Genomic DNA, 57544 nt, shown 5'->3' on the forward strand with positions numbered 1-57544 from the left:
GACGCGTCGTACGCCCAGAGCGTCATGCCGTTCGCGTGGTACGGCAGCGTCTTGCGGCGGTGCAGGATCAGGTCGTCGTCGAAGGAGAAAGGGATCTCCTGAGCATCGCCGATCTCGACGCCCAACAGCCGCAGCCTTCCGGTCGACTTGATCCGCTCGACCTCGTGCTCGGCCTGGAGGACGTCGACGGTGTGCGGCTCGTTGCCCTCCAGGCCGAGCAGGACAGCCTTCGGGGTGCCGTGGCCGTGGCCGGTCGCTCCCAGGGAGCCGTACAACTCGGCGTGGACCGTGGTGGTCTCGGCGAGTACACCGTCCTCCTTCAGCCGGGCGGCGAACATGCGTGCCGCGCGCATCGGGCCGACCGTGTGGGAGCTGGACGGGCCGATGCCGATCGAGAACAGGTCGAAGACCGAGATGGCCACGGTGACTCCTCTATACGGGGGGGAGGTACACCCGAACCGGCAGCGGGTCCGGGTGCTCCACCAGGCGACTTACTTGTTCAGACCGGGGTACAGCGGGTGCTTGTCGGCCAGCGCGGACACCCTGGCCTTCAGCGCCTCCGCGTCGGCCTCCCCGAAGGGAGAAGCCGCCTTGAGCGCCTGCGCGATGACGTCCGCGACCTCGGCGAAGTCCTCGGCCCGGAAGCCGCGGGTGGCCAGGGCAGGCGTGCCGATGCGCAGGCCCGAGGTGACCATCGGCGGGCGCGGGTCGTTCGGGACGGCGTTGCGGTTGACCGTAATGCCGACCTCGTGGAGGCGGTCCTCGGCCTGCTGCCCGTCCAGCTCGCTCTCGCGCAGGTCGACCAGGATCAGGTGCACGTCCGTGCCGCCCGACAGCACGTTGACGCCGGCCTCGCGGGCGTCCGGTGCGGTGAGCCGCTCCGCGAGGATCCTCGCGCCCTCGACCGTACGGCGCTGACGCTCCTTGAAGTCCTCGGAGGCGGCGACCTTGAAGGAGACCGCCTTGGCCGCGATCACGTGCTCCAGTGGGCCGCCCTGGAAGCCGGGGAAGACCGAGGAGTTCAGCTTCTTGGCGAAGTTCTTCCTGGCCAGGATGAAGCCGCCGCGCGGGCCGCCCAGCGTCTTGTGGGTGGTGGAGGTGACCACGTCCGCGTACTGGACCGGGTTCGGGTGCAGGCCCGCGGCGACCAGGCCCGCGAAGTGCGCCATGTCGACCCACAGGTACGCCTCGACCTCGTCGGCGATCCGGCGGAACTCGGCGAAGTCCAGCTGCCGTGGGTACGCCGACCAGCCCGCGATGATCACCTTCGGGCGGTGTTCCTTGGCCAGCCGCTCCAGCTCGGCCATGTCGACCAGGCCGGTGGCGGCGTCCACGTGGTAGGCGACCACGTTGAACTGCTTGCCGGAGAAGTTCAGCCGCATACCGTGGGTGAGGTGGCCGCCGTGGGCCAGGTCCAGGCCGAGGACGGTGTCGCCGGGCTGGGCCAGCGCGAAGAGCGCGGCCTGGTTGGCGGAGGCGCCGGAGTGCGGCTGGACGTTGGCGTACTCGGCGTTGAACAGCTCCTTGAGCCGGTCGATCGCGATCTGCTCGGTGATGTCGACGTGCTCGCAGCCGCCGTAGTAGCGGCGGCCCGGGTAGCCCTCGGCGTACTTGTTGGTGAGGACCGAGCCCTGGGCCTCCATGACAGCGACCGGAGCGAAGTTCTCCGAGGCGATCATCTCCAGGGTGGACTGCTGACGGTTCAGCTCGGCGTCGACCGCGGCGGCGACCTCGGGGTCGAGCTCGTGCAGGGGCTGGTTCAGAACGGTCATCTGCGGCTTCCTAGTGTTGGGGCGCAGGGTGCGCCGTACGCCTCGGCGGGGGAGTTGTCGGCGGCGGCTTCGACAGCGGGGGATCGTGCGGCGGAGCCGGCTGAAGAGGTGCGGATTGTGCCGGGCGATGCACCCCGGCTCCTCAGCGGAAGACCACGGTGTGGTGGCCGTTGAGCAGGATGCGGCTCTCGCTGTGCCACTGCACGGCCCGCGCAAGTACCCGGGCCTCGACGTCCCGGCCCATGGTGACCAGCTCGTCGGGGTCGTGCGAGTGGTCCACGCGGACGACGTCCTGCTCGATGATGGGCCCTTCGTCCAGGTCGGGGGTGACGTAGTGGGCGGTGGCCCCGACCAGCTTGACTCCTCGTTGGTGGGCCTGGAGGTAGGGGCGGGCTCCCTTGAAGCTGGGGAGGAAGGAGTGGTGGATGTTGATGGCCCGGCCCTCGAGGCGTTTGCACAGGTCGTCCGAGAGGATCTGCATATAGCGGGCGAGGACGACGAGGTCGATCTCGAACCGCTGTACCAGATCCAGCAGTTCCGCCTCCGCCTCAGCCTTGGTCTGCGGTGTGACGGGGATGTGGTGGAAGGGGATGCCGTGGCTGTGGGCGAGCGGCTCGAAGTCCCGGTGGTTGGAGACGATCGCCGCCACCTCGATGTTGAGGGCGCCGGTGCTCTTACGGAACAGCAGGTCGTTCAGGCAGTGGCCGTACTTGGAGACCATGATCACGGTGCGCGTGGGCGCGGCCGCGTCCCACAGCCGCCATTCGATCCGGTACGCCTCGGCCACCGGGGCGAAATCGGTGCGCAGGCGCTCCAGTGAGGTCTCGGGGTCGGAGACGTCGAAGTGGACGCGCATGAAGAAGCGGCCCTGCAGTCGGTCGTCGAACTGCTGGCTTTCCAGGATGTTCCCGGAGTGGTCGACAAGGAAGCCGCTGACGGCGTGGACCAGGCCGGCCTGGTCGGGGCAGGAGAGGGTGAGGACGAACTCGCGGCCGGGGTCGGGGCGAGGTGACATGACATCACTCCAGTGGTGCGTAATGAGCAACAAGGCGAGCAATACGCAACATGGTCCAAGGGTGAGGGTGTCCGGTCAAGGGTGTGTCTTGACAGAAGTCCGCCGGGCGGGCTTCCTAGGTCATGTTGTGCATTGAGAAATGATCAGCGTAATAAGCAACAAAGCCGCCGCGTGGCCGCGCCACCGCCGCCCGGGCAGCGACGCCAGATGCGGCGTGGTCCGTGAATCCCAGCGGCGGGACGGCTTTCACCGATTCCCACACACCGCGGAGCGCCATACATGACCCGCAAGGCCCCTGCTGAGGACCCTGGCGACGCCCGACTGCGGGTGGGTCCACCGAAGGACTACGCCGCCGGGATTCCGGCGGTCACCTCCTCGCTGCGCCACGCCGGCACCCAGATGGGCGCCCGCCGTGGCCTGCTCACCCTCCTCCAGGTCAACCAGAAGGACGGCTTCGACTGTCCGGGCTGCGCCTGGCCCGAACCGGAACACCGGCACCGTGCGGAGTTCTGCGAGAACGGGGCCAAAGCCGTGGCGGAGGAGGCCACTCTGCGCCGGGTGACCCCGGAGTTCTTCGCCGAGCACAGCCTGGAGGAACTCGCCGGCCGCAGCGACTACTGGCTCGGACAGCAGGGACGCCTCACCCACCCCATGTACCGTCCGGCGGGCAGTGACCACTACCGCCCGATCTCCTGGGAGGACGCGTTCGCCGTGGTCGCCCGGGAGCTCGCCGCCCTCGACCACGCCGACCAGGCCGCCTTCTATACCTCCGGCCGGGCGAGTAACGAGGCAGCCTTCCTCTATCAGCTGTTCGTCCGGATGCTGGGCACCAACAACCTGCCGGACTGCTCCAACATGTGCCACGAGTCCAGCGGTTCGGCCCTGGTCGAGACGATCGGCATCGGCAAGGGCAGCGTCAGCCTGGAGGACCTCCACGCGGCGGACCTGATCCTCGTGGTCGGCCAGAACCCCGGCACCAACCACCCGCGGATGCTCTCCGCCCTGGAGCGGGCCAAGCAGCGCGGCGCCCGCGTCATCGCGGTCAACCCGCTGCCCGAGGCCGGCCTGCTCCGGTTCAAGAACCCCCAGCGGCCGTCCGGCATCGTCGGCGGCGGCACCCAGCTGGCCGACCTCTTCCTGCAGGTCAGGCTGGGCGGCGATCAGGCCCTGTTCCAGGCCTTCAACCGGCTGCTGCTGGAAGCGGAGGACGACACACCCGGCACCGTCCTCGACACCTCCTTCATCACCTCGCACACCCACGGCTTCGAGGCTTTCGCCGAGCACGCCCGCAAGACCTCCTGGGAGGACGTCCTGGAGGCCACCGGGCTGTCCGAGGACGAGATCGGGGTCGCGTTCCGGGAGGTGCTCGCCGCCGAGAAGGTCGTCGTCTGCTGGGCGATGGGCCTCACGCAGCACCGCCACTCCGTCCCGACCATCCGCGATGTCGTCAACTTCCTCCTCCTGCGCGGCAACATCGGCCGTCCCGGCGCCGGGCTGTGCCCGGTGCGCGGCCACTCCAATGTGCAGGGCGACCGGACCATGGGCATCTACGAGAAGCCCGGCGAGGACTTCCTCGACGCCCTCGGCACCGAATTCGGTTTCGAACCGCCAAGCCGCCACGGGCACGACGCGGTCGAGACGATCCGCGCCATGCGTGACGGCAGGGTGAAGGTCTTCGTGGGGCTGGGCGGCAACTTCGTCGCCGCCGCCCCCGACACCGAGGTGACCGAGCAGGCGCTGCGCGGCTGCCGGATCACCGTGCAGATCTCCACCAAGCTCAACCGGTCCCACGCGGTCACCGGGGAACAGGCGCTCATCCTGCCCTGCCTGGGCCGCACCGAGGCCGATCTGCGGCCCGCGGGGCCCCAACTGGTGACGGTGGAGGACTCCATGGGCATGGTGCACCTCTCGCGGGGACGGCTCACCCCGGCCTCCGATCACCTCCGCAGCGAGGTGGCGATCATCTGCGGGATGGCCCGGGCCGCCCTCGGGGCCCGCGAACCGCAGGTGTCCTGGCGGGAGTTCGAGGCCGACTACGACCGCATCCGCGACCGCATCGCACGGGTGATCCCCGGCTTTGAGGACTTCAACGAACGAGTGCGCCGACCCGGCGGCTTCACCCTGCCCCACCCGCCCCGCGACGAGCGCCGCTTCACCACCGCCACCGGCCGGGCCAACTTCACCGTGAACCCGCTGGACATCCTGCGCGTACCGGATGGCCGGCTGCTGCTGCAGACGCTGCGTTCGCACGACCAGTACAACACCACCATCTACGGACTGGACGACCGCTATCGCGGCATCCACCAGGGACGTCGCGTGCTGTTCGTGCACGAGGACGACCTCGCCGCCCGGGGGCTGGCCGACGGCGACCTCGTGGACATCGTCAGTGAGTACGAGGACGGGGTGGAGCGCCGGGCACCGGCCTTCCGCACCGTCGCCTTCCCGACGCCCCGCGGCTGCTGTGCGGCGTACTTCCCGGAGACCAACGTCCTGGTGCCCCTGGACTCCACGGCGGCCATCAGCAACACCCCGACGTCCAAGTCTGTCGTGGTCCGGCTGGAACGTGCTGCTGGGGTGTGACCCACCCCTTGACACCGCTCCTCCGGAGGAAGGAGTGTTTCTCATAGCGCACAGGAGTGCGTCATGTGCAACGTCTGCTGGTGTGAGGCGGCCCGGCACCGCACCTGTCGGTCGTACGGGAACCCGCGAGGAGCTCGACAGTGACACACGAAGTACGCGCCGTCGTCGCCCGGAAACAGGGCGTCCCCGTCTCGGTGGAGACCATCCTGGTGCCGGACCCCGGCCCCGGTGAGGCGCTGGTGCAGGTACAGGCCTGCGGTGTCTGCCATACCGACCTGCACTACCGGGACGGCGGCATCAACGACGAGTTCCCCTTCCTGCTCGGTCACGAGGCCGCCGGCGTCGTCGCGGTGGGCGACGCCGGCGAGGCCGTCCGCGCCCTCACCGGTGGCTTCGGTGCCGACGTCGTCGTGGACGCGGTGGGTCGCCCGGAGACGTACAAGCAGGCCTTCCATGTCCGCGACCTGGCCGGCACCGTCGTCCTGGTCGGTGTCCTTCCCCACCCCGGACATGACCGTCGACCTGCTCCTGCTGGACGTCTTCGGCCGGGGCGGGTCGCTGAAGTCCTCCCGGTACGGCGACTGCCTGCCTTCCCGGGACTTCCCCGCCCTCATCGACCTCTGCCTGCAAGGCCGCTTCGACCTGGCGGGCTTCGTCAGCGAGAGGATCGCCTTGGGCGACGGGGAGGCGGCGTTCGACAAGATGCACCGCAGTGAGGTCCTGCGCTCGGTGGTGGTCCTGTGACCGCGTGGATCGAACCTCCCGGGAGTCCGTGCACGCCGATGGCCCGCCGGTCGGCGTAGCGCATCCGGCGCTGATCCGGCCGCGGAAGCCCGGGAAACCGGCGAGACCGCGAACTTGCGCATTCTCAACATGACCTCAGGAGACGGACATATGCCCTCTTCATACGATGTGATCGTCGTGGGCCTGGGCGGGATGGGCAGCGCAGCCGCCTACCACCTCGCCACCCGAGGCCACCGCGTACTGGGCCTGGAACGCTTCGGCCCGGCCCACAACCTCGGCTCCAGCCACGGCGGTTCACGCATCTACCGGCAGGCCTATTTCGAGGACCCCGCCTATGTGCCGCTGCTGCTCCGCGCGCACGAACTGTGGCAGAAGCTGGCCACCGACTCCGGCCGCGAAGTCTTCACCGAGACCGGCGGCCTGATGATCGGGCGCGAGGAGAGCCTGGCCGTCGCCGGAACCCTGAACAGCGCCCGGCAGTGGGGCCTGGACCACGAGATCCTGGATGCCGCCGACATCCGGCGCCGTTTCCCCACCTTCACCCCGGCCGCCGAGGACATCGCCGTCTACGAGCACAGGGCCGGCGTGGCCCGGCCGGAGGCCACCGTCAGAGCTCACCTGGACCTGGCCCGTGCCCACGGCGCCGAGCTGCACTTCGAGGAACGCGTGCTCGGATGGGAGGACGACGGCCCCGGCAGCAAGGCCTGGGTGGTCACCGACCGAGGCGTCCACACCGCCGACCGGCTCATCTTCGCCCCGGGTGCCTGGGCGCCGAGCCTGCTGTCCGACCTCGGCGTCAGCGTGACGGTGGAACGCCAGGTCATGTACTGGTTCCAGCCCGAGGGCGGCACCGGTCCGTTCACCGCCGACCGGTACCCCGTCTACATCTGGGAGGACCCGGACGGCACCCAGATCTACGGCTTCCCCTCCCTCGACGGCCCGGAGGGCGGAGCCAAGGTCGCCTTCTTCCGCAAGGGCCTCCCCAGCGACCCCGACACCCTCGACCGCCGGATCCACCCGGAGGAGATCGAGGCCATGGCCGAGTACCTGCGTCCGCGCATCCCGGCCCTTCCCGGCCGTTTCCTCAAGGGCGCGGCCTGCATGTACGCCAGTACTCCGGACGAACACTTCGTCCTGTCCCGGCATCCCGAGCATCCGCGCACCACCGTCGCCTGCGGATTCTCCGGACACGGGTTCAAGTTCGTGCCGGTGATCGGCGAGATCCTCGCCGACCTGGCCACCGAAGGCAGCACCGACCACCCCATCGCCCTCTTCGACCCCCGCCGCGTACGCGTCTGACATTCCCGAAGGTGACACGATGACCATCACCAACCTGCCGTCGACCAACCTGCCGTCGACCAACCTGCCGTCCAGCCTGGTCGCCACGCTGCCCGGCGACCACTACACGGACCCCGAGGTCTTCGCCCTGGAGCAGGAGCGCATTGTCGAGTCCATGTGGTTCTGCGCGGCCCGCGCCTCGGAGCTGGCCAAGCCAGGCCAGTTCCGCACCTGCCAGGTCGGACGGGAGAGCGTGCTGATCTCTCGTTCGAGAGACGGTTCGATCAGGGCGTTCCTGAACATCTGCCGGCACCGCGGGGCCAAGCTGTGCACCGCGGAGTCCGGCGAGGTCAAGCGCGCATTCCAGTGCCCGTACCACGCCTGGACCTACGGCCTCGACGGAAAGCTGGTGGCCGCGCCCAACCTGACGTCGATGCCGGACATCGACCGGATTGAATACGGCTTGATCAACGTCCATGTCCGGGAGTGGCTCGGGTACGTGTGGGTGTGCCTGGCGGACACTCCGCCGTCCTTCGAGGAAGACGTGATGGGCGCGGTGACCGAGCGCCTGGGCACCGCCGAGGCGATCGAGCGCTACGACATCGGCAACCTCGAGGTGGGCCGACGGATGACCTACGACGTGAATGCGAACTGGAAGCTCATTATCGAGAACTTCATGGAGTGCTACCACTGCGCCACGATCCACCCGGAGCTGACCGAGGTGCTGCCCGAGTTCGCCGACGGCTTCGCGGCGCAGTACTACGTCGGTCACGGGGCCGAGTTCGGTGGGGAGATCCAGGGTTTCACTGTCGACGGCAGCGAGGGTCTGGACCGCATTCCGGGCGTCTCCGAGGACCAGGACCGCCGCTATTACGCGATCACGGTCACGCCGCAGGTCTTCATCAACCTGGTTCCCGATCACGTCATCTTCCATCGCATGTACCCGATGGCCGTGGACCGCACGGTCGTCGAGTGCGACTGGCTCTATCTCCCGCACGTCGTCGAGAGCGGCAAGGACGTCAGCCGGTCAGTGGAGCTCTTCCACCGCGTCAACCAGCAGGACTTCGACGCCTGTGAGCGCACACAGCCCGGGATGAGCTCCCGCGCCTACGCCAAAGGCGGCGTCCTCGTCCCCAGCGAGCACCATATCGGCGCCTTCCACACCTGGGTGCAGGACAAGCTCGGGGCGATCCCCGCCCGCTGACGGGGCTTGCCCCATACCTGAGGAACCGGGCTGGGTAGCCGTCGCGAATGCGCAGTCCATCCAGCCCCAGAGACCGGCCGTACGGTGTGCCGGTCGGCGTTACGATCAAGCGAGGCTCTGTGCCGGCAGCCGTCCCGCCGCTCTCGCCTGCGCGGTCACCACCCCGGCCGACGCCGACAACCTCGCTGCGCATACCGTCATCGGGGCCGCGTACGGGTGCACACTTTCGGTGGCCGCTGCGGCGTTCTGGAGTCCGAGGCTGCCGGCAAGCCGACCCGGGCGCGTCCGAAGCCGGCTCAATGCCGGTCTACCCCGGGAGGACCGGCTCACCGCTGACGTCGGTTGCGCACGCCACCGCGAGCAGCCGGGACGCCTTCAGCTCGGTCTCGTCCCACTCGCGCTCGGGAGCCGAGCCCCAGGTGATGCCCGCGCCGGTGCCGAAGCGCAGCACAGGGCCGGTCGCGGTCCGCTCGATCCAGAAGGTGCGGATGCCGACGGCCAGTTCGCCGGTGCCGCGGTCGGCGTCGACCCAGCCGACGCCGCCGCAGTACGGGCCGCGGAGTGTGGTTTCCAGCGCCTCGATGATCCGCAGCGCGCTGGACTTGGGGGCGCCGGTCACGGAGCCGGGCGGGAAGGTGGCCGCCAGCAGTTCCGGCCAGCCCGCGCCCTCGGCGAGCTCGCCGCGCACGGTGGAGACCAGGTGCACCAGGCCGGGGTGCTGTTCGACCGCGCACAGCGCGGGCACGGTCACCGAGCCCGTGGCACAGACACGGCCCAGGTCGTTGCGGACCAGGTCCACGATCATCACGTTCTCGGCCCGGTCCTTCGCCAACAGGTCCGCCGCCGTCCGACCGGTGCCCTTGATCGGCCCGGACTCCACGATCCGCCCGGCGCGGCGCAGGAACAGCTCGGGCGAGGCGGTGGCCACCTCAACGCCGTGGGCGGGCAGCCGTACCGTGCCCGCGTACGGAGCCGGGTTACCCCGGGCCAGCAGAGCGGTCAGCGCGTCCACGTCGGCAGGCAGTCCCTCGGGCTCGGGCAGCGGAGCGGACAGTACGCGGCAGAGGTTCGCCTGGTAGACCTCGCCCACCGCGATGCGCTCGCGGATCCGCCGTACTCCCGCGGTGTAGGCGGCGCGGTCGAGCGAGGAGGTCCAGTCACCGACGGCGGGGCCGTGCCAGGCGCCGGGCCGGGGAGCGGGGACGGGTTCGTGCCGTACGTCCCCGAAGCGGGCACAGACCAACCGGCCCTCGAAGTCCGCGACCACCGCCCAGAACCCGGTCGAGTCCAGGGCAGCGGGGTCGCTGGTGACATCCCGTAGGTCAGTGGCGACGAGTTCACCGAACCGGGACAGCGGAGGCAGGCGGGGCAGGACGTCTGCCCGGTGTTGACCCATACCCGAAATGCCTTCTCGTGGGGAGGAGCCACATGGTCATCGTGCCCGCCGCGCGTCCCGGCCCGGTTCGGTGAACTGCCCGGTCGATGCCGGGGCGCGCGGCGCATGGGTGCCCGACTACGTGGTGCGCGCCTCTACCGCGCTGTCCTTGGCCCCGTTCGACGAAGTCCCGTTCTCCAGGCCCTCCTCGATCGCCGTGACGGCCTGGTCGACGAGCCGCTCCTCCTGTTTCTTCCGTTGGGCGGCGAGATAGGCGTGGTGTTCTCGGCGGAAGGACTTGGCCGTGGCGAGGCACATCCCGATCATCACCAGGCTGAAGGGCAGTGCCGTGACGATCGCCGCCGTCTGCAGCGTGGACAGCGACGAAGTTCCCGTGCCGCTGGCGATGAGCAGCGCGATGGCCACGGCCCCCTCGGCGGCGCACCAGAACACGCGGCTCCAGGTCGGCGGCTCGGGGTCGCCGCCGGAGGCCAGCACGTCGACCACATAGCTGCCGGAGTCGGAGGAGGTGACGAAGAACAGCACGATCAGCAGGAGCGCCATCCCGGCGACGAACGCGCCGCCAGGCAGGGTGTCGAGCAACTGGAAGAGCGCGCTGTCCGTACCCACCGTGCCGTCCTCGCCCACCAGTCCACCGTCACCGACCGTCTCGCGGTGGATTGCCGAGCCGCCGAAGATGGCGAACCAGACGAAGGTCAGCAGAGTCGGTACCAGCAGCACACCCGTCACGAACTCACGGACGGTCCGTCCGCGGGAGATGCGGGCGATGAAGACGCCGACGAACGGAGCCCAGGAAATCCACCAGCCCCAGTAGAAGACCGTCCAGCCGCTGACCCATGCGGTGCCCTCGGCGCCCTGGCTGGCGCCGGTGTCGAAGCTCAGCGCGAGGAGGTTCTGCAGATACGCGCCGATGTCCTCGACGAAGCCGTTGAGGATGAACAGGGTCGGGCCCGCGACGAGCACGAACACCATCAACGCGCCGGCCAGGCCCATATTGATGTTCGACAGCCACTTGATGCCCTTGCCGACGCCCGTGACCACGGAGATGGTGGCGAGCAGGGTGATGCCGATGATGAGGACGACCCGCAGGGGCGTGCCGGGGTCGGTCACCCAACCCTGGAGGCCGAGCCCCGCCGAGATCTGCAGGACGCCGAAGCCGAGCGAGGTGGCCACGCCGAAGACGGTCCCGACGACGGCGACGGTGTCGATGGCGTCGCCCCATGCGCCCTTGATCCTTTCGCCGAAGAGCGGCTCCAGAGCCCAGCGGATCGAGATGGGGCGGCCCTTGCGGTGCACGGCGTAGGCGACGGCGAGACCGACCACGACGTAGATGGCCCAGGGGTGGATACCCCAGTGCAGGAACGTCTGGACCATGGCGAACTCGCTCCGCTGGGCCGCGCCCTCACCGACGCCCGGCCTCGGGGAGACGAAGTGGTTCAGCGGCTCGGCGACACCCCAGAAGACCAGCCCGATACCCATACCCGCGGCGAACAGCATCGACAGCCATGAGCCCATGCCGAACTCGGGTCGCTCGTCGTCCTTCCCGAGCTTGATGTCTCCGAAGCGGCCGATACCGACCCACAGGGCAAAGATCACAAAGAGTGAGACGAGGGCGGTGTAGTACCAACCGAGACCACTGATGATCTCCTCCTGCACCGTACTGATGACGTCCTGTGCGGAGTCCTTGAAGATCGTGGCGTAGAGCACGAAGGCAACGATGATGATCGTGGACGGCCAGAAGACACCGGGTGCGATCGTCGCCAAGAAGGGGGAGCGGCCCCCCGGTTTTTCTTGATCCGAGGTGTCACTTGGTGATTTCGCCATCTGGGGTGCAGCCATGCTCTCTTTCCTTCTGTCGTTGGGCTCGGGCATGGTCGGGTCGGACTGCCTGGTGCTGCGGCGACGCAGTGCTCAGGACATGGATGACGGGGGACGGGGCGGCGGCACCGCAGGCACTCGGTGGCACGGTGTTGCGCAATGAGAGATGTTTCTCTGTTGGCGCAACAGAGAACACGCCCTGAGTCTCGCCGTCAAGACCGTCGCGCCGACCGCCGGACCCTCGACCAGGATTGAAATCGACCCGTGACTCATGGGGCGGCCAGCGGCGTTGTACTCGACAAGCCCCTGCCGTAGCGCAAGAGGCATCACCGTGCCTCACCGGCAATGACTGCGCCCGCCCGCGCGCAACGGCCGTCCAAGGCTTCAAACCGAGATCGACCGCATTGCTGGAGGCGCCACGCGGAGCTCGCCGCCGAACGCTACGGGGTCGACGCCCGCGCGCTCCTGCTGGAGGTCGGCCGCCGGGGCGGCCTGGTCGGCGGGCAGGAGGACATGATCGTGGACATCGCCCTCGGCTCTCGGGAGTTGGCCGCCGATTGAGGGCCGGCGTTACGACGGCGGTTTCGGCTGCGTCTGGGCGGCCTGAAGGTCGGCGAGCAGTTCGGCCTGGCCGGCGAGCACGCCGGACAGGATGGTGCGGGCGACCCGGAGCAACTCGGCGATGTGCGGGCTGGTCAGCGAGTAGTACACGGTCGAGCCCTCCTTGCGGGTCACCACCAGGTTCGCCCGCCGCAGCACCGCGAGCTGCTGCGACAGGTGGGCCGGCTCGATGCCCACCTCGGGCAGCATCTCCGCCACGGCGTGCTCGCGCTCGCTCAGCAGCTCCAACACCCGGATGCGTGCGGGATGGCCCAGCGTCTTGAAGAACTCGGCCTTCAGTTGGTACAGCGGGGTCGTCATCGTGCCGCCCTCTCCCCGGCGGAGCAGTACGGCCGTATGGGCCGGTCCTCGGCGCATCGCATCCACCCTCCCCCACTCTTCGGGCGGGGGGACCCCCATCTCGCTTCGCTCGTCACACACATGCGGCCCATCCTCGCGCGCGGCAGCGGCTGCGCCGAATCTGGGGACCGGACGACAGTCTGCCGCCCGCGCTGGAGGATCTGTTGGGGGCCGGTGGTCTCATCTGTGAGCTGCGTGCCCGGGGCGGGGACCGCTGTCCGCCGAGGCGGCCGCTCGTGCCCTGTGTGCCGCGAGCGCGTCGGACAGGTCGGCGTGCACGGGGATGGGCGGGCAGTCACCGACGGGGGCCAGGGATCCGTCGGCGGGGATCGCGGCCAGCTCCAGGCTGCGGCCCGCTTCGGCGAGACGGCGCGCGGCCTCGGTGATCGCCAACCGGCCCTCGGCCGACCAGCTGCGCAGTCCGGTCAGGTCGACGACGACCGGGCCGGTCCCGCGTCCCACCACCCAGCCGACGGCACCCGCGAAGCGGCGAACGGCGTCCAGACCCAGGTATCCGGAGACGGACAGGATGCCGAGGTTCTGCTCGACGGTGTAGCGCCATTCGATGGTCATGGGCGTCAACTTCCTTGCGCGATCAGCCTGTTCGGTCAGAAGGGAGGGCGATCCAGATGCTCTTGGCGGAGTACTCGGCGGAGCACTCATCCGACGGGTTCCTCCGTTTCCTCGTTGAGGGGCCGGGACGTCTGGGCGGGGAGGGCCGGCATGACGCCGGCGCACTCCAGGTGAGTACGGGCGCTCTGGATCGCCTCGGGGGTGGTGGCGTACTCACGCCCCTCCAGGCGCAGCAGTTCCAGCGCGCCGACCGAGTCCAGGACCTGGCGCTGACCGGCGCGGATCCCAGAGGTCATGACGACGATGCCGCGCCGGTGGAGCTTCTCCACCGCGTCCTTGAGGACGAGGGCGCCGGTGGCGTCGATGGTGGACACCCGGGACATCCGCAGGATGACGACGCGTACGTCGGCGACCTCGGCCAGTTCGAGAAGGAAGCGATGGGCGGCGGCGAAGAACAAGGGCCCGTCGATGCGGTAGGCCACGATGTGCTCGGCCAGCAGCGCATGCTCCTCGGCGCTGTGGTCGCCCCGGTCGAGGGGGACCTGGTCCAGGCGGGCCTGCATGGCTACCGCACGCAGGGCCAGTGCACCCGCGACCACCAGGCCGATGATCACCGCGTACACGAGGTCGAGCGCGAGGGTCGCGACGGCGGTCAGCACCAGGATCAGCGCGTCGGAACGGGTGGCCTTCGCCATCGCCCGGAGCGAGCCGACCTCGACCATGCGGATCGCCGTGGCCAGCAGGACGCCCGCCAGCGCGGCGAGCGGGATCCTGGAGACCAGGGGCGCGGCGGCGAAGACGATCACGGCGAGGACCGCCGCGTGGGTGAGAGACGACAGCCGGGAGCCGGCGCCCGTACGGACGTTGACCGCCGTCCGCGCGATCGCGCCGGTCGCGGGCACGCCGCCGAACAGCGGGGCCGCGATGTTGGCCAGACCCTGCCCGAACAACTCGCGCTCCGGGTCGTGCTTCTGGCCGACCGTCATGCCGTCGGCGACCGAGGCCGACAACAGTGACTCCAGGGCTGCCAGCGCCGCCACCGCGACCGCCGGGGCGAACAGGGAGCCGAGTGCGCCCGGGTCCAGGAAGGAGAGAGACGGCGAGGGCAGTCCTGACGGCAGCTCGCCGATCGGCTGCGCGGCGTCCAGGCCGGCCACCTGCGCAACGACGGTGGCCGCGATCACCGCGAGGATGGAGAAGGGGATCGTGGGCCGCAGGCGGACGCCCATCAGCATCACGGCGGCGACCGCCAGGGCGAAAGAGACGGCGGTCCAGTTCGGGTGCTTCGCGAACTCCTCGAGGGCGCGCCAGGTCACCACGAGGACGCGGTCGCCTTCCGGCTTGGGCACCCCCAGGACATTCGGGATCTGCTGCAGACCGATCACGCAGGCGATGCCGAGCGTGAAGCCCTCGACGACCGGGGCAGGCACGTACTGCATGTACTTCCCGGCTCTGAGCAGGGCGAGCGCGACGAGTATCACGCCTGCCATCAGCCCCACGGCCAGAACCCCGGACGGCCCGTGTTCCGCGACGATCGGCACCAGCACCACCGTCATCGCGCCGGTCGGCCCCGACACCTGCAGATTCGAACCGCCGAACACCGCGGCCAGCGCACCGGCGATGACCGCGGTCGCCAGCCCGGCCTCGGCGCCGAGCCCGGAGGAGACACCGAACCCCAGCGCGAGCGGTAGTGCGACGATCGCCACCGTGAGCCCGGCCAGCAGGTCCCGGCGCGGGTCCCGGCGCATCTCCGTCAGATCGGCACGCCCGGGCAGCAGCGCGGTGAGCCGGGCCCCGACCCGGGCGAACGAGTTCCTCATCGCGGAGTCACCTCGGCATCCCGCAGCTCGGCCAGCAGCTCGTTCCGCCCGGCCAGCATCTCGGTCAGGATCCGGCGTGCGGCCTTCATCAGGTCGGCGACGTCCCCGCTGGCGAGCGCGTACACCACTGTCGAGCCCTCGCGCCTGGAGCTGACGATGCCCGACCGACGCAACACCGCCAGCTGCTGCGACAGGCTGGAGGGTTCCACCTCGATCCGGGCCCGCAGCTCCCGTACCGGCATCGGTCCGTCCTGCAGGAGCTCCAGCACCCTTATCCGTACGGGGTGCCCCAGCATCCGGAAGAACTCGGCCTTGGCCTGGTACAGCGGAACGGACACGGCTTCTCGACTTTCCCGACAGAGCCCCACCCGGGGCAATCGAAGGCCGTGTGGGCGGCTACCTGCGAACACAGCCAACACAGCATCTAACCAATTGCGAAATTTTGCAATTCGGCATCAGGTGGCACTACGCGTCGTCCCGGACGGGGCCGCGGGACAGGGCTGGCACAGGGGCCGAATGGCCCAAGCCGTGGACGAACCGCCCCTCCCACCACCCGGGCGTGGATGTCACGGTGGGTGGAACCCGTTGCTGCAGCACGTCTGCGCAGCCCGACGAAAGGCGGTGAGGGACATGGAGCTGCCCCTGATCGTAGGTGTCGACGGATCGGATTCGAGCCTCGTCGCAGTTGACTGGGCGGTCGACGAAGCGGCCCGGCACGGACTGCCGTTGCGACTGGTGTACGCCTCCCTGTGGGAGCGTTACGAAGGGGCCGCCCCGTCCGGGAGCGCTGCTGAACACTCGTCCGAGGAGGTGCTGGCGGACAACATCGTCGGTTCCGCTGCGGAGCGTGCCCGGCGGCGCAATCCCGAGGTGAAGGTCTCCACCGAGGTGGTGCCCGAGGACGCGGCGTCCGCCCTTCTGCTCGAGGGCCACAATGCCTCCGCCCTGGTGACGGGATCGCGTGGCCGCGGTGAGCTGACGGGCCTGCTCCTCGGCTCGGTCTCGCTGGCCGTGGCGTCCCGTGCCCACTGCCCGGTGATCGTGGTGCGCGGCGACAAAGCCGGCCTGGCGGGCAGCCACGAGCGGATCCTGCTCGGCGCGGGCGAGTCCGCGACCGGCGGCGAGGCGGTGCGGTTCGCGTTCCGCGAGGCCGAGGCGCGCAGGTGCACCCTCGATGTCGTACGTGCCTGGCGCTGCCCCGCGCACGAGACCGCCGCTCACCCTCTGCTGGCCGGGGATCCGGCGCACCACCACGAGCAGCAGGCGTCCGCCGTGCTCGATGCCTTGCTCCACGACCCGATGGCGGACAACCCCGGGGTACGGGTTCGCCGTCACACCGTGGAAGGACCGGCCCGCAAGGCGCTGTTGCACCTGTCGGCCGCCGCGGATCTGGTGATTGTCGGGGCGCGGCACCGGTCCGGCCATCTCGGGCTCCAGCTCGGCCGCGTAGGGCACACGCTGCTGCACCACGCGGCGTGCCCGGTGGCGATCGTGCCGCAGCGGGGATGACCGTGCACCGCCCACTCGCCCCTGGGGCGTCCCGCGAAGCGCTCGCACCGGTGCTGCGGGACGTGCGGGCCGTCGTCTTCGACACCGACGGAGTGATCACCGATTCGGCCCGGGTGCACGCCGCGGCCTGGAAAGCGGCCTTCGACGCCTACCTGCGCGCCCACCCGCCCGAAGACCCCGAACAGCGCCGCCCGTTCGACGTTCGGGACGACTATCTGCGCCACGTCGACGGCAAGTCCCGCCTCGACGGCGCCGCCGCGTTCCTGGCCGCACGCGGCATCGAGCCGTCGGATGAGACGGTGCGTGCCGTCGCCGCGGACAAGGAGCGCCTGTTCGTGCAGCGGCTGCGCGAGCACGGCGTCGACGCCTATCCGGGGACCATCCGGCTGGTGCATGCCCTGCGCCGGGCGGGGGTACCCCGAGCGGCGGCCTCCGCGTCCCGCCACGCAGGTGAACTGCTGGCCCGGGCCGGGGCACTCGACCTGTTCGACGTCCTCATGGACGGCGGCGAGGCGGCCCAACTGGGCCTGGCGGGCAAGCCGCAGCCCGACCTGTTCCTGGAAGCGGTCCGCCGGCTCGGCGTCCCCGCCGACCGCGCCGCCGTCGTCGAGGACGCCCTCGCGGGCGTGGAGGCGGGCCGGCGCGGCGGGTTCGCCCTGGTGATCGGCGTGGACCGGACCGCCGGTGAGGACACCGGGGCGCGGCTGCTGCGGCACGGCGCCGACATCGTCGTACGAGACCTGGGAGAACTATGTGGGGGAGGAGCGCCGAAGTGACGGGCTGGAGCTGGGAGTACGAGGGCTACGAACCTGCCGACGAGCGCCTGCGGGAGTCGCTGTGCACCCTGGGCAACGGCTATTTCGCCACCCGTGGCACGCTGCCGGAGTGCGCCGCCGACGAGGTGCATTACCCGGGCACGTATGTGGCCGGCTGCTACAACCGGCTCACCTCCGAGGTCGCGGGACGCCAGGTCGAGAACGAGGACATGGTCAACGTTCCGAACTGGCTCCCCCTGCGCTTCCGCCTCTCCGACGGGCCATGGCTCACCCCCGACACCGCGGCCGTGCTCGACCACCGTCAGATCCTGCACCTGTCGGCAGGGCTGTTGGAGCGCCGGACGCGGTACGACCTGGGCGAAGGACGGGAACTGAGGGTGCGCCAGCAGAGGCTGGTGCACATGGCCGACCCCCATCTGGCCGCACTGCGCACCGAGTTCACGGCCGAGGGCTTCTCGGGCGAACTCCAGGTCGAGGCAGCCCTCGACGGCGGCGTCACCAACTCCGGCGTGCCGCGCTACCGGGACCTGGACGGCCGCCACCTCACCCACGTGCACATCGGTACCGCCGTCCCGGACACGGTGTGGCTGCGCTGCCGCACCCGCACCTCGGACATCCGCATCGGCATGGCGGCCCGCGTCACCGCCGAGGCGCCCGTCTCCATCTCCCATGAAACCCCTTACGCCATCCAGCGGTTGACCCTCGATCTGGCCTCCGGACGCACCGCGACCGTCGACAAGACCGTGGCCCTGCACACGTCCCGCGACCCAGCGATCAGCGACCCGCTCCACGCCGCCGTCGACCGGGTGGGCCAGGCACCCGGCTTCGACGCGCTGGTGGAGTCGCACCTGACTGCCTGGGACCAGCTGTGGCGCCGGGCCGAGCTCGAGGTTCCCGGGGAGGCGGGCCGCATCCTGCGGCTGCACCTCTTCCACGTCCTGCAAACCCTCTCGCCGCACACCGCCGAACTCGACGTCGGTGTGCCGGCGCGGGGACTGCACGGCGAGGCCTATCGCGGGCACGTCTTCTGGGACGAACTGTTCGTCCTGCCCTACCTCAACCTGCACTTGCCGGAGGTCTCCCGCGCCCTGCTCGGCTACCGCCACCGCCGCCTCGAACAGGCCCGGATGAATGCGCGGGCGGCGGGCCGCAGGGGGGCCATGTACCCGTGGCAGAGCGGTAGCGACGGACGCGAGGAGACCCAGCAGCTCCATCTCAACCCGCGCTCCGGACGCTGGCTGTCCGACCATTCCCGGCTCCAGCACCACGTCGGCTCGGCGATCGCGTACAACGTGTGGCAGTACTGCGAGGCCAGCGGCGACATGGAGTTCCTGCACACCAAGGGCGCCGAGATGCTGCTGCAGATCGCCCGCTTCTGGGCGGACGCCGCCGTCTACGACGAGTCCCTCGGACGGCACCGCATCAGGGGTGTGGTCGGCCCCGACGAGTACCACGAGGCGTACCCCGGCGCGCGGGTCCCGGGCCTCGACGACAACGCGTACACGAACCTCACCGCCGCCTGGGTGCTCGCCCGCACACTGGAGCTGTTGGAGGCCCTCCCGGAGCCGCGCCGCCGCGAACTCGTCGAGCGCACAGGTCTGGACGGGGGCGAACTCGAACTGTGGGAGGACGTGTCCCGCACGCTCCACGTGCCCTTCCACGACGACGTCATCAGCCAGTTCGAGGGCTACGGCCGGCTGGAGGAGCTCGACTGGGACGGTTACCGCGAGCGGTACGGCGACATCCGGCGCCTGGACCGGATCCTGGAGGCGGAGGGCGACAGCGTCAACCGCTACCAGGCCTCCAAGCAGGCCGACGTCCTGATGCTCGGCTATCTCTTCTCACCGGCTGAACTGCAGGGCCTTTTCCGCCGGTTGGGCATACCTCTCGATGAGGACACCTGGCAACGCACCGTCGACTACTACCTGCACCGCACCAGCCACGGCTCCACCCTCAGCGGCCTCGTCCACGGCTGGGTGCTGGCCCGGGCCCGTCGGGCGGAGGCCTGGAAGTTCTGCCAGGAGGCCCTGCAGGGCGACATCGCCGACCTGCAGGGCGGTACCACCGGCGAGGGCATCCACCTGGGCGCCATGGCCGGCACCCTGGACTTCGTCCAGCGCGGACTGACCGGCCTGGAGACACGGGGCGGTGCACTGTGGCTCGACCCGGTGCCGCTGCCCGAGCTGTCCTCGTACGGCTTCGCCCTGCGCTACCAGGGGCACTGGGGCGTACGGCTGCGGCTGGAGCGAGAGTTGCTGCGGATCGAGGTGCCGTCGTCCGACGCCTCGCCGATCGACGTACGGCTGCCGGACCGCACGGTGTGCCTGCAGCCGGGGGAGACCGGTCGACTGCTGCTCCCGGAGTGACGGCACTCCCGGGCGCCAGGGGGCAGGGGCTCACGCCGCCAGGTGTGGCCGCGACCCGTTGGGCCAACTTGTGCGCGATGGCTGCCGTACTGCCGTGGGGTCGGGCGTGGGCACCGTCTCGTGCTGTGTCAGTGGTCGTGTGGTCTGGCTGTGGCGGCTGGCGAAGACGTAGAGGCGCAGGATGGTGAAGCGGGCTGTGCCCGCGAGGGCGGAGGCGCTGAGGTAGACGATCTGCTGGGTCAGTGTGCCGGGGGAGGGCTGGGTCAGGTGCAGGACGTAGATGGCGATGCTGGTCGCCAGGTACGCGGCGGTCGCTGAGCCGGCGGACTGCCAGTGCTCTTGCCATCGGGCGCTGCGTCCTTTGACGAAGGTGAAGCGGGCGTGGAGTTCGGTGCACAGCAGGGTGGAGGCGACGGTGATGATCGCGTTCGAGATGGCCCAGGGCATGGTCATGGCCAGCATTGGTACCGAGAGGCTGGAGAGGACCCCGACGCCGCCTCCGGTGATGGCGAACCGTAGGAAGGAGGCGACGGGGCCAGGGGTGGCCGAAGTCGCCATCTCGGGTTTGTGTGCGAGCGACGACTTCATGACGGGTTACTCCCTTGGAGGCGTGGAGGCTGCGGGCTAGAGGCTGCGGGCGGTGATGTCGCCGTAGGCGGTGGTCGCGTGGATGTTCAGGTCGGCGGTGCCGTCGGTGTTCAGAAGCGCGTTGTGGATCCGGCCGTAAGTGGTGCCGGCGTCCAGCGCGGCGGAGACTCCGCGGGCGGCACCGATGGAGATCCCGCCGGACTCGGTGCGCAGCGTGACCGTGCCGCGCATGGCCTCGGTGATGCGGATGTCGCCCTTTTGGGTGCTGATCTGCGCGGGGCCGCCCAGGCGGCCGACCGAGACGTTCCCGGCCAGGACGGTCAGGCGGGCGCCTGCGGTCTCGTCGAGCTTGACTTGACCGTTGGCGCCGTCGATGGCGACGTCGCCGAGCCGTCCGACCCCCCGGAACTCGGCGCCGGCCGACTTCGCCTCGATGCGGGAGCCGACGGGCAGTTGGACGGTCACCTCGACCGAGCCGGACGGGCCCAGGACCCGGTTCTTCGTCGCCGCCGTGGCCGTGATCCGCAGGGCGCCGTCGGCGTATTCGACCGTGGCCTGCTCGGCCAGCTTCACATCCCGGTTCTTGGAGGGGTCCGCGGGCCGGATCTCGACCGTGGTGTCGGTGCGGTCGGCGGCGATCACCTGCACCCGCCCGGCCTGGATGTCGAGGACGGCGGAGACGGGGGCGGGGGTGTCGAACTTCTGCATCGTGCTCTCCTTCGGCTCGTTGTTTCGAACGATGGAAAAGCTACGTTGCGTTCAAGGATCCTTCAACATGTTCGTTGCGTATGGCTGACATATAGGCAGGTCAAAGCCGAAGAATCGTTGCAACGGTTCTGAATCTAATGCAACGATGTATGTCTGTTCGTTGCAATGACTTGGAAGTGAACGCTATGCTGTGAGGCATCGACGAGCACGAAGGAGACCGCGATGCCGGGAGGCAGGCTCACCCAGCCCGAACGCCAGCAGATCGCGCTGGGACTGGCCGACGGCCTCGCCTACGCGGAGATCGCCCGACGCCTCGACCGCCCGACCTCCACGGTCACGCGCGAGGTGATGCGCAACGGCGGCCCCACCGCCTACCGCGCCGACCTGGCCCACCACGCCACCGAACGCCGCACCCACCGGCGCCGGCAGGCCACGCCCCGGGAACCGGAGGCACCCCCGCAGGCCCACGGACGCGACACCGAGGCCGTACGCGAGTACGAGGAGATGTTCACCACCGTCCTCATGGCCTCGGGCGCGCCCAAGATGATGTCGCGGGTGATGGCCTGCCTCACCCTCACCGACACCGGCAGCCTCACCGCCGCCGAACTCGCCCAGCGCCTGCAGGTCAGCCCGGCGTCCATCTCCAAAGCGGTCGCGTTCGCCGAGAGTCAGGGCCTGGTCCGCCGGGAACGCGACGAACGCCGCCGCGAGCGCTACATCGTCGACGACGACGTCTGGTACGAGTCGATGATGGCCAGCGCCCGCTCCACCGCCCAGATCGTCGAGATCGCACGACAGGGCGTCGGCGTCCTGGGCCCCGACACCCCGGCCGCCGCCCGCCTGGAGAACATCGCCCGCTTCCTCGACTTCGTCGCCGAGAGCACCGCCCGCGCCGCGGAACAGGCCCGCGAGATCCTCCACACGAAATCGGCAACGACCTCCGACGACACCGCCACGTCACGCCCAGACCGCGAATAGGTATAGCGTCGTCAACGTGGACGGTTGACCAGGGCAGGGCGATGCCGACAGCGCCGGGGCCACTGGCCGGGCCTGCTGCACCAGGAGCTGCACCGCCCGAGGGCAAACGACGAACGTCAGCGGACCGGCAGCACCGGATACGACGCTGACCAAAGAGACAGAACCGAGAACGCCTCCCTCCGCGCTTTTCACGGAACGTGTTGTCCCACCGCCGTAGGGCTTCGAACAGGAACTCAGGGCCGACCGGCCCACCTTCCGGCCCCGGTCAGCCCATGTGACCCCGCCCCGTTCCGCTGGACGCTTTCGGTGTCAGGAGACCTGGAGGAACCCGCGATGACGGACGACGCGCTCAACAGGCCCACGGTTCACGCCCTGCTCGCGGACGGCACCACCGTGTGCATCCGGCCGGTGGTGCGGGCCGATCACGAGCAGTTGCAGGGGTTCTACGAGGAGATCTCCCCGGAGAAGCTGAGGCTGCGGTTCTTCGCCGCGAGCCGCCGGTCGGCCGGCCTGGCAGCCGACCGGGCCTGCGGTCCGCCGCGTCCCGGGCACCGGGCCCTGCTGGCCGAGACATTGGGCCGGGTCATCGGTCTCGCCGAGTACGACACCGGCGGCATCGGTGACACGGCCGACATGTCCATCGCGGTCGCCGACGGACTGCACCACCGGGGCGTCGGCACGCTCCTTGTCGAGCACCTGGTCTCGGCCCCCCGGGCGGAGGGCATCACCGCCTTCACGGCCGACGCGCTGAGCGAGAACAGCGAGGTACTGCGGCTCTTTGCCGACCTCGGCCTGCGCACGGCCCGCCGCTTCGAGGGCCCGGAGGTGCGCGAACGGCGCCCGGCCCGTCGACCTCGAAGGCCTCGAACAGCTCGTGCTGCGGCTGTCCCGCTTGGCGAGCGACCTGCCGCAGCTGGCCGAGGCCGACTTCAACCCCGTTCTCGCGACACCGGGCGCAGTCACCGTGCTCGATGCGCGCGTACGCCTGCTGCCCCGCAGGCACCACGACCCGTATCTGCGCCGACTCCGCTGAGGAGGAACAATCATGAAGCACAACAAGGTCGGTTCCGTGATGACCACGGAGGTGGTCCGCGCCGTGTACGGCACCCCGTTCAAGGAAGTCGCACGGCTGCTCGGCCGGCACCGCATCAGCGGGCTGCCGGTGGTCGACGACGACGAGAAGGTCATCGGTGTCATCTCCGAGACGGACCTCATCATCCGGCAGGCCGAGACCCCCGACCCGTACGAACCGAAGAAGCGCTTCCGGCTCACCGACCTCACCCGCGACACCCGCAGCCGGGCCGCGAAGGCCAGGGCCCGCACCGCCGGCCAGCTGATGACCGAGCCGCCCGTCACGGTCCACGCCGCCGACACCATCGTCGAAGCGGCCCGGACCATGGCGCGGCACCGTGTGGAGCGGCTGCCCGTCCTGGATGAGAAGGAGCGGCTCGTCGGCATCGTCACCCGCCGCGATCTGCTCCAGGTCTTTCTGCGGCCGGATGCGGAGATCCGCGACCAGATCGTCGAGGAGGTGCTGGTACGGGCACTGTGGCTGGCGCCGCGCAGCGTCGACGTCTCCGTGGTGGAGGGCGTGGTCACGCTCTCCGGGCACATGGAGCGCAAGAGCGAGACGAAGATCGCCATCTCCATGACGCAGCAGGTCGACGGGGTGGTCGCGGTAGTCGACCAGCTCACCTACCACTTTGACGACGCCGGGCTCCAGCCGGACGAGCGGGCAATTCACGGTATGGCCGCCAACTGGCTGCCCAAGGTTTGAGAGGAGGCGGACCCTCATGACCGGCAACGTGCTGGTCGCCTACGGGACGACGAACGGATCCACCGCGCAGATCGCCGAGGCCGTGGCCGCAGTGCTGCGCAAGGAGGGTTTCACGAGCGAGGCGCTGCCGGCCGGCTCCGTCACGCGCGTGACACCGTACGACGCCGTCGTGGTCGGCGGCGGACTGTACGCGGGACGCTGGCACAAGGACGCGCGCCGCTTCGTGCGCCGGCATCGCCGCGAGCTGGTCGAGCGCCCGCTGTGGCTGTTCAGCAGCGGGCCGCTCGACGCCTCGGCCTCGGAGCGGGACATCCCGCCCGTGCCCGGCGTCAAGCGGGCCATGACACGGCTCGACGCCAGGGAACACGTCACCTTCGGAGGGTGCCTCGAGGAAGGCGCGAAGGGGTTCATCGCACGGAAGATCGTGTCCTCCGGAAAAGGCGGCGACTTCCGGAACTTCCCCGAGATCGAGGCATGGGCGGCGCGTGTCGCCGGAGAGCTGGCGAAGACACGAGAGACCAGCTGAACACCTGCAGCGCGGGCCGGGTTTCCCGGCCCGGGAAACCCGGCCCGGCCCGGTGCGGCCGTTGGCCGATGTCATGGCCAACTGGCCCCGGCTCAGGTGGCCTTGCGGGCCCACTGCGGCCCGACCTGGTCCCACTCCCGGCCCCACTGGTCGATGCGCCGCCGGTCCAGCCGCCCTCGTGCCACGCGTCCGGTCGCGTACGTCACGCCGCCGACCCCGAGTGCGGCTGCGGTGGCCGCGTAGCCCGAGAACACGGTGGCCTGGGCGGCAGTGACCGGCTCCGTGGTGAGCTGCCCCTGGTTGTCCGTCCAGACGCGGACCTTCGCACCGGCCTTGTGCCCGGTGTCCACCTTGGCCTTGCCGGTGTGTGTGGCGCCGTCCGCGGTGGTCCAGCGGACCCGCGCCCGAGCACACCGGGCATGTCCAGATGCTCGTGCGCATCGGTTACGGTCCGGAGGGTCCCGCCACTCCGCGGCCTGCCCCGCGCGCTGTCCTCGCGACCGGGACCGTGGGCCACGAGCGCTGAGCGGGCGATGGCATGTTCGCGCTTCGCGCGGGAGCGGTGTGGACCGCGTCCGGGCCCCGTGCCGCAGCCCGCACGCCTTCAGGGCGAGAGCTGGGCGCGACGCGGGGAGCCGGGGTCCGCGGCCGGGCTGCCGGTGTCGTCGACCTTGAAGTCCAGGCGCTCGGAGACGTCGACCACCCCGTCCACACTCCGGCACAGCCGCAGGGCGACCGGTATGACGCTCCGGCGTTCGACGGTGCCGCGCAGGGTGACCCGTCCTTCGACGACATGCACCGTCACCGCGGTGGGCGGGATGCCCAGCGTGCGCATCAGCACGTCCCCGGTGATCTCCTCGCGGACGGCGCGATCGCCGCGCAGGAACACCCGCAGCAGATCGGCGCGGCTGACCACACCGATCAGCCGGCCGGACCCGTCCACGACCAGCAGTCGCTTGACCCGGTTGTCTTCCATCGCCCGGGCGGCCTCGACCACCGTCCGCTCGGGGCGGGTGACGACGGCCGGGCTGGTCATCAGCCCTTCTGCCGTGGTCGCCTCGGCCTTGGTGCGCCCGGCGGACCCAGCGTGCAGGGCGGGCAGGAGTCCCGCCGCATCGAGCCGACTCGCCTCCTTGCGCAACAGGTCCGCCTCGGAGACCACACCGAGGGGCCGGTCGTTGTCGTCCACGACCGGAACGGCCGTGATGCCGTGCTCCGCGAGCAGCTTGGCGATCTCCGTGAAGGTCGCATCTTGCCGCACGCTCACGACGTCCGTCGTCATCAGCTCACTCACGATGCGATGCCGCATGGCTTCTGCCTCCTTCCGGGGTGCCCCTCTCCACTGTCCGGCTGCGGCTCAGTAGACGGAGCCGGGCCAGGCGGACGCCACCGCGATGATGACGCCCACATCCAGCAGTACGCTCACGCTGAGCCACGGGTCGAACCAGACGGCCTTGAGAACGAGTCCGCTTGCGGCCGCGACGAGAGCCGCTGTGGCCCACCAGCCACTGCCCGCGAACACCCCGGCCCCGGCGACGATGTACGCCAGCGCCGTGTACCAGGCGAGCGCCAGCGCCGCGGCCCTGGTCGGCGCGGTGGATACGTGTGCGGCGGCCAACGCCCACGAGTGCCCGCGATCGAACGGGGCCGGTTTGCCGGGCTGCTCCGGCGTCGTCCAGACGCCCAGGTGCAGCAGTCCATGCACGATCAGGAATGCCCCCACCAGTGCGGTGATCACGACAGGTCCTCCGAATCGCTCGGTTCGGTGCCGCCCACGGCCAGCCGGAGCGGCGGATAACGGTCGGTGCCCAGGGCGTCGTTCGAGTAGTTCACCCGGTCCGGACGGGCCGGTACTCCCGCCAGGGTTGTCATAGTGATCAACTCCTTCGCCCCCGGCCGATGTCCGCCGGATCGGGTCTACTGCCAGGGTGGCCACCGGCCGGGAACCGTCACGAGGGCCGTGCGGGTCCTCCTGGGGACCATTGGTCCTACTCGCCGGGTGTGCCGTCCGGCCCGAAGTAGGCCGCCTGCATGAGCTGCTGCAGGTCGTCGAGCATCGGCGTGCGCGGGTTGGCGGGCGCGCACTGGTCCTCGTAGGCGTTGAGGCGCCCCTTCAGGGGCGCGGGGAACCGCGTGACCGGCCACAACACACCCGCAGCCTCGAACCGCCCTCCCAGCGGAGCGCTACCGCTCGGGAAGCCAGCGGTGGGCGACCCGGCGAGAGGGGCGTTTCTCGGGCGGGTGCGTGTCGTCGATGCGGAAGGTGAGGCTGTTCATCACGCCCACCACGCCGTCCACCCGCCAGGTCAGCCGGACCACCAGCGGGATGTCGCTGCGGCGTTCCAAACGTCCCTCCAGCGTGGCCGTGCCGTCGTGGACGGAGACGATGACGGTGTGGGGCGGCAGGCACATGGCGCGGGTCAACACCTCGTCGATGATCTCCTGACGGATCTCCTCGTCGGTGCGCAGGAAGACCCTCAGCAGGTCACTGCGGGTGGCGATGCCGATCAAGCGGTCCTCTTCGTCCACCACGGGCAGTCGTTCGATGTGGTGGCGCTCCATCACCCGTGCGGCGTCCGCGACGCGCTGTTCGGGATGCACGGTGATCGCGGGTGTCGACATCAGCTGTCCGGCGGTCACGGCCCGGGCCTTGGCAGCGGTGACACGTGCCTTCCGGCGCAGTGCCGGCAGCCGGAAGGGGCCTCCCCGGTCCCGTACGGCCTTCGCCGCCTGCCGGTGCATCAGATCGGTCTCGGAGATCACACCGAGGACCTTGCCGTCGGCGTCGACGACCGGCAGCCCGCTGATCCGGTGCCGGGCCAGCAGTTGCGCCACGTCCTTGAACGGTGTCTCCTGACGGGCCTGGATGACCTCGGAGGTCATCACCTCGCCGACCTTGCAGGTCTTCACGGCCATTCCCTTCTCCACGGTGCGTGCGGAGCGCGACCGGTCTCTCCTTCGTACGACCCGTGCACACCGTCGCGCGTCCCCGCGGAGCGATGAGCTTCTGCGGTGGGGCACTGGGGGCCGGAACTCGCGGGTGAGGGCGGCCGATCCGGCCGCTGTCGTCCCTTTGGACTGTCCCGGGCAGCCGGCCCCCCGATGCCTCTTCAGCATCCCGCACACCGGCTTGACGATGCAGGGGCCGACTGGTCCCGATCCCCGGGCCGAACCGCCCTCTCATCAGCACATCGGGGCGGCCCTGTGTGTCACCGGCTGTCGCTGGCCTTCGTCTCGGGAAGCGCGGCCCGTCCGGCCTCCAGGCGGGCGACCGGGACGCGGAACGGCGAACAGGAGACGTAGTCGAGGCCTGCCGCGTGGAAGAAGTGCACCGAGTCCGGATCCCCGCCGTGCTCCCCACAGACGCCGATCTTCAGGCCGGGCCGGGCGGCGCGGCCCTCGGCGACCGCGATCTCGACCAGCCGGCCCACACCGTCGCGGTCGATCGTCTCGAACGGGGACACCTTGAAGATGCCCTTGTCGAGATAGGCGGAGAAGAACGCCGCCTCCACGTCGTCGCGGGAGAAGCCCCAGGTGGTCTGGGTCAGGTCGTTGGTGCCGAAGGAGAAGAACTGCGCCTCCTCGGCGATCCGGCCGGCCGTCAGGGCGGCCCTCGGCAGCTCGATCATCGTGCCGATCGGGCAGTCGACGGGGACACCCGTGCTCTTGGAGACCTCGGCCAGGACCTGCTCCACTTCCTCGCGGACGAGCCGGAGCTCCTCGACCGTGTCGATGAGCGGGACCATGATCTCCGCCCGCGGGTCGCCACCCGCGCGCTTGCGGTCCACGACCGCCTCGGCGATGGCCCGTACCTGCATGGCGACCAGTCCCGGTGCCACCAGCCCCAGGCGCACGCCGCGCAGGCCGAGCATCGGGTTCTCCTCGTGCATGCGGTTCACGGCGTCCAGCAGCTCGGCGTCGTGCGCGCTGGGCGGGGTGCCCTGGGCTTCGGCGGCGGCGAGGCGTACGGCGAGTTCGGTGCGGTCCGGCAGGAACTCGTGGAGCGGTGGATCGAGGAGCCGGATGGTGACCGGCAGGCCGTCCATGGCCTCCAGGATCCCGACGAAGTCCTGCCGCTGCAGGGGCAGCAGCGCGGCGAGGGAGCGTTCGCGTTCGGTGTCGGTGCGGGCCAGGATCATCGCCTCGACCAGCTGCCGGCGGTCGCCGAGGAACATGTGCTCGGTGCGGCACAGTCCGATGCCCTCGGCTCCGAACCGGCGGGCCCGGGCGGCGTCCTCGGGCGTGTCCGCGTTGGCCCGGACGCCCAACTTACGTACGCCGTCGGCTTGTTGCATGGCGCGTGCCACGGCGTCGACCAGTCCGGCTGAGCGCTCGCCCCGCTCGTCGGTCTCGAAGTACCGCATCACGGCGGAGTCGACCAACGGAGCCGCGCCCGCGTAGACCGCGCCCTCGGAGCCGTCCACCGAAATGACCGTGCCCTCCTCCACGACGGTGCCGCCCACGATGAAGCGACGCCCCTGCGGGTCCACGGTGATCTCTTCGGCCCCGCACACGCACACCTTGCCCATGCCGCGGGCGACGACGGCCGCGTGGCTGGTCTTGCCGCCCCGGCTGGTCAGCACGGCCTGGGCGGCGACCATGCCCGGCAGGTCGTCGGGGGTCGTCTCCTGGCGTACGAGGACGACCTTCTCCCCGGCGGCGGCGCGGCGGACCGCTTCGGCGGAGTCGAACACCGCGGCGCCCACGGCGGCGCCCGGCGAGGCCGGGATGCCGTGCGCGAGCGCCTCACCGACTGCCGCGGTGTCGAAGCGGGGGAACATCAGCCGGGCGAGGCCGTCACCGCTGACACGCGCCAGACCCTCGTCCGGGGTGATCAGATCCTCGTCGACCAGCTCGGCGGCGATGGCGAAAGCGGCCTCCGCGGTGCGCTTGCCGACCCGGGTCTGCAGCATCCACAGCTTGCCGCGCTCGACGGTGAACTCGATGTCGCACAGGTCCCGATAGTGCGACTCCAACGTCCGCATGTGGTCGCGGAGTTGGGCGAACGCCTCCGGGTTCAGGCGGCCCAGTTCGTCCAGCGGCACGGTGTTGCGGATGCCGGCGACGACGTCCTCGCCCTGAGCGTTGGACAGGTAGTCGCCGTACACGCCGCGGGCGCCGGTGGCCGGGTCACGGGTGAAGGCGACGCCGCTGCCGGAATCGGGGCCGAGGTTGCCGAAGACCATGGTCTGCACGTTGACCGCGGTGCCCAGGTCGTCGGGGATGTGTTCGCGGCGGCGGTAGAGGCGCGCCCGTTCGCCGTTCCAGGACTCGAAGACGGCCAGCACCGCGCGCCGCAGCTGCTCGGCCGGGAGCTGGGGGAAGTCCTCCCCGGTCTCGTACTTGATCAGGTTCTTGTACGTCTCCACGAGCTGGGCGAGGTCGCCCGCGTCCAGGTGCAGATCGTCCGGGGCGCCGCGCAGCTCCTTGACCTGCGTCATGGCCTGCTCGAACACTGCGCTGTCGACGCCCATGACGGTGCTGCCGAACATCTGCACCAGGCGCCGGTAGGAGTCCCAGGCGAAGCGCTCGTTCCCGGAGGACTTCGCCAGACCGAGCACGGAGTCGTCGCCCAGCCCGATGTCGAGGATCGTCTCCATCATGCCGGGCATGGAGAACCGGGCCCCGGAACGGACGGAGAGCAGCAGCGGGTCGTCCGGCTGCCCCAGCCGTCGTCCGGCGGCCTGCTCCAGGACGGTCAGGTGCTCGGAGATCTCGCGGGCCAGGCCGTCCGGCTCGGTGCCGGTGGTGAGGAAGGCGCGGCAGGCTTCGGTGGTGACGGTGAAGCCGGGCGGGACCGGCAGGCCCATGCGGGTCATCTCGGCCAGGTTGGCGCCCTTGCCGCCGAGCAGGCCGGCCATGTCACGGCCGCCCACGGTGAAGTCGTACACGTAACGGACCATGACGGTGCTCTTCCTTCCGGCTTACCAGGGAATCGTGGGGCCCGGCCGTCTGCCGCGTGCCGTACTGAGGTCGGCACGCGGTGGCCAGGCGGTGAGTGGGTCACATCTCGAAGACGATGCGTGCCTTGATCTGGCCGTTCAGGACCTCGGCGATGGAGTCGTTGACGGTGTCCAGGGGACGGGTTTCGTAGATCACCTTGGTGCGGCCGGCGGCGTGGAGTTGGAAGACCTCGTCCAGGTCCTGTCGGGTGCCGACGATGGAGCCGATGACGGAGGTGCCGTTCAGGACGGTGTCGAAGATCGGGACCTGGATGGTTCCGCCGGCGGGCAGGGCGACCATGACCAGCTTGCCGCCGCGCCGCAGTCCGCCGAAGACGGAGGCGAACGCCTGCTCGTTGACGGCCAGCGCGATCGCGGCGTGGGCGCCGCCGTGCTGCTTCAGCACCTCGGCGGGGTCCTCCTTGCGGGCGTCGATGAGGATGTCCGCGCCCAGTTCCCGGGCGAGTTCCAGCTTGTCGTCGGTGACGTCGATCGCGGCGACGGTGGCTCCGGCGATCTTCGCGTACTGCACGGCGAGGTGGCCGAGACCGCCGATGCCGGAGATCGCGACGAGTTGGGTGGGGCGTACGCCGGCGACCTTGAGTGCCTTGTACGTGGTCACGCCGGCGCAGGTCAGCGGGGCCGCGTCGCGCGGGTCGATGCCGTCTGGGACCACGGCGGCGAAGTCGGCCGGGGCGAGCATCTTCTCGGCGTAGCCGCCGTCCACGCTGTAGCCGGTGTTCTGCTGCTTCTCGCACAGCGTCTCCCAGCCGGACAGGCAGTGCTCGCACCGCCCGCAGGCCCAGCCCAGCCAGGGCACGGCCACCCGCTGGCCGACCGCCAGGTGCGTCACGCCGTCGCCGAGGGCCTCGACGATGCCGACGCCCTCGTGGCCGGGGATGAACGGGGGGTTGGGCCTGACGGGCCAGTCGCCGTGGGCGGCGTGGATGTCGGTGTGGCACAGCCCGGACGCCTCCAGCCGGATCCGGACCTGGCCGGGGCCGGGCTCCGGATCGGGCCGCTCCTCGATCACCAGCGGCTCGCCGAACGACCGGACTACTGCTGCCTTCATGGCATGCTCCCCACGCTCTGTCTCTGCCGAAGCTCTGTCTCTGTCGGTGTGGTGCCAGCATCGATCCGGGGCCGAGTGCGGCGGCAGGTGCTGGAAGTCCTCATGGGTGGGGCCGATCGGCCCCACTCACGAGGGGCGCTGAATCCGCGTGGCGAGCCGCCGGGCCGAACGTCCCTCGCTTGGCCCCCGCACGGCCCATGCCCGATGCGATCCGCTGTCAGCAGGCCGGCAGCGCGCCAGACGCGGAAGGACCGGGAGGACAACGGACATGAGCGTGCGCGTGGGCATCAACGGCTTCGGCCGCATCGGACGCAACTAGCTTCGCTGCGTGCTGGAGCGCGCGGAGACCGCCGCCGGCACCCCGGTCGAGGTCGTCGCCATCAACGACATCCCGGCTCCCGCAGAGCTGACGGCCTCGAGAATCCTGAGGGGCTGACCTTGGCCAGGCCCCGAGGCTCGTCGGCTTACCCCGGTGGCCGAGCCGTGGTCCGGCGCGCCACCAGCGTGGGGGACAGTCTGATCTGGACGGACGGTCTGTGCCGGTCGGCGATCCGGTCCAGCAACAGACGGGCGGCGTTCCTGCCGATCTCGTGGCCCGCCTGGTCGACGCTGGTCAGCGACACCGGGCCGAACGCGGCCAACGTGGTGTTGTCGTAGCCGGCCACCGAAATGTCGTCGGGGACGGAAAGACCGGCTTCGGCGACCGCCTCCAGCACACCCATCGCCACGACGTCCGCTCCGGCGAACACGGCGGTGGGCCGCTGCGGGCGGTCCAGCAGTTCCTTCGCGCCCCGGTAGCCGCCCTCCTGGGTGTAGCTGGTGGAGACGACGTCGATGCATTCGTCGAGGCCGTGGGCCCGCATGGCCTGTCGGTATCCGTCGGCGCGCCGGGCGTTGGGCATCTCCGCGAGGCGTGTCGGGTCGGTCTCGAGATGCTCGATGTGGGCGATGCGCCGATGCCCCAGAGCGGCGAGGTGGCCCACGACCAAGGAGGCGCCTTCGACGTCGTCGTCCGCCACCGTGTCGTACACCGGAGAGGAGCCGTGCCGGCCCACGATCACGGTCGGAACGGCGGATGCCACCTCGTCGAGACGCTCGCGTGACGCCAGGGGCGCGACCAGTATCAGGCCGTCCATGCCGCGGTCGATCAGGGCCTCGGTGACCCGGGCCTCCGCCTTCTCGCCGCAGTCGCCGGGTCCCAGGAGCACCTGGTACTCAGTGTCCTCCAGCGTATGCGTGACGCCGTCGAGGACCTCGGGGAAGAACGGGTTTCGGATGTCGGGCAGCATGACGCCGATGGAGTACGTCTGTCCGCGCAGGCCCCTGGCTCCGGCGTGCGGCCGGTAGCCGAGCTCGTCGATCGCGCGGCGCACCTTCGTCCGCATCTCGGGGCTGGCCCCGTACGCGTTGCGCAGCACCTTGGACACGGCGGTCGTGGAGACCTGTGCGTGCCGTGCGACATCGACGATGGTGACGCGGCGGCGCGATGCCGGGGGCTCCATCCGGTTCCTTTCCCATGGGGAACGTTGCCCCGATTGTACGTACGGACCCAGCAGTTCAGTAAGCGCCCGTGGAGGGCTGGGTCGTGTCCTCCTCGTAACAATCCTGCAGCGTGCGCGGCATCTTGACGTCACGCGAGGCGCTCTCTAAGGTCTGGCCACACCCAGTGGGAAACGTTACCCACGAACCGCCGCAGGACCCCGCCACCCTCCGGACCGATCACCCCCATTCGGAGAAGCCGAGAGGCGCTCCTCTCTGTGTCTCGTTGACCGAAGTCCCGATCCGGCAGGTGCTTTGAAACGTTTCAGGAAAGGAGGTGTGCCGGTGACCCTCGCCCCGCACAAGCATCTTCCGGACCACGGGCGGCCCCCGGACGCGGAAGAGATCCGCGGAGTCCGGCGGGCGCGCACCACCCCGCCCTGGTGGTTCGCGCTGCCCGCGCTGGTGCTGTTCGCCTTCGTCGTCCTGGTGCCGAGCGCTCGTGGTGTCCATTACGCCTTCACCGACTGGGACGGCCTGGATCCCAGCTTCTCCTTCGTGGGCCTGGACAACTTCTCCGCCATGCTCGACGACCCCGACGCGAAGGCGGCCATCTGGCACACCCTGCTGATCGCCGTGGCGATCACCGTCATCCAGAACGCGCTGGGCCTGCTGCTGGCCCTCGGGGTCAACACGGCCATCAAGTCCCGGAACCTGCTCAGGGTCTTTCTGTTCGCCCCGGCCGTGATCACCCCGATCGTCACCGCTTACCTCTGGCGCAACCTGCTCGGCCCCGACGGCGCGGTCAACAGCCTGATGGGCGCGATCGGACTGGACGGCCTGCGGCAGGACTGGCTGGGCAGTCCCCGGCTCGCCCTGTGGTCGGTGATCGGAGTGATCGTCTGGCAGTACGCCGGCTACTCGATGGTCATCTTCCTGGCGGGACTCCAGTCGGTGCCCAAGGAGATCCACGAGGCGGCGGCCATCGACGGGGCAGGGGCCGTACGGCGCTTCTGGTCGGTCACCCGGCCGCTGCTCGCCCCGGCCTTCACCATCAACCTGATGCTGTCGATCATCGGCGGGCTCAAACTCTTCGACCAGGTCTACGCGTTGACGGGAGGCGGCCCCGGCCACGCCACCGACACCATCTCCACGCTGATCTACAAGGACGCCTTCACGCTCGGCGAGTTCGGCTACAGCATCGCGCTCGCGGTGGTCCTCACGATCATCGTGGCGATCGCCTCCACGGGCCAGTACCTCGTGCTGTCCCGCAACGAGAGGGCCGCCTCATGAACCGGTACCGCCGCCGCACCTTCGCGCTCGAACTGACGATGATCGCCATCGCCCTGTTCGTGGGCTTCCCGGTGTACGTCCTGGTCAACCTGGCCGTACGCCCCACATCCGACACCTCGTCGCCGATCAGCCCGACCACCTCGCCCACTCTGGACAACTTCACCGAGGCATGGCAACAGGGCGCACTGGGCGGGGCGTTGGGCAACAGCGTGCTGGTGACGGCTTGCAGCGTCGTCATCGTGCTGGCCGTCTCGTCGCTCGCGGCGTACCCACTGGCCCGCGCGACGGCTCGCTGGTCGCGAGGTACGTATCTGATGTTCCTGCTGGGCCTCGTACTGCCCTTCCAGCTCGCCTCCCTGCCGCTCTACCAGACCATGCGTGACATGGGCCTGCTCGGCACCCCCTGGGCACTGGTCCTCTTCTACGCCGGCCTGCAGGTGCCGTTCACCGTCTTCCTGTACGTCGGCTTCCTGCGCGCCCTGCCCCGCGACTTCGAGGACGCGGCCCTGATCGACGGCTGCACACCGCTGCAGGGCTTCCGGTACGTGGTCCTGCCGATGCTCAAACCGGTCACGGTGACGGCCCTGGTGCTGAACGCCGTCGCCGTCTGGAACGACTTCTTCACCCCGCTGCTGTACCTCAGCGGCAGCGCCCAGCAGACCATGCCGGTCGCGATCGCCGGCTTCGTCGGTCAGTACGTCACCGACTGGAACCTCATCTTCGCCGCTCTGGTGATCAGCATCCTGCCCGTCCTGCTCGTCTACTTCGTGCTCCAGCGCAGCATCATCAACGGCTTCGCGGGAGGGCTACGGGGATGAGACGCGACGCCCACCCGTCACCGGTGCCCGGTGGCCCTTCCCCGAGGGGGACATCATGAAGACACGCAAACTGCCGGTCCTGGTCGCCGCGTTGACGGCCGGATCTCTACTCGCCGCCTGTAGCGGCGGCACCAAGGCAGGCTCGGACGGCGACTCGGGCGGCTCCAAGACCTTGACGCTCGCGTCGGTCGACCAGGGCTCGATCGAGGACGTCGTCAAGGCGTTCGAGAAGGCCAACCCGGGCGTCAAGGTCCGCTACACCACCAGCGGCGCCGACCAGTACCAGCAGCAGATCCGGACCCAGCTGTCGTCGGGCACGGCACCCGACGTGATGTCCGTCTGGCCGGGCAACGGGAACCCCGGCGCCACCTACGTCCTCGCCAAACCCGGTTATCTGCGCGACCTTTCGGACCAGCCGTGGGCAGCCAAGCTGCCCGACGTGATGAAGACCGTCGCCCAGTACGAGGGGAAGACCTACACCGGGATCTTCGGGCAGAACGGCATCGGCGCGGTCTACAACCAGCAGGCGATGGACAAGGCCGGGCTCACCCCGCCGGACACCTGGACGAAGCTGCTGGACTTCTGCCGGGACGCGAAAGCCAAGGGCACCCCCGCTTTCGCCCTGGGCAACCAGGACAACTGGGTCACACAGCTCGTCCTGTACGCACTGGTCGCCACCACCGTCTACGGCGACGACCCCGACTTCGACCAGAAGATGCAGGCCGGCCAGGCCACCTTCGCGCAGTCGCCCTGGACCACGGCCCTGGACAAGTACCTGACCATGGAGAAGACGGGCTGCTTCCAGAAGAACCCGCTGGGCACCAACTACGAAGCCAGTCAGCAACTTGCCGCCACCGGCAAGACCCTCGGGATCATCCAGGGCAACTGGGTGATCGCCCTCCTGAAGGGCAAGAACCCGAAGGGCACGTTCACGCTCCGGGCGCTCCCGGCCACCGACGACCCGGCCGAGACCATCATTCCGGCCGCGGCGGGTGCCGGCTACGGCGTCAACGTCAAGGCGAAGAACGAGGAACTCGCCCTGAAGTTCGTGAACTTCGTGATGTCGCCCGAGGGCATGAACCTGTTCGCCAAGAAGCAGGGCGGTCTGCCCTCCCTGCCCGACACGGGCTATGCGGCCGACCCGTCGCTGGCCGAACTGTCCGAGTTCGTCGAGGCGGAGCGGACAGTGCCGTTCATGGACCAGCTCTGGCCGAACGCCAAGGTCCAGCAGACCATGCTCAGCGGCCTCCAGGAGATCTTCAGCGGGCAGTCCACGCCCAAGGAACTCCTCGACGACATGGACGCCGACTACGAGGCCGGGAGCTGACCGTCGTCGCCGGCCACTGTTCCGGTGCGCACAGCACACCCCTAACCGAAATCGCGTGATCGGAGTTCTGGCATGCCCGACGTCCCGAGCGGAGCGTTCGGCCGTAGAAAGGTGGTCGGCACGATGGTCGTCTCAGCGGCAGGGCTGGCTGTGCCCGCCGCTCCCGGGCTCCCCGTGCAAGCGGCCCACGCCGCCGCGGAGGGCGACCGACAGGGAGCGAGGGTCACGGGTCTGGCAGTCGACGGCCGCGAGGACAACCCGCTCGGCGTCGACGACCCCGCCCCGCGACTGAGCTGGCGGGTGGTGGGGGCCGGGGAGGGATGGACCCAGGGCGCCTACCAGGTTCGCGCGGCGCGCTCCGAAGCGGATCTCGACAGGGGCCCTCTGCTGTGGGACAGCAGCAAGGTCCGCTCCTCGGCCCAGAGCGACATCGCATGGCACGGCCCCACTCCGGCCTCGCGTGACCGGGTGGTCTGGCAGGTGCGGGCCTGGCGCACCGACGGCGACGCGACACCGTGGAGCCGGCCCGCCTCTTGGGAGATGGGGCTCCTCAAGCGCTCCGACTGGGACGAGGCCCAGTGGATCGAGTACCCGGGCCGTACCGTCGATCAGCCACTGCCGGTGTTCGCCCGCGCCTTCCGGGTGGACGGCCGACGGGGAAGGGCCGTCAGGGCGAGGCTGTACCTGTCCGGCATCGGACTGCACGTGGCCCGGCTCAACGGCAGGCCCGTCACCGACGAGGTGCTCGCCCCGGGCAACTCCAACTACCAGCTCTCCACCGAATACCGGGTCTACGACGTCACTCACCTCATCCGCCGCGGTGAGAACACCCTGGGCGTCGAACTGGGTCACGGTACGGCGCTCGTGACACGTTCGGTCGCGAATCCCGCGACCGGCCGCACCGCCCCGTACAGCTGGTGGCAGAGCCAGTTCAAGGGCAGCGGCCACCTCGTCGCGCCCGCCGCCCGGGGCGCCACCACCATCAAGGTGAGCAGCGTGGCGGGCTATCACGTCGGCGGCACCGTCAACATCGACACCGGCGACGGTGGCGAGCGCCTGGAGTCACGCACCATCACCTCGATCGGCACCGCGGGCACCGACGGCACCGGTATCACCTTCGAGCCCGGACTCGCGTCCACTCACGAGAGCGGCGCCGCCGTCACCGGCTCCGGTAACTCTCTTGCGAGCACCGACCCGAGCGCGGGCGCCGCCGTCTCCCCACGGCTGATCGCCCGCCTGGAACTCACGAGAGCCGACGGGACGGTCGAGACCGTCGTCAGCGACCGCTCGTGGAAGACGGCTCTCGGCCCGACCGTCACCGCCAACTGGTACTCCGGCTCCGACTACGACGCCCGGCGCGAGCAGCCCGCCCGGACCGCTCCCGGTGCGGATCTCGGTGAGTCGGCGAGGCGGCGCGACGGCACAGCCATGGGCTGGGTGGACGCCGGAATCGCTCCACCGCCCAACCTGACCACCGAGTTGGTCTGGCGGGTGGCCGAGCCGCTCAGGATCGTCGACAGGCTCCGCCCGGTCAGCGTCACCCGGCCGCAACCCGGCGTGTGGATCTTCGACTTCGGGCAGAACTTCGCAGGATGGCCGCTGCTCGAACTCGACGGCCCGCTCGAGGCCGGAACCACGGTCAAGCTGTACCCCGCCGAGTCGCTGAACGCCGACGGCACCGTCAACCAGGCTTCGATCATGGGTGGTGGCGCCGCCCGCGGCACCAACGTGTTCGCCGCCTACACGACGTACGGCGACGAGCGAGGCGAGAGCTGGCACCCGCAGTTCCATTACTTCGGGATGCAGTGGGTCCAGGTGACCGGCCTGCCCGAGGGCTACGTACCGACCCGGGACACGGTCACCGGCCTGCAGATCCACGCGGACGTGCCGGCCGCCGGCTCCGTGCGGACCTCCGACAACCGGGTCAACCGCATTCATCGCATGGCCCGTTACTCGATCATGAGCAACACCATGTCCACCTTCACGGACTGTCCCGGCCGCGAAAAGCTCGCCTACCCCGCCGACTACGTGCAGCCCTTCGGATCCGTGCACCGCACCTTCGGTTACGCGGCCTACCTGCGCACCATGCAACGGCACCTGGCGGAGGGCCAGTCCAGGTCCGGCGACAACATCGGCAATGTGGCGCTCAAGGCCCCGGTGTACGACTGGGGATACACCGGCCGGTTCGGCGACGAGATCAACTGGGGCAACGGCATCATCCTCGTGCCCTGGCTGGCGTACGAGACGTACGGCGACACCCAGACGATGAGCCGCTACTACCCGCAGATGCAGGCCTTCCTCGCCTACATCAGGACCAAGAAGGCCGGCACCGGCGCGGACGCCCACATCGTGGACGCGGCCCTTGCCGACTGGATCGCCAGTGAGAACACTTCGGGCCGCATCACCGGAACCTGGGGCTACTACCAGATCGCCGACCGAATGGCTCGGATGGCAGGGCTGATCGGGCGCTCCACGGACGCGGCCGAGTACCGCGACCTCGCGGCCGACATCAAGGAAGCGTTCAACGACGCCTTCTACAACGCGGCGCTCGGCCGGTACACCGCCGAGGGAGACCAGGGCGATACCGGGGCGACACAGGCCGCGCAGGCGCTGGCGCTGGACGAGGGCCTGGTCCCGGAGGGCGAACGCGGGAAGGTCCTCGACGCCCTGGTGGAACTGGTCCACGCCCACCGGCCGTTCGGGGGCGGGCCGCACTTCAGCGGCGGCACCATCGGCCTCGCGCCGATCATCAAGGCCCTGTACGAAGGCGGCCGTGACGACGTCCTGTGGGACGTCCTCCAGGAAGACACCCGCCCGAGCTACGGCTACTTCATGGCACCCACCACCGCCAATCCCGAGGGCCTGACGACCGTTCCCGAAGAGTGGGACATGGGCAGCTCCAAGAACCACATGATCCTGCTGCAGATCGAGGAGTGGTTCCACAGCGGCCTGGTGGGGATCCGCCGGCCGCGCGGCAAGGCCGGCTACCGCGAGCTGGTGATCGACCCTCGCCCGGTCGGCGATCTCACCCATGCCGAGGGCAGCTATCGGACGCCGTACGGCGTGGTGTCCGCGCGGTGGACCCGCAAGAACGGCAGGTTCCGGCTCGACGTGGAACTCCCGCCGAACACCACGGGGGAGATCCGGATGCCCACGGGTGATCGCGCCACGTATGTCGTCGGCTCCGGGCAGCACACGTTCACCACCCGCGATCTCCCGATCGATTCCCGGAAAAGTGAAAGGACCAAGGAGTGAGCCAGGTACGTCGTCGAACCGTGCTCGCCGCGACGGCTGGCGCCATGTCGACAGGGGCCGGTGTCATGGGAGGCGGAACGAGCGTTGCGGCGGAAGCTTCGTCCGGCCGTGCGGAGGGCGGCCCGGTGTGGGGCCTGACCGTGGAACACCGCACGGATCCCCTGGGCGTGGACGCCGCCCGGCCGCGCTTCGGCTGGCGTATGCGGTCGGCAGCGCGCGGCCGGAGCCAAGGGGCGTACCAGATCCTCGTGGCGAGCTCACCCGACAGGCTGACCGCTGCCCGCGCGGACCTCTGGAACAGCGGCCGCGTCCGCTCCTCCGATTCCGTCGCCGTACGCTACGCGGGCAGTCCGCTGCGCGCCTCGACCCGCTGTCACTGGACCGTCACCGTCTGGGACAACGCAGGCCGTCCGGCCGGGACCGCATCCCCCTCGGTCTTCGAGACCGGCCTCATGAGCACCGACGGCGTGGCCGGATGGGACGGTGCGCAGTGGATCGGGATGAAGGGGAAGAGTCCCAACTCGGCGGGCGCACCGATGCTGCGGAAGCAAGCAGCCCTGAAGAACCGGTCCCACGTCAGCGAGGCACGGCTGTACATCTCGGCCCTCGGCGTGTACGAGGCCCACGTCAACGGGCGCCGCGTGACCGTGCCGCAGGACGGCGGCACCACGATCGAACTGCTGCCGCCGGGCTGGACGAACTACGACGCCCGCGTCAACTACATGACGTACGACGTCACCGACCTCCTGACGCGGGAGCCGGCCGTCACCCTCGCCGTCGTCCTGGGCAACGGCTGGTACAACGGCCGTGTCTCCGACGGCAGTACGTACTACTCCAAGGACGGCAACGCCCTGGCGGTCAAGGCGCAGCTGCTGATCCGGTATGCCGACGGCACGTCGCAGACGGTCGTCACCACCCCGGACGGCGGTTGGAAGGCCACGGACACCGGCCCCCACCGCGCCGACGACATCTACGACGGCCAGACCTACGACGCCCGCAAGGAACTGCCGGGCTGGACGGCACACGGGTTCGACGACTCCGGCTGGTCGGACGTGGAGCGCGTCGCCTTCGACGACAAGTACCCGGACGTGCAACTCCTCGCCTACCCGGGCGAGACCGCACGCTTCATGCCGCGCTGGGACCGCCGGCCGCAGTCGATCACCGTCACCACCGGAGTGACCCGACAGGACCGCAGCCCCAACGGCAAGGGACGCATCGTCGTTGACCCGGCCCGAACGGTGACCGACTCCGCGAAGGCAGCCTCCGCCCCGGTCACGATCGGCAGCGGCGAGACCGCAATCCTCGACCTCGGCCAGAACATGGTCGGCGTGGCCCGCTACAGCCTGCGCGGACCGGCCGGAGCCCGGGTCGAGTTCAGGTTCGGCGAGGTGCTCAACGACGACAGCGCCGGTGCGGACGGCCCCGAGGGCTCCGTGTACCGGGCCAACCTCCGCAGCGCCAAGGCCACCAGCACGTACGTCCTCAAGGGCGACCGGAACGGCGAGACCCACCAGGACTCCCTGACCTTCTACGGCTTCCGCTACGCCTCCGTCACCGCGACGGAAACCGTCACGATCACCGGCCTGACCGGAAAGGTCGCCACATCCGCGATCCGCGAGACCGGCACCGTCAGGACCAACGATCCCGACATCAACCAGCTGGCGAGCAACATCCGTTGGGGCCAGCGCGGCAACTACCTGTGGGTGCCCACCGACTGCCCGCAACGCGACGAACGCCTCGGCTGGACCGGCGACACCCAGGTCTTCGCCACGACCGGCCTCTACAACGCGGACGCCGGTGTCTTCCTCAGCCACTTCCAGGACACGGTCGTCGACTCCGCTGTCATCTATGGCGCGGACACGGCGCAGTTCACCGGGGTGGCTCCCGGCGGCCGGTACAACTTCCCGGGCGGTGGGAGTGGTTGGGCGGACGCCGGTGTCATCGTGCCGTGGACCGTGTGGCAGATGACCGGTGACGTGACCGTCGTCAGGGACAACTGGCCGGCGATGACCAGGTACTTGGACTGGATCCGGCAGCAGACCGGCGACTCCTGCTTCGGACAGGGCTCCCTCACCGGCGACTGGCTGGCTCCGCAGAAGACCAGCGCCCAGCTCATGAGCGACGTCTACTACGGCTATGTCGCCCGGCTGATGGCACAGATGGCCCGCGCGATCGGCCGGACGGCGGACGGGGAGGCGTACGAGCGGCTCTTCGGACGCATCAAGCAGGCGTTCATCACCAAGTACCTGAGGACCGAGGGCGATCGGGTCACGGTGAAGTCCAGCCTGGGGGAAGCGTCACCGATTGAACCGGGCGCCGACCCCAACGAGAAGACGGAGGACAACAGCCAGTCGGCGCTGCTGTGGGTCCTCAAACTTGGCTTCTACGAAACGGAGGCTCAACGCCGCACGCTCGTAGGGCTGTTGGCCGACAACATCGGCAACGACGAGGCCTACAAGGCCGCCCACCCGAGCAGCACCCGGGTCAGGTACGCCGAGAACACGCTGTCCGTCGGCTTCCTCGGCGTCAACGTCCTCGCCCCCGTCCTCACCGACGAGGGCCGCGCCGACCTGGCGTACAAACTGCTGCACCAGGACGCGCTGCCGTCCTGGCTGTACTCGGTGAGGAACGGCGCCACCACCGTCTGGGAGCGCTGGAACTCCTATTCCGAGGACGCCGGCTTCGGCCCGGTCAGCATGAACTCCTTCAACCACTACGCGTACGGCGCGATCATGGAGTGGATGTACGCGTACATGGCCGGCATCGCCCGCGATCCCGACAGCCCCGGCTTCAAGCGCTTCCTGCTCCAGCCCCACATCGATCCCACGGGCAGGATCACGTGGGTGTCGGGCTCGTACGAGTCGCCGTACGGCGAGATCACGAGCGAGTGGAGGGTGGAGGACGGAGGCGGCGTCCTCATGTACGAGGCGGCGGTGCCCGCGAACAGCGAGGCGACCCTGCGGCTTCCGGCCACCTCCGCCGACGCCGTCCGCGAGGGACGCACGCCGCTGGCACGAGTTGAGGGGGTGCGCTTCCTCGGTCACGCGGACGGGGTGGCCTCGTACCGGATCCCGTCCGGCCGGTACCGCCTGACCGCCCGGACGCGACCAAGTTGATACATCAACTATATGTCGATAGTCTTACGTCCTGGCCGATCCCGTCCAGTCGGGCGGGACCAGGTCCAAGAGGAGGACGCATGGCAGTCGAAGTGAACGATCTTCCCGAGTCGAGGCGCTACGAGGCCCGGGTTGACGGAGAGCTCAAGGTTGCGGGCGTCGCGGAGTACATCCGTACGGCGGAGCTCGTCGCGTTCGTGCACACCGAGGTCGCACCGGAATACGAGGGCAAGGGAGTCGGGTCCGCGCTGGCCCGCACCGCTCTTGACGACGCCCGCGCCTCGGGGCTGCGGGTATTGGCCACCTGCCCCTTCATCGCGGGCTGGATCGCCCGGCATCCCGAGTACCAGGACCTGCTGTACCAGTCCCGCAGCAACGTCAGCGACTAGCACCGCCGCACACGGCGGTGAGGGAGGCGGGTATGAGCGACAAGCCCGCGAAGAAGGCGTACAAGAGCGAGTCGATCACCGTGACCTTCGAGACCCGGCGCTGTCTGCACGCGACCGAATGCGTCCGTGGCCTGCCGGAGGTCTTCGACACGGCCGCGCGGCCGTGGATCAGGCCTGACGGAGCCTCGGCCGATCGCCTGGCCGAGGTGGTGCGGCGCTGCCCCTCGGGTGCGCTGCAGTACCAACTCGCGGACGGCGGGACGGAGATTCTGGAGCGACCCACGCGGATCACGCGCGGCTCCAGTGGCCAGCTGACCGTGCGCGGCGAGCTGCGCGTGGATACACCGGAAGGTCCGCGTGCCGAGACCCGAGCCATTCTGTGCGGCTGCGGGCAGAGTCGGCTTCAGCCGTACTGCGATCATGCGGGGCCCTGTGGTCGGTGATTCCGCCGGGCCCGCCCCGCGCAAGTAATCGGTTCGCGTCCCGCCAGGACGACTCCCCGCAGACGAAGATGATCGCGACCCCGCGTGGCAGGGGAGCCGGGCTTTTGACGCCAAGGGCGAGGGAAACGAACTGTTCACCCGGGCCGGAGTGCCGGCGACCCACCTGAACACACCTTCTTCTTCCAGGGGTTTCTGCAAGGCCTGGGCCCCAGCGAGCCGAGGACGGCGTCCTGACGCTGGCCCTGCCGCTGGAGGACGGCAAGCTCCTTGCCGGCGTGGATGTGGCAGACATCGGCCGAACTGCTTTCGCCATTCTCAAGGGCGGCGAGCAGTTCATCGGCAGCACCATCAGCCTGGCGGGCGATCACCTCACCGGAGCGCAGTACGCGGAGAAGCCGGGGCCGCGATCGGCGAGCCGGTGCGCTTCCAGTCCGTCCCGGCGATCACCGACATCCGGGCGGTGTACCGGCAGGCCGCCGACCGATCGCCACTTCGACCAGTACCGGTCAGCCGTTGCTGAACGTTGGGGGAGCATCGCTCCGCCGGGCGTCCTTGACGAACACGATCCCGTCGGTGCCGGCCAGGTGTGCCGGGTCGAGTGGGGAGTAGCCGTACCAGGGGGAATCTCGGTGGGCGGGTGTCGCGTCGGCGAGCAAGGCGGCCAGTCGGCGGGCGTCGACCAGGCAGGACTGCTGCGGGAGCGCGTACAGCAGCCCCTCGACGGTGTCCGGGGGCGGGACGTCCACTCCCTGATGGCGGATCGTGCCGAGGGCCGTGGCCAGGAAGGCGTAATCCTCGCCCAGGTGGGCGCTGACGATCGCGCCGGCGCTCCACCACTCCAGCAGCGGCTGGTCCCACATGCGCATCGTGCTCTTGGCCCGCTGCAGATGGCCGTTGTGGGCGGACACCAGCGTCGGGCCCCGTTCGGCGAGGGCGAGCAGATTGGCGGCCATCATCGAGTCCCGCAGGGCCACCAGCCACGCCATGCGGCTCGGTGACGTGTCGGCCATCCAGGAGTGGTAGCGCAGCAGCCCGGTGGCGGTACGCCCGTACAGGCCTGCCCGGTGCCAGTCCTCCCGTGAGGACGCCGCGATCAGCTGTGGCGTCTGCGTGTCGAGCAGGGTCACCAGATCATCGGCGAGCAGTCGCAGCTGTTTGGCGTCGGGCGTCTGCCCCACGGACTGGGAGGGGTCCATCATCGCGGCCGGATTGGTCCACCGGTCGTCAGCGCCGAGCAGGCGGTCGAGCGTTTCCGCTGTGCAGGGAAGCAGATCGGCGGCGACCCGGGCGGTGAGGTAGTCGTGGAGTGCGGTGAGGGCCTGTCCAGGGCTCGCAGCGCAGGTGATCTCCAACGGGCCGTCGAAACCGGCGAAGCGGAGCTGCTCGGAGGCGGGCCGGCCGTCGTTGTACGCGTGCATCCAGCGCACCAGCTCGCGGTTGCCCGCGAAAGCGCCCCACTCGTGGCTGAAGCCGCGCTCCATGACGTCGTCGAGGATGCCGGTGCCCGAGGTGACGTAGTCGTCCACGATCAGGCCCATCATGCAGTCGCTCTCGATCGCGATCGTCCGGTAGCCCTCCTGCTCGACGAGTTGCCGGAAGAGATCGTTTCGCAGCTCGAGCAGATCGTCCTCGCCATGGGTGGGCTCGCCCAGGGCGAGCAGCCGCGGCCTTGCCGGGAGCAGACCCCTGACGGTTGCAGGGTCGACGGCATGGGCGGCGTCTGTGATACCAGCAGTCATGTCCTCAACGGTATCGTTGAATCAACGGTGGAAACTTGTCGTCGATATTGGCAGGACAGTGAGGCAAAACCTTCAAAGTGGTGGTCGGCTCAGGCCGGTTGACCTGGCGCGAGCGCACGGTCTGTCCACACAGGCGGTCAGGAACTACGAGGCGGCCGGCATCCTTCCGGCCGCCGAACGCACCTCGCACGGCTACCGCACCTACACACCGCTGCACGCGCAAGCCCTGCGCGCGTTCCTCGCTCTCGTGCCCGGACACGGCCACCAGACGGCCACGGCGATCATGCAGGCGGTCAACCAGGACGCCACCGAGGACGCTCTTCGGCTCATTGACGAAGGTCACGCCCAGCTGCTCGACGACCGCCGCACCCTCCAGGCCGTCGAAGCCGCGCTCCGCGACCTCGAGCCCGAACCGCAGGAACGCGGTGAGATGTTCGTCGGCCCCCTGGCGAGAAGGCTCGGCATCCGTCCGGCCACCTTGCGCAAATGGGAACGCGCCGGCCTGGTTCAGCCGCGCCGCGACCCGCAGACGGGCTACCGGGTCTACAGCGCGGCCGACGTACGCGACGCCCTCCTGGCCCACCAGCTCAGACGGGGCGGCTACCTGCTCGAACAGGTCGCCCCGCTGATCGCCCAGGTCCGTTCCGCCGGAGGCATCGCGCCGCTCGAGTCGACACTGCGCGACTGGCACGCCCGCCTCTCGGCCCGAAGCCGCGCCATGCTCACCGGCGCCGCCGCACTGGACACCTACCTCAACTGCCGACCGGCCCCGCCCACAGACAGACCGAGCCCCCGCACCACCGTCTCGTCAACCACTGCTCCGATTCAGCCACCCAGTAGCGCGGCCCGGGACAGTCAGGGCAGGACAGGTCGGGTCGCGCCTTCGGAGTTGGTGAGCTGTCAACTATGTTTACCATTACTGCATGGGAGAAACGGTGCGGTGGCTGACACCAGACGAGCAGCATGCGTGGCGGAGCTTTGTCCGGCTGCAGGAACGGCTCGGGGGCCGCTTGGCGCGCTTGTTGCAAACGGAGTCGGGTTTGTCGGCTGCCGACTTCGCGGTCCTGGTCAATCTGACGGACGTGCCGGAAGGGCGGCGGCGCTATCAGGATCTGGCCCGCGCGTTGGAGTGGGAGAAGAGCAGGATGTCCCACCACATCGCGCGGATGGCCGGGCGGGGTCTGGTGGTGCGGGAGGAGTGCCTTGAAGATGGGCGCGGCGCGTTCGTTGTGATCACGGAAGCGGGCCGTACGGCGATCGAGGCCGCTGCCCCGCTCCATGTCGAGGCGGTGCGCGAACTGTTCCTCGACCATGTCACGCCGGCAGAACTGCGGGTGCTGGGCGACGTCTCCGAGCGCATCGTGGAGAAGTTGGACGGGGACGCGTCCTGACCCGGAAAGACCGTCGGCGCGCGGTGAAGTGAGGGTCACATCGCGAGTCCGAGGGTCACGGCAGTGGCCACTGAAAGCGGGATGAGGAGGATGGGGGCCATGGCGTTCCCCCGCGTGGCCGGGTCGGCGTAGTCCCCGGCCTTGGCGTGGAAGCCCACCGCGCCGACCATTGTGATGGCGAAGCCCATGGCGGCCGCGATACCGAGCGGCTGCCAGAAGAGGCCCACGATCAGGCCCACTGCGGCGGCGACCTCGGCCAGTCCGATGAAGCGGACGAGGCCCGCGCTCAGCCCCAGGTGCGACTGCAGCCCGGCGGAGACGTCGCCCTTGAGAAGCGCCTTGGGCGCACCCGCGGCCAGCGCCACAAGGGCGAGGAGGACGCTGAGGATGGCGGCGGTGACGTACATGGGGTGGTCCCTTTCGTGCGGTCCACGCCGGGGGCGGAATGGATGCAGTGCTTCGTGGTTGATTCGTCAACGGGGACTTTAAGCAGATATAGATGATGTGTCAATCAAATGGCGATCCGCTTCGTGGCGTCCGTTGATCGAGTGAACGGCGAGCCGGGCCCGCTACGTCGGTCGCGCCTACATCTCGCGGAGTGCCGTCACCGGTACGAGATCCTGGTCGACGGCCGGCGTGCCGGTCTGACCGCGTACCGTGACCGTGGTGAGCAACGGGTCTTCTTCCATACGGAGATCGACGACGCCTTCGCCGGTCAGGGCCTGGCCGCGCGGTTGGTCCAGCAGGCCCTCGTGGACGTGCGCGAGTCCGGGAAACGGATCGTGCCCGTCTGCCCCTACGTGGCCAAGTTCCTACAGAGGCATGCCGAGTTCGCCGACATCACCGACCCCGTGACACCCGATGTCCTGAGGTGGCTGGAGGCGGAACTCGGCTGACGGGAGCCGCTGTCGGCGGGGCGGAATAGGGAAGCTCCGAGGCGCGTTGGAGGCGTATGGTTGATCTGTCAACCACATGGATGAAAGGCTGAGGACGATGCAGTTCGGCATCTTCACCGTCGGTGATGTCACCACCGACCCGAGCACGGGCCGTACGCCGACCGAGCACGAGCGGATCAAGGCGATGGTCACCATCGCGCGGAAGGCCGAAGAGGTCGGGCTGGACGTCTTCGCGACCGGCGAGCACCACAACCCGCCGTTCGTGCCGTCCTCGCCCACGACGATGCTGGGCTGGATCGCCGCGCGGACCGAGCGGATCATCCTGTCCACGGCCACCACGCTGATCACCACCAACGACCCGGTGAAGATCGCCGAGGACTACGCGATGCTCCAGCACCTGGCCGACGGTCGCGTGGACCTGACGATGGGCCGCGGCAACACCGGCCCGGTCTACCCCTGGTTCGGGCAGGACATCCGGCAGGGCATCAACCTCGCCATCGAGAACTACGCCCTGCTGCACCGGCTGTGGCGCGAGGACGTCGTCGACTGGGAGGGGCGGTTCCGCACGCCGTTGCAGGGCTTCACCTCCACGCCCCGGCCGCTGGACGGCATACCGCCGTTCGTCTGGCACGGCTCCATCCGTTCCCCGGAGATCGCCGAGCAGGCCGCGTACTACGGCGACGGCTTCTTCCACAACAACATCTTCTGGCCCAAGGAGCACACCAAGAAGCTGATCGATCTGTACCGGGAGCGGTACGCGTACTACGGCCATGGCAACCCCGAGCAGGCCATTGTCGGCCTCGGCGGCCAGGTTTACATGCGCCCCAACTCCCAGGACGCGATCCGCGAGTTCCGCCCGTTCTTCGACCACTCACCCCTGATGGGCGGAGGGATCTCCATGGAGGAGTACATGGAGCAGACCCCGCTGACCGTCGGCACTCCCGAGCAGGTCATCGAGAAGACGCTCACCTTCCGCGAGCACTTCGGCGACTACCAGCGCCAGCTGTTCATCGTGGATGGCGGCGGAGTTCCGCAGAAAGCCGTGCTGGAGCAGATCGACATGCTCGGCGAGGAGGTCGTACCGGTGCTGCGGAAGGAGTTCGCCAAGTACCGGCCGGCCGACGTGCCCGACGCCCCCACCCACGCCTCGCTGCTCGCCGCCCGCGACGCGGAGCGCGCGCCGGCCGCCGGACCGACGGCCTGAGACCTGTACGGCCTGAGACCTGTACGGCCTGAGACCTGTACGGCCTGAGACCTGTACGGCCTGAGACCTGTACGGCCTGAGACCGCACGATGAGACGACCGCACCACCCGAGACCATACGAAAGGACCGGACGATGAAGCCCCTGAAGCTGGCGGTCGTGTCTGCGGGCCTGCGCCAGCCCTCCTCCACCCGGCTGCTCGCGGACCGCCTCGCCGCCGCCACCCGCGAGAGCCTGGCGGACGCCGGACGCGAGGTGGACGTGCACGTGGTCGAACTGCGCGACCTGGCCACGGACATCGCCCACAACCTGGTCAACGGCTTCCCGGGGCCTGCGCTGCGGGAGGCCCTGGAGACCGTCACGGAAGCGGACGGCGTCATCGCGGTCACGCCGGTGTTCTCGGCCTCGTACAGCGGGCTGTTCAAGTCGTTCTTCGACGTGCTGGACGAGGGCGCCCTCACCGGTAAGCCGGTGCTGATCGCCGCCACGGGCGGCAGCTCCCGGCATTCCCTCGTCCTGGAGCACGCGCTGCGTCCGCTCTTCGCCCACCTGCGCGCGATCGTCGTACCCACTGCCGTGTACGCGGCGTCCGAGGACTGGGGAACGGCCGGTGACGGGCGTACGGGCGGTCTCGCTTCCCGGATCGGCCGGGCCGGTGGCGAACTGGCAGGGCTCATGGCCGGCCACCGAGCCGTCGCGGAGCCCACGGAGACCTTCGTGCCCTTCGAGCAGCAGCTGGCCGCACTCCGGTCGGCGTGAGGGAGAGTACTTATGAGCGACAACTTCAACGACACCTGGGCGAACGGCGGTGTCGCGCCCGACCGCTGGGCCGGCGCCCTGCACCTGTTCGACAACGGCGCCGGCGTGCCGCACGAGGAGACCACCGCCGAACGCTGGGAGCGAGCTCAGTTGCTGTTCGAGGCCAGGGACTACATCGGCGCCGCGAAGCTGCTCGCAGCCGTCGTCGAGGAGGCCCCGGAGCAGACCGGCCCCCGGCTGCTGCTGGCCCGTGCCTACTACCACTCCGCACAACTGCGGCGCGCCGAGGAGCAGTTGCGCGTGATCGTCGAGCGCGATCCCGTGGAGCACTACGCCCACCTGATGCTGGGCCGCACCCTGCAACGCCAGGGGCGGCACGGGGAGGCGGAGCCCTGGATGCGTATGGCGGCGGCGTTCTCGGGTGAGTTTCCGGACGACGACTGAGCTGGGGCGTTCGAGGCGATTTGCGGGCGGCGGACACTGGTCAACCAGTGTCCGCCGCCGACGTGTTGCTGAGGTGGCCGGTCAGGTGACCGGCCGGTTCACGGATGGCCCCGCAAGATGTCCAGTGCCGTCAGCGCCACATGGAGTTCCGTGCGCTCTTCGCCAGACTCGAGGTCGCAGGCCAACAGCCGCTCGATGGTGCGCAGGCGTTGGTAGACGGTCTCGCGGGACAGTTCGCCGCGGCGTGCGGTGGTGGTCTTGTTGCCGGACGCGTCGAGGTAGTGCCGCAGGGTCGTCAGCAGGTCGGTGCCGTGGCGGGTGTCGTGGTCGATGAGGGGGCTGAGCGTGCGTTCGGCGTACTCCTGGATGCGGGGGTCCTCGCGGAATGCGTACAGCAGGCGGCGCAGTCCGATGTCGGGCAGTTCGTGGAACGAGCGGTCCGGGGGGAGGGGCTGGCCGGGCGGTGTGGCCTCGGCGATGCGGGCCGCCGCGCGGAAGGAGCGGGCGGTGTCGCGCAGGTCCGTGACCTCCGAGCCGACGCTCACGACCGCCGTCGAGGCGACGTCCAGCGCGGCGCGGCCGAGCAACTCGGCGACAGGCCGCCAGGACTGGGACGGGCGCAGCGCCAGGAGGACGCCGAGACGGCCGGGAGCCAGCTCACCGACGAGTGCCGGGATCCCTGTGGTCCGCGCTTCTTCGGAGAGACGGGCCTCAAGGACCGCGGCCTCGTCCGAGTCCGACGTACGGAGCTCCGCTGTTCCGAGATCCACGAGGATCGCGAGGAACCGGCTGTCCTCCGTGGGCAGGCCCAGTGCGGCGAAGCGGGCGCGGGCGTCCTCGGGGGAGTGGTGGCGCTGTTCGGCCAGCTCCCGCAGGGCGTCTCGATGCGCTGTGCGTTCCCAGGGCGTGGGGTGGATGAGGCGGGCGACGGCCAGGGCCATCGCCGTACGTTCCAGCACGGTGATGTGCTCCGGGCCGAAAGACGGCTCGACGGGCCGGACCGGGAGCATGGCCACGCGACCCCAGCGTTCGCCCTGGTACTCGACGGGTGCGGTGAGCCAGCCCTCCGGGCCGCCCACGCCCGGGTGGTCGCCGGTCGGCGTCGCCCTGGAGCGCTGTTCCCAGTCGGTGAGCGCCTCCTCCAGCGTGCTGCCGGAGACCTCGTACGTCAGCGCCTGGTGCACCAGGTTCTCCAGTACGACCGTCTGGCCGCTCAGCTGGGCCGCCACGCGGACCACGTCTTCCGGACCCGCACCACGCAGCGTCAGGGCGGTGAACGCCTCGTGGATGCGCTGGGTCCGGCGCATCGCCTCCGCCTGGCTGCCGAGGATGAGCGCGTGGACGACCTGGGTGACTTCCAGGAAGTTGACGTCCTTGGCGAGGGTGATCAGCGGGAGCCCGCGGACCCGGCAGGCCTGGACGAGTGCGTCGGGCGGGCGGTGGTAGCGGCGTACGAGTTCGATGACCAGGGCTGCGGCGTCGACGCGGGCGAGTTCGTCGACGTACCGGCGCACGCCCGCCGGGTCCTCGGGCAGGGGCATGCCGGTGGTCAGGACGAGTTCGCCGCCCTTGAGGAAGGAGGCGGGATCCGTGAGCTCGGTGACGTGGACCCAGCGCACCGGCCGGTCGAGGTGCGCGACGCCGGTCACCACCTCAGGCCGTCCGGCGGCCATGACGGGGAGGGCGAGGACGTCGGCGACGGTGGGCTCGTGGCCGGCCGCGGAGGTGTCCCGGTCGTCGGCGGCCGGTGGACGATCCGTCGGGTGTTTGTCGTTCACGGTGTCTCCATAGGGGTACCCGCGCCACAGAAGCCGGGAGTGCGGGAGGAGCCGAGCCCTCGAGGGAGTGCCCGGTCACTGTGGCAAGCGGCGCTGACCTGCGCAAGAGCTGTCCGCCGGCGTACGCCCCGTCGGCTGGCAGCTCCGCGGTTGACACAATGTCCGATCACCGCGTTCAGGCCGGACAGATCGCGCGTTGTAGCCGTCCGCGCCCGCGGAAATACTCGGGATAACAGGAGCAAGCAGACCACGCAGATCACGATGTACGGCCGGGAGACGAACATGACCGCACTGTCGCCGCACCTTCGCCAGGCCACCCCCGTGACGGCGGTCCGGGGCGAGGGCGTCCACCTGTACGGCGAGGACGGCCGCCGTTACCTCGACTTCACCGCCGGCATCGGCGTCACCAGCACCGGGCACTGCCACCCCAGGGTTGTGGCGGCGGCCCAGGAGCAGGTGGGCACGCTGGTCCACGGCCAGTACACGACCGTCATGCACAAGCCGCTGCAGCGACTTGTCGACAAACTCGGCGAGGTGCTGCCGTCCGGCCTGGACAGCCTGTTCTTCAGCAACTCCGGCAGCGAGGCCGTCGAGTCCGCGCTGCGGCTGGCCCGCCAGGCCACCGGCCGTCCCAACGTCGTTGTCTGCCACGGCGGTTTCCACGGCCGTACGGTGGCCGCTGCCTCCATGACCACCTCCGGCACCCGCTTCCGCTCCGGCTTCTCCCCGCTGATGAGCGGCGTGGTCGTCACTCCCTTCCCGTCGGCCTACCGCTACGGCTGGGACGAGGACACCGCCACCCGCTTCGCTCTCCAGGAGCTCGACTACACCCTCCAGACGATCTCCTCGCCCGCCGACACGGCCGCGATCATCGTCGAGCCGGTGCTCGGCGAAGGCGGCTACGTCCCCGCGACCCGCGCCTTCATGGAGGGCCTGCGGGAGCGCGCGGACCGGCACGGCTTCCTGCTCATCCTCGACGAGGTGCAGACCGGCGTCGGCCGCACCGGCCGGTTCTGGGGCCATGACCACTTCGGCGTCACCCCGGACATCCTGATCACCGCGAAGGGCCTGGCCAGCGGGTTCCCGATCTCCGGCATCGCCGCTTCCGAGGAGCTGATGACCAAGGCATGGCCGGGCTCGCAGGGCGGCACGTACGGCGCCAACGCCGTCGCCTGCGCCGCGGCCTGCGCCACCCTCGATGTCGTACGCGACGAGAAGCTGGTCGAGAACGCCGACGCGATGGGTGCCCGGCTGCGCACCGGCCTGGAGGCGGTGGCCGAGCGGACGCCGGCCATCGGGGACGTACGAGGCCTGGGGCTGATGCTGGCCAGCGAGTTCGTCACCGAGGACGGCAGCCCCGACCCCGAGACGGCCGCCCGTGTGCAGCGCGCCGCAGTCGACGAGGGCCTGCTCCTGCTGCTGTGCGGCGCCTGGAACCAGGTCGTACGGATGATCCCGGCGCTCGTGATCGACGAGAAGGCGGTGGACGAGGGCCTTCAGGCGTGGACGGCCGCGGTGGAGGCCGGTACCGCAGGGGCGTCGCAGCGATGACCGAGTCCCTCGCGCGCCTGGTCGACGAGCTCGCCCGTACCGCTCCCGGACTGCGGATCGAGACCGGTGCGGGAGGGACCGGGGCTTACGCCTACGACGCCTCGAACTATCGGGTCCCGCCGCAGGCGGTGGCCTTTCCCCGCAGCGCCGACGACGTGTGCGCGGTGCTGCGGGCCTGCCGTGAGACGGGCGTCCCGGTCACCGCGCGAGGCGGCGGCACCAGCATGGCGGGCAACGCCGTCGGACCCGGCGTCGTCCTGGACTTCTCACGGCACATGAACCGGATCCTGGACATCGACCAGGAGGCTCGCACCGCGCGCGTCGAGGCAGGAGTGGTCCTCGACGCGCTCCAGAGCGCGACCAGCCCGTACGGTCTGGCCTTCGGCCCCGACCCCTCCTCGCACAGCCGCTGCACCCTCGGCGGCATGATCGGCAACGATGCGTGCGGCAACCGGTCCGTGCGGCACGGGCGGACCAGCAGCCACATCGAGTCCCTGGAGATCGTCACCGCCGACGGCGTACGTGCCATCGCCGACCACAACGGGCTGCACCCGGTCGACCCCGCGGCCGCAGGACACATCTCCCGCCTGGAACAGGACATACGGAACCTGATCGGCGACAACCTGGCTCCGATCCGCACCGAGCTGGGCCGCATCCCCCGCCAGGTCTCCGGCTACCACCTGCACCGTCTGCTGCCGGAGAACGGCTTCGACATGGCCCGCGCGCTGGTCGGCTCGGAGGGCACCTGCGCGGTCGTCACCGCGGCGACGGTACGGCTCGTCGCGACGGCCCCCGCCACGGCGCTGCTCACCCTCGGCTACGACGACGTCGTCGACGCCGCCGAGGACGTGCCGGAGATCCTGCGCTGGTCGCCCACCGCCGTGGAAGGCATGGACGAGGCGATCGTCGCCACGATGCGCGCCCGCCGCGGGCCGGACTCCGTCACCGGCCTGCCCGAAGGGCGTGCCTGGCTCTACGTCGAACTCGACGGCGACGACGAGGCCGCGGTGAACCACCGCGCCGCGGAACTGCTCGACGTGCTCAAGGCCCGGGGCCGGATGACCGGCGGACGAGTCGTGGAGAGTGCGGCCGAGCGGCGCTCGCTGTGGCGGGTTCGCGAGGACGGGGCCGGGCTCGCCGCCCGTCTCGTCGACGGCGGGGAGTCCTGGCCCGGCTGGGAGGACGCGGCGGTCGCGCCCGAGCAACTGGCCGCCTACCTGCGGGACTTCCGCGGGCTGCTGACCACCCACGGGCTGACGGGGGTGCTGTACGGGCACTTCGGTGCCGGCTGCGTCCACGTACGCATCGACTTCGACCTCGCCACGGACACCGGGCGCGCTGCCACCCGCCGCTTCCTCTCCGAAGCGGCCGCGCTGGTCGTCGAGCACGGCGGAACGCTGTCCGGTGAGCACGGCGACGGGCGGGCGCGCGGTGAGCTGCTGGAGGTCATGTACAGCCACCGGATGATCCAGGCGTTCGCCGCCTTCAAGGAGACCTTCGACCCTCAAGGCATCCTGAACCCCGGCGTCATCGTCGACCCGGCTCCCCTGGACGCCGATCTGGCGCTGCACACGCCCTCTGCCGTGCTGCCCGTGGAGACCCTCTTCTCCTTCCCGCACGACGAGGACGGCTTCGAGGGCGCTGTGCGCCGCTGTGTCGGAGTCGGCCGTTGCCGCAGCGACGCGGGCGGTGTGATGTGTCCCAGCTACCGGGCTACGGGCGAGGAGAACCACTCCACGCGGGGCCGGGCCCGGCTGCTCCAGGAGATGGTGCGGGTCGGGACCGTCCAGGACGGCTGGCGTTCGACCGAGGTCAAGGACGCCCTCGATCTGTGCCTGTCCTGCAAGGCGTGCTCCAGCGACTGCCCGGTCGGCGTCGACATGGCCACGTACAAGGCGGAGTTCCTGCACCACCACTACAAGGGCAGGCTCCGGCCCCGCTCCCACTACTCGCTGGGCTGGCTGCCCCTGACCTCGGCCCTGGCCGGATACGCCGCCCGGCCGGTCAACGCGCTGCTGCGCGGCCCGGCCGGCAGGGTGCTCGCCCGCCTCGGAGGCGTGACCACGAAGCGCAGGATCCCGGCGTTCGCCTCCCGGCGCGCCCTGCGCAAGACCCTGCGCGCCACGAAGACCGGCGAACCTCCGAAGGCCCTGCTCTTCGTCGACAGCTTCACGCGCGCCTTCCGCCCCGAGGTCGCGGGCGCCACGAGCCGCGTACTCGCCGACGCCGGAATCCCCTGCACCGCCAAGGACGACCTGTGCTGCGGCCTGACCTGGGTCAGCACCGGCCAGCTGTCCGTCGCCCGCCGCATCATGGCCCGTACGGTCGCCCGCCTGGACAACGGCGACGACCAGCCCATCATCGTGGCCGAGCCCAGTTGCGCCGCCGCACTCAAACGCGACGTACCCGAACTCCTCGGCACCCGCGCCGCCCAGCGCGTCGCGGCCCGCGTCCACACCCTCACCGGCGCCCTGACCGACCTGGCCGCCCCCGAATGGACGCCCCCCGACCTGCCGGACAACGTCGTCCTGCAGACCCACTGCCACGAATACGCCACCTTCACCGGCCGCCGCCCGCGCGACCTCCTGCGCAAACTCGGCGTTCGGAAGGTCGACGAGGCCGAGGGCTGCTGCGGACTCGCCGGCAACTTCGGCTTCGAGGAGCAGCACTACGACACCTCGATGGCCGTCGCCGACCTGGCGCTGAAACCGCGCCTCGACGCCGTCAACGGAGTCGAGCGGACCGTTGTCGTTGCCGACGGATTCAGCTGCGCCACCCAGATCGACCACCTCGCCGGAGACCGCGACATCCGCGCCCTGCACCTCGCGGAACTGCTCGACCCCGCCGCCGATCGATCCGATCAACCAGGAGAAACCTCATGACCGACACACCCACGCAGTTGTTCATCGGCGGTGCCTGGGTGGACGCCGCGGACGGCGCCACCCTGCCCGTGGACGATCCGGCGACCGGCGAGATCATCGCTCATGTCGCCGACGCGGGCCCCAAGGACGCCCGGCTCGCGGAGGACGCGGCCGTGGAGGCACAGGAGGGGTGGGCTCGTACGGCACCGCGGGCACGCAGCGAGATCCTGCGCCGCGCGTACGAGATCATCATCGACCGCACCGACGAACTCGCCCACCTGATGACAGCCGAGATGGGCAAGCCGCTGGCTGAGGCCAGGGGAGAGGTGGCGTACGCGGCGGAGTTCTTCCGCTGGTTCTCCGAGGAGGCCGTACGCATCGACGGCGGCGCCGGCATCCTGCCCGACGGCCGCAACCGCATGCTGCTCTCCCGCCGCCCGGTCGGCCCCTGCCTGCTGATCACGCCGTGGAACTTCCCGCTGGCCATGGGCACCCGCAAGATCGGCCCGGCGATCGCCGCCGGCTGCACGATGATCCTCAAGCCGGCCCCGCAGACTCCTCTCTCCAGCTTGGCTCTCGCCGCGATCCTCAAGGAGGCCGGGCTGCCGGACGGCGTGCTGAACGTCGTCCCCACCTCCCGTGCGGGGGAGGTGTGCGAACCGCTCCTTCGCGGCGGGCGGATTCGCAAGCTCTCTTTCACCGGCTCCACGCAGGTCGGGCGGCTGCTGCTCGCGCAGTGCGCCGACACCGTCGTGCGTACGTCGATGGAGCTGGGCGGCAACGCGCCGTTCGTCGTCTTCGAAGACGCCGACCTGGACAAGGCCGTGGACGGCGCGATGGTTGCCAAGATGCGTAACATGGGTGAGGCGTGCACGGCCGCGAACCGCTTCTTCGTGCACCGGTCGGTGGCGGAGGAGTTCGGGCGGCGGCTCGCCGAGCGCATGGGCGCGTTGGTGGTGGGCCCCGGTACCCGGGACGGGGTCGATGTCGGTCCGCTGATCGACGCGAAGGGACGGGCCAAGGTCGAGGAGCTGGTCGCCGACGCGGTGGAGCGCGGCGCCGAGGTGCTCGTAGGCGGCCGTACGCCTCAGGGCCCCGGTTGCTTCTACCCGCCGACCGTGCTCGCGGATGTCGACCCCGAGAGCCGCCTGATGGACACGGAGATCTTCGGCCCCGTGGCGGCGATCCTCACCTTCGAAGACGAGGACGAGGTCGTACACCGCGCCAACGACACGCCGTGGGGTCTGGTCGGCTACCTCTTCACCGAGGGCCTCGACCGCGCCCTGCGGGTCAGCGAACGCCTGGAAGTGGGCATGGTCGGCCTCAACACGGGTCTGGTGTCCAACCCGGCCGCGCCCTTCGGCGGCGTCAAGCAGTCCGGGCTCGGCAGGGAAGGCGGCC

Annotated in this window: 48 protein-coding genes and 4 pseudogenes (1 of these 52 cut by a window edge); 29 read left to right on the forward strand and 23 right to left on the reverse strand. The window is 69.9% G+C overall.

The window, feature by feature from the left end; genetic code table 11:
- The 3 genes from ACFYO0_RS42690 to purU form a co-directional block, all read right to left on the reverse strand.
- Window positions 1-422: serine dehydratase beta chain (locus ACFYO0_RS42690; protein WP_388687111.1), on the reverse strand; the 422-nt coding region annotated here is incomplete at its 3' end.
- A 69-nt stretch (window positions 423-491) separates the two neighbouring features.
- Window positions 492-1772, reverse strand: coding sequence for a serine hydroxymethyltransferase (gene glyA / locus ACFYO0_RS42695; RefSeq protein WP_388687113.1), 1281 nt, complete (start codon window positions 1770-1772; stop codon window positions 492-494).
- A gap of 142 nt (window positions 1773-1914) precedes the next feature.
- Window positions 1915-2787 (reverse strand): formyltetrahydrofolate deformylase, encoded by an 873-nt coding sequence (gene purU, locus ACFYO0_RS42700; RefSeq protein ID WP_388687114.1) that lies wholly within the window; start codon window positions 2785-2787, stop codon window positions 1915-1917.
- A gap of 279 nt (window positions 2788-3066) precedes the next feature.
- On the opposite strand from purU, the gene ACFYO0_RS42705 reads away from it, so the two are divergent.
- From ACFYO0_RS42705 to ACFYO0_RS42720, 4 genes and pseudogenes are all read left to right on the forward strand, one after another.
- The gene (locus ACFYO0_RS42705; RefSeq protein ID WP_388687116.1) at window positions 3067-5367 is read left to right on the forward strand and encodes an FdhF/YdeP family oxidoreductase; all 2301 of its coding nucleotides are present in this window, start codon (window positions 3067-3069) and stop codon (window positions 5365-5367) included.
- A 140-nt stretch (window positions 5368-5507) separates the two neighbouring features.
- Window positions 5508-6111, forward strand: a pseudogene (locus tag ACFYO0_RS42710) (zinc-binding dehydrogenase).
- 150 nt (window positions 6112-6261) lie between these two features.
- Window positions 6262-7410 carry an N-methyl-L-tryptophan oxidase gene (gene solA, locus ACFYO0_RS42715; RefSeq protein ID WP_388687118.1) on the forward strand — a complete coding sequence of 383 codons (1149 nt, stop codon included), beginning with the start codon at window positions 6262-6264 and terminating at the stop codon, window positions 7408-7410.
- A gap of 49 nt (window positions 7411-7459) precedes the next feature.
- Window positions 7460-8593 carry an aromatic ring-hydroxylating dioxygenase subunit alpha gene (locus tag ACFYO0_RS42720; protein ID WP_388687234.1) on the forward strand — a complete coding sequence of 378 codons (1134 nt, stop codon included), beginning with the start codon at window positions 7460-7462 and terminating at the stop codon, window positions 8591-8593.
- 307 nt (window positions 8594-8900) lie between these two features.
- On the opposite strand, the gene ACFYO0_RS42725 is transcribed toward ACFYO0_RS42720, so the two are convergent.
- Both ACFYO0_RS42725 and ACFYO0_RS42730 read right to left on the reverse strand, forming a co-directional pair.
- A complete protein-coding gene (locus ACFYO0_RS42725) occupies window positions 8901-9965 on the reverse strand; it encodes a chorismate-binding protein (protein WP_388687235.1) in 1065 nt (354 codons plus the stop codon).
- 141 nt (window positions 9966-10106) lie between these two features.
- Window positions 10107-11828 carry a BCCT family transporter gene (locus tag ACFYO0_RS42730; RefSeq protein ID WP_388687119.1) on the reverse strand — a complete coding sequence of 574 codons (1722 nt, stop codon included), beginning with the start codon at window positions 11826-11828 and terminating at the stop codon, window positions 10107-10109.
- A gap of 393 nt (window positions 11829-12221) precedes the next feature.
- On the opposite strand from ACFYO0_RS42730, the pseudogene ACFYO0_RS42735 reads away from it, so the two are divergent.
- Window positions 12222-12368, forward strand: a pseudogene (locus tag ACFYO0_RS42735) (hypothetical protein); the annotation flags it as partial.
- A gap of 9 nt (window positions 12369-12377) precedes the next feature.
- Here the strand turns inward: ACFYO0_RS42735 and ACFYO0_RS42740 are convergent.
- From ACFYO0_RS42740 to ACFYO0_RS42755, 4 genes are all read right to left on the reverse strand, one after another.
- A complete protein-coding gene (locus tag ACFYO0_RS42740) occupies window positions 12378-12728 on the reverse strand; it encodes a metalloregulator ArsR/SmtB family transcription factor (RefSeq protein ID WP_344395115.1) in 351 nt (116 codons plus the stop codon).
- Window positions 12729-12947: 219 nt separating this feature from the next.
- Window positions 12948-13340 (reverse strand): STAS domain-containing protein, encoded by a 393-nt coding sequence (locus ACFYO0_RS42745; RefSeq protein ID WP_388687121.1) that lies wholly within the window; start codon window positions 13338-13340, stop codon window positions 12948-12950.
- An 86-nt stretch (window positions 13341-13426) separates the two neighbouring features.
- Window positions 13427-15160, reverse strand: a complete 1734-nt coding sequence (locus tag ACFYO0_RS42750) for a SulP family inorganic anion transporter (protein ID WP_388687123.1) — start codon at window positions 15158-15160, stop codon at window positions 13427-13429.
- Complete coding sequence (locus ACFYO0_RS42755) at window positions 15157-15498, reverse strand: ArsR/SmtB family transcription factor (RefSeq protein ID WP_386349750.1); 342 nt, start codon at window positions 15496-15498, stop codon at window positions 15157-15159. The genes ACFYO0_RS42750 and ACFYO0_RS42755 overlap by 4 nt, the downstream gene beginning before the upstream one ends.
- Before the next feature lie 292 nt (window positions 15499-15790).
- Between ACFYO0_RS42755 and ACFYO0_RS42760 the strand changes: the two genes are divergently transcribed.
- The 3 genes from ACFYO0_RS42760 to ACFYO0_RS42770 are packed head-to-tail and all read left to right on the forward strand — an operon-like array spanning window position 15791 to window position 19811.
- Complete coding sequence (locus tag ACFYO0_RS42760; protein WP_388687125.1) at window positions 15791-16669, forward strand: universal stress protein; 879 nt, start codon at window positions 15791-15793, stop codon at window positions 16667-16669.
- Window positions 16666-17445, forward strand: a complete 780-nt coding sequence (locus ACFYO0_RS42765) for an HAD family hydrolase (protein WP_388687126.1) — start codon at window positions 16666-16668, stop codon at window positions 17443-17445. The genes ACFYO0_RS42760 and ACFYO0_RS42765 overlap by 4 nt, the downstream gene beginning before the upstream one ends.
- Window positions 17442-19811 (forward strand): glycoside hydrolase family 65 protein, encoded by a 2370-nt coding sequence (locus ACFYO0_RS42770; RefSeq protein WP_388687127.1) that lies wholly within the window; start codon window positions 17442-17444, stop codon window positions 19809-19811. The genes ACFYO0_RS42765 and ACFYO0_RS42770 overlap by 4 nt, the downstream gene beginning before the upstream one ends.
- 30 nt (window positions 19812-19841) lie before the next feature.
- Here the strand turns inward: ACFYO0_RS42770 and ACFYO0_RS42775 are convergent, their stop codons facing one another.
- Complete coding sequence (locus tag ACFYO0_RS42775) at window positions 19842-20399, reverse strand: GtrA family protein (RefSeq protein WP_388687129.1); 558 nt, start codon at window positions 20397-20399, stop codon at window positions 19842-19844.
- Window positions 20400-20435: 36 nt separating this feature from the next.
- The gene (locus ACFYO0_RS42780; RefSeq protein WP_388687130.1) at window positions 20436-21107 is read right to left on the reverse strand and encodes a DUF4097 family beta strand repeat-containing protein; all 672 of its coding nucleotides are present in this window, start codon (window positions 21105-21107) and stop codon (window positions 20436-20438) included.
- 222 nt (window positions 21108-21329) lie between these two features.
- On the opposite strand from ACFYO0_RS42780, the gene ACFYO0_RS42785 reads away from it, so the two are divergent.
- From ACFYO0_RS42785 to ACFYO0_RS42805, 5 genes and pseudogenes are all read left to right on the forward strand, one after another.
- Complete coding sequence (locus tag ACFYO0_RS42785; protein WP_388687132.1) at window positions 21330-22085, forward strand: helix-turn-helix domain-containing protein; 756 nt, start codon at window positions 21330-21332, stop codon at window positions 22083-22085.
- Window positions 22086-22418: 333 nt separating this feature from the next.
- A pseudogene (locus ACFYO0_RS42790) lies at window positions 22419-22916 on the forward strand (GNAT family N-acetyltransferase); the annotation flags it as partial.
- Complete coding sequence (locus ACFYO0_RS42795; protein WP_388687133.1) at window positions 22864-23118, forward strand: acetate--CoA ligase family protein; 255 nt, start codon at window positions 22864-22866, stop codon at window positions 23116-23118. The pseudogene ACFYO0_RS42790 and the gene ACFYO0_RS42795, both read left to right, overlap by 53 nt.
- A gap of 12 nt (window positions 23119-23130) precedes the next feature.
- Window positions 23131-23862, forward strand: coding sequence for a CBS domain-containing protein (locus tag ACFYO0_RS42800; protein ID WP_388687135.1), 732 nt, complete (start codon window positions 23131-23133; stop codon window positions 23860-23862).
- A 16-nt stretch (window positions 23863-23878) separates the two neighbouring features.
- Entirely contained in the window at window positions 23879-24388 is a 510-nt protein-coding gene (locus ACFYO0_RS42805; protein WP_388687137.1) for a flavodoxin domain-containing protein, read from the forward strand.
- Between the two features lie 92 nt (window positions 24389-24480).
- On the opposite strand, the gene ACFYO0_RS42810 is transcribed toward ACFYO0_RS42805, so the two are convergent.
- From ACFYO0_RS42810 to ACFYO0_RS42850, 9 genes are all read right to left on the reverse strand, one after another.
- Window positions 24481-24738, reverse strand: a complete 258-nt coding sequence (locus ACFYO0_RS42810; RefSeq protein ID WP_388687138.1) for a hypothetical protein — start codon at window positions 24736-24738, stop codon at window positions 24481-24483.
- 254 nt (window positions 24739-24992) lie between these two features.
- Entirely contained in the window at window positions 24993-25697 is a 705-nt protein-coding gene (locus ACFYO0_RS42815; protein WP_388687139.1) for a CBS domain-containing protein, read from the reverse strand.
- A 48-nt stretch (window positions 25698-25745) separates the two neighbouring features.
- Window positions 25746-26126, reverse strand: coding sequence for a hypothetical protein (locus ACFYO0_RS42820; protein WP_388687141.1), 381 nt, complete (start codon window positions 26124-26126; stop codon window positions 25746-25748).
- Window positions 26123-26260: a hypothetical protein gene (locus ACFYO0_RS42825; RefSeq protein ID WP_388687143.1), complete on the reverse strand. Its 138-nt coding sequence runs from the start codon at window positions 26258-26260 to the stop codon at window positions 26123-26125. The genes ACFYO0_RS42820 and ACFYO0_RS42825 overlap by 4 nt, the downstream gene beginning before the upstream one ends.
- Window positions 26261-26376: 116 nt before the next feature.
- Window positions 26377-26538, reverse strand: a complete 162-nt coding sequence (locus ACFYO0_RS42830; protein ID WP_388687244.1) for a hypothetical protein — start codon at window positions 26536-26538, stop codon at window positions 26377-26379.
- A 34-nt stretch (window positions 26539-26572) separates the two neighbouring features.
- Window positions 26573-27298, reverse strand: coding sequence for a CBS domain-containing protein (locus tag ACFYO0_RS42835; protein ID WP_388687237.1), 726 nt, complete (start codon window positions 27296-27298; stop codon window positions 26573-26575).
- Window positions 27299-27597: 299 nt separating this feature from the next.
- Complete coding sequence (ppdK, locus tag ACFYO0_RS42840; RefSeq protein ID WP_388687144.1) at window positions 27598-30291, reverse strand: pyruvate, phosphate dikinase; 2694 nt, start codon at window positions 30289-30291, stop codon at window positions 27598-27600.
- A gap of 100 nt (window positions 30292-30391) precedes the next feature.
- Window positions 30392-31402, reverse strand: a complete 1011-nt coding sequence (gene adhP, locus ACFYO0_RS42845; protein ID WP_388687146.1) for an alcohol dehydrogenase AdhP — start codon at window positions 31400-31402, stop codon at window positions 30392-30394.
- A gap of 464 nt (window positions 31403-31866) precedes the next feature.
- On the reverse strand, window positions 31867-32904 hold the full coding sequence (locus tag ACFYO0_RS42850; RefSeq protein ID WP_388687148.1) for a LacI family DNA-binding transcriptional regulator: 1038 nt from the start codon (window positions 32902-32904) through the stop codon (window positions 31867-31869).
- 322 nt (window positions 32905-33226) lie between these two features.
- On the opposite strand from ACFYO0_RS42850, the gene ACFYO0_RS42855 reads away from it, so the two are divergent.
- The 7 genes from ACFYO0_RS42855 to ACFYO0_RS42885 all read left to right on the forward strand — a co-directional run bounded on the left by ACFYO0_RS42855 (window position 33227) and on the right by ACFYO0_RS42885 (window position 43522).
- A complete protein-coding gene (locus tag ACFYO0_RS42855) occupies window positions 33227-34174 on the forward strand; it encodes a carbohydrate ABC transporter permease (protein WP_388687149.1) in 948 nt (315 codons plus the stop codon).
- Window positions 34171-34992, forward strand: coding sequence for a carbohydrate ABC transporter permease (locus ACFYO0_RS42860; protein WP_388687150.1), 822 nt, complete (start codon window positions 34171-34173; stop codon window positions 34990-34992). Before ACFYO0_RS42855 ends, ACFYO0_RS42860 begins: the two co-directional genes overlap by 4 nt.
- A 55-nt stretch (window positions 34993-35047) precedes the next feature.
- Window positions 35048-36319 (forward strand): ABC transporter substrate-binding protein, encoded by a 1272-nt coding sequence (locus ACFYO0_RS42865; protein ID WP_388687152.1) that lies wholly within the window; start codon window positions 35048-35050, stop codon window positions 36317-36319.
- A 72-nt stretch (window positions 36320-36391) separates the two neighbouring features.
- A complete protein-coding gene (locus tag ACFYO0_RS42870) occupies window positions 36392-39574 on the forward strand; it encodes a family 78 glycoside hydrolase catalytic domain (RefSeq protein ID WP_388687153.1) in 3183 nt (1060 codons plus the stop codon).
- Window positions 39575-39639: 65 nt separating this feature from the next.
- Window positions 39640-42690, forward strand: a complete 3051-nt coding sequence (locus ACFYO0_RS42875; protein ID WP_388687239.1) for a family 78 glycoside hydrolase catalytic domain — start codon at window positions 39640-39642, stop codon at window positions 42688-42690.
- Between the two features lie 80 nt (window positions 42691-42770).
- On the forward strand, window positions 42771-43079 hold the full coding sequence (locus ACFYO0_RS42880; RefSeq protein WP_388687154.1) for a GNAT family N-acetyltransferase: 309 nt from the start codon (window positions 42771-42773) through the stop codon (window positions 43077-43079).
- A 32-nt stretch (window positions 43080-43111) separates the two neighbouring features.
- Window positions 43112-43522 carry a (4Fe-4S)-binding protein gene (locus tag ACFYO0_RS42885; RefSeq protein ID WP_388687155.1) on the forward strand — a complete coding sequence of 137 codons (411 nt, stop codon included), beginning with the start codon at window positions 43112-43114 and terminating at the stop codon, window positions 43520-43522.
- A 506-nt stretch (window positions 43523-44028) separates the two neighbouring features.
- Here ACFYO0_RS42885 and ACFYO0_RS42890 read toward each other — a convergent pair.
- Window positions 44029-45261 carry an erythromycin esterase family protein gene (locus ACFYO0_RS42890; RefSeq protein ID WP_388687157.1) on the reverse strand — a complete coding sequence of 411 codons (1233 nt, stop codon included), beginning with the start codon at window positions 45259-45261 and terminating at the stop codon, window positions 44029-44031.
- 58 nt (window positions 45262-45319) lie between these two features.
- Here ACFYO0_RS42890 and ACFYO0_RS42895 point away from each other — a divergent pair.
- A pseudogene (locus tag ACFYO0_RS42895) lies at window positions 45320-46027 on the forward strand (TioE family transcriptional regulator); the annotation flags it as partial.
- Window positions 46028-46184: 157 nt separating this feature from the next.
- Complete coding sequence (locus ACFYO0_RS42900) at window positions 46185-46652, forward strand: MarR family winged helix-turn-helix transcriptional regulator (RefSeq protein ID WP_388687158.1); 468 nt, start codon at window positions 46185-46187, stop codon at window positions 46650-46652.
- A 35-nt stretch (window positions 46653-46687) separates the two neighbouring features.
- Here the strand turns inward: ACFYO0_RS42900 and ACFYO0_RS42905 are convergent, their stop codons facing one another.
- Window positions 46688-47059 (reverse strand): DoxX family protein, encoded by a 372-nt coding sequence (locus ACFYO0_RS42905; protein ID WP_388687160.1) that lies wholly within the window; start codon window positions 47057-47059, stop codon window positions 46688-46690.
- 108 nt (window positions 47060-47167) lie between these two features.
- On the opposite strand from ACFYO0_RS42905, the gene ACFYO0_RS42910 reads away from it, so the two are divergent.
- The 4 genes from ACFYO0_RS42910 (at window position 47168) to ACFYO0_RS42925 (ending at window position 49953) form a co-directional block, all read left to right on the forward strand.
- Window positions 47168-47548 (forward strand): GNAT family N-acetyltransferase, encoded by a 381-nt coding sequence (locus tag ACFYO0_RS42910; RefSeq protein WP_388687161.1) that lies wholly within the window; start codon window positions 47168-47170, stop codon window positions 47546-47548.
- A 97-nt stretch (window positions 47549-47645) separates the two neighbouring features.
- A complete protein-coding gene (locus ACFYO0_RS42915; protein ID WP_388687162.1) occupies window positions 47646-48752 on the forward strand; it encodes an LLM class flavin-dependent oxidoreductase in 1107 nt (368 codons plus the stop codon).
- 133 nt (window positions 48753-48885) lie between these two features.
- A complete protein-coding gene (locus ACFYO0_RS42920; protein ID WP_388687163.1) occupies window positions 48886-49509 on the forward strand; it encodes an FMN reductase in 624 nt (207 codons plus the stop codon).
- A 12-nt stretch (window positions 49510-49521) separates the two neighbouring features.
- Window positions 49522-49953: a tetratricopeptide repeat protein gene (locus tag ACFYO0_RS42925; RefSeq protein WP_388687165.1), complete on the forward strand. Its 432-nt coding sequence runs from the start codon at window positions 49522-49524 to the stop codon at window positions 49951-49953.
- A 98-nt stretch (window positions 49954-50051) separates the two neighbouring features.
- Here the strand turns inward: ACFYO0_RS42925 and ACFYO0_RS42930 are convergent, their stop codons facing one another.
- A complete protein-coding gene (locus ACFYO0_RS42930; RefSeq protein ID WP_388687167.1) occupies window positions 50052-51731 on the reverse strand; it encodes a PucR family transcriptional regulator in 1680 nt (559 codons plus the stop codon).
- A 282-nt stretch (window positions 51732-52013) separates the two neighbouring features.
- Between ACFYO0_RS42930 and ACFYO0_RS42935 the strand changes: the two genes are divergently transcribed.
- The 3 genes in view from ACFYO0_RS42935 to ACFYO0_RS42945 are tightly spaced (each overlapping or abutting the next) and all read left to right on the forward strand, a layout consistent with a single transcriptional unit that may run on beyond the window.
- A complete protein-coding gene (locus tag ACFYO0_RS42935) occupies window positions 52014-53282 on the forward strand; it encodes an aspartate aminotransferase family protein (RefSeq protein WP_388687168.1) in 1269 nt (422 codons plus the stop codon).
- Complete coding sequence (locus ACFYO0_RS42940) at window positions 53279-56164, forward strand: FAD-binding and (Fe-S)-binding domain-containing protein (protein ID WP_388687169.1); 2886 nt, start codon at window positions 53279-53281, stop codon at window positions 56162-56164. Before ACFYO0_RS42935 ends, ACFYO0_RS42940 begins: the two co-directional genes overlap by 4 nt.
- Window positions 56161-57544, forward strand: partial view of an NAD-dependent succinate-semialdehyde dehydrogenase gene (locus tag ACFYO0_RS42945; protein ID WP_388687171.1) — the 5' portion only. 56 nt of this gene lie beyond the right edge of the window; 1384 of the gene's 1440 nt are visible here — the first part of the coding sequence; the start codon lies at window positions 56161-56163; its stop codon lies beyond the right edge, outside the window. Before ACFYO0_RS42940 ends, ACFYO0_RS42945 begins: the two co-directional genes overlap by 4 nt.

The sequence above is a fragment of the Streptomyces sp. NPDC006365 genome, assembly GCF_042870755.1.
GTDB lineage: Bacteria > Actinomycetota > Actinomycetes > Streptomycetales > Streptomycetaceae > Streptomyces > Streptomyces xiangluensis.

Bases quoted from the DNA above. Each gene is read 5' to 3' on its own strand.
- ACFYO0_RS42775 (WP_388687129.1), bottom strand. From the start codon at position 20,399: ATGAAGTCGTCGCTCGCACACAAACCCGAGATGGCGACTTCGGCCACC.
- adhP (WP_388687146.1), bottom strand. From the start codon at position 31,402: ATGAAGGCAGCAGTAGTCCGGTCGTTCGGCGAGCCGCTGGTGATCGAG.
- ACFYO0_RS42915 (WP_388687162.1), top strand. From the start codon at position 47,646: ATGCAGTTCGGCATCTTCACCGTCGGTGATGTCACCACCGACCCGAGC.
- ACFYO0_RS42740 (WP_344395115.1), bottom strand. From the start codon at position 12,728: ATGACGACCCCGCTGTACCAACTGAAGGCCGAGTTCTTCAAGACGCTG.
- purU (WP_388687114.1), bottom strand. From the start codon at position 2,787: ATGTCACCTCGCCCCGACCCCGGCCGCGAGTTCGTCCTCACCCTCTCC.
- ppdK (WP_388687144.1), bottom strand. From the start codon at position 30,291: ATGGTCCGTTACGTGTACGACTTCACCGTGGGCGGCCGTGACATGGCC.
- ACFYO0_RS42870 (WP_388687153.1), top strand. From the start codon at position 36,392: ATGCCCGACGTCCCGAGCGGAGCGTTCGGCCGTAGAAAGGTGGTCGGC.
- ACFYO0_RS42805 (WP_388687137.1), top strand. From the start codon at position 23,879: ATGACCGGCAACGTGCTGGTCGCCTACGGGACGACGAACGGATCCACC.
- ACFYO0_RS42885 (WP_388687155.1), top strand. From the start codon at position 43,112: ATGAGCGACAAGCCCGCGAAGAAGGCGTACAAGAGCGAGTCGATCACC.
- ACFYO0_RS42780 (WP_388687130.1), bottom strand. From the start codon at position 21,107: ATGCAGAAGTTCGACACCCCCGCCCCCGTCTCCGCCGTCCTCGACATC.
- ACFYO0_RS42825 (WP_388687143.1), bottom strand. From the start codon at position 26,260: ATGACAACCCTGGCGGGAGTACCGGCCCGTCCGGACCGGGTGAACTAC.
- ACFYO0_RS42745 (WP_388687121.1), bottom strand. From the start codon at position 13,340: ATGACCATCGAATGGCGCTACACCGTCGAGCAGAACCTCGGCATCCTG.
- ACFYO0_RS42750 (WP_388687123.1), bottom strand. From the start codon at position 15,160: ATGAGGAACTCGTTCGCCCGGGTCGGGGCCCGGCTCACCGCGCTGCTG.
- ACFYO0_RS42900 (WP_388687158.1), top strand. From the start codon at position 46,185: ATGGGAGAAACGGTGCGGTGGCTGACACCAGACGAGCAGCATGCGTGG.
- ACFYO0_RS42800 (WP_388687135.1), top strand. From the start codon at position 23,131: ATGAAGCACAACAAGGTCGGTTCCGTGATGACCACGGAGGTGGTCCGC.
- ACFYO0_RS42935 (WP_388687168.1), top strand. From the start codon at position 52,014: ATGACCGCACTGTCGCCGCACCTTCGCCAGGCCACCCCCGTGACGGCG.
- ACFYO0_RS42785 (WP_388687132.1), top strand. From the start codon at position 21,330: ATGCCGGGAGGCAGGCTCACCCAGCCCGAACGCCAGCAGATCGCGCTG.
- ACFYO0_RS42875 (WP_388687239.1), top strand. From the start codon at position 39,640: ATGGGAGGCGGAACGAGCGTTGCGGCGGAAGCTTCGTCCGGCCGTGCG.
- ACFYO0_RS42910 (WP_388687161.1), top strand. From the start codon at position 47,168: ATGGCGATCCGCTTCGTGGCGTCCGTTGATCGAGTGAACGGCGAGCCG.
- ACFYO0_RS42865 (WP_388687152.1), top strand. From the start codon at position 35,048: ATGAAGACACGCAAACTGCCGGTCCTGGTCGCCGCGTTGACGGCCGGA.
- ACFYO0_RS42850 (WP_388687148.1), bottom strand. From the start codon at position 32,904: ATGGAGCCCCCGGCATCGCGCCGCCGCGTCACCATCGTCGATGTCGCA.
- glyA (WP_388687113.1), bottom strand. From the start codon at position 1,772: ATGACCGTTCTGAACCAGCCCCTGCACGAGCTCGACCCCGAGGTCGCC.
- ACFYO0_RS42705 (WP_388687116.1), top strand. From the start codon at position 3,067: ATGACCCGCAAGGCCCCTGCTGAGGACCCTGGCGACGCCCGACTGCGG.
- ACFYO0_RS42940 (WP_388687169.1), top strand. From the start codon at position 53,279: ATGACCGAGTCCCTCGCGCGCCTGGTCGACGAGCTCGCCCGTACCGCT.
- ACFYO0_RS42905 (WP_388687160.1), bottom strand. From the start codon at position 47,059: ATGTACGTCACCGCCGCCATCCTCAGCGTCCTCCTCGCCCTTGTGGCG.
- ACFYO0_RS42860 (WP_388687150.1), top strand. From the start codon at position 34,171: ATGAACCGGTACCGCCGCCGCACCTTCGCGCTCGAACTGACGATGATC.
- ACFYO0_RS42920 (WP_388687163.1), top strand. From the start codon at position 48,886: ATGAAGCCCCTGAAGCTGGCGGTCGTGTCTGCGGGCCTGCGCCAGCCC.
- ACFYO0_RS42925 (WP_388687165.1), top strand. From the start codon at position 49,522: ATGAGCGACAACTTCAACGACACCTGGGCGAACGGCGGTGTCGCGCCC.
- ACFYO0_RS42890 (WP_388687157.1), bottom strand. From the start codon at position 45,261: ATGACTGCTGGTATCACAGACGCCGCCCATGCCGTCGACCCTGCAACC.
- ACFYO0_RS42815 (WP_388687139.1), bottom strand. From the start codon at position 25,697: ATGCGGCATCGCATCGTGAGTGAGCTGATGACGACGGACGTCGTGAGC.
- ACFYO0_RS42880 (WP_388687154.1), top strand. From the start codon at position 42,771: ATGGCAGTCGAAGTGAACGATCTTCCCGAGTCGAGGCGCTACGAGGCC.
- ACFYO0_RS42765 (WP_388687126.1), top strand. From the start codon at position 16,666: ATGACCGTGCACCGCCCACTCGCCCCTGGGGCGTCCCGCGAAGCGCTC.
- ACFYO0_RS42730 (WP_388687119.1), bottom strand. From the start codon at position 11,828: ATGGCTGCACCCCAGATGGCGAAATCACCAAGTGACACCTCGGATCAA.
- solA (WP_388687118.1), top strand. From the start codon at position 6,262: ATGCCCTCTTCATACGATGTGATCGTCGTGGGCCTGGGCGGGATGGGC.
- ACFYO0_RS42760 (WP_388687125.1), top strand. From the start codon at position 15,791: ATGGAGCTGCCCCTGATCGTAGGTGTCGACGGATCGGATTCGAGCCTC.